Origin of the sequence: Achromobacter sp. NPDC008082 (genome assembly GCF_042957345.1) — a bacterium.
GTDB classification, from domain to species: Bacteria; Pseudomonadota; Gammaproteobacteria; order Burkholderiales; family Burkholderiaceae_B; genus Achromobacter; species Achromobacter kerstersii_A.
Genome location: NZ_JBIBIB010000001.1, coordinates 510,566 through 566,766, shown reverse-complemented (window position 1 = coordinate 566,766; position 56,201 = coordinate 510,566). Strand labels below are relative to the sequence as shown.

Annotated in this window: 51 protein-coding genes (1 of these 51 cut by a window edge); 16 read left to right on the top strand and 35 right to left on the bottom strand. The window is 65.2% G+C overall.

The genetic code is table 11. The annotated features are described in order from the left end of the window. The first annotated feature begins 86 nt into the window (after positions 1-86). On the top strand, positions 87-989 hold the full coding sequence (locus tag ACFZAI_RS02635; RefSeq protein WP_391565448.1) for a LysR family transcriptional regulator: 903 nt from the start codon (positions 87-89) through the stop codon (positions 987-989). A gap of 123 nt (positions 990-1,112) precedes the next feature. Here ACFZAI_RS02635 and ACFZAI_RS02630 read toward each other — a convergent pair whose 3' ends face one another. The 3 genes from ACFZAI_RS02630 to ACFZAI_RS02620 form a co-directional block, all read right to left on the bottom strand. After that, positions 1,113-1,928: a siderophore-interacting protein gene (locus ACFZAI_RS02630; protein ID WP_391565447.1), complete on the bottom strand. Its 816-nt coding sequence runs from the start codon at positions 1,926-1,928 to the stop codon at positions 1,113-1,115. A 28-nt stretch (positions 1,929-1,956) separates the two neighbouring features. Continuing rightward, positions 1,957-2,715: a PadR family transcriptional regulator gene (locus ACFZAI_RS02625; RefSeq protein ID WP_391565446.1), complete on the bottom strand. Its 759-nt coding sequence runs from the start codon at positions 2,713-2,715 to the stop codon at positions 1,957-1,959. Between the two features lie 102 nt (positions 2,716-2,817). Further along, positions 2,818-3,684, bottom strand: coding sequence for a helix-turn-helix transcriptional regulator (locus ACFZAI_RS02620; RefSeq protein ID WP_391565445.1), 867 nt, complete (start codon positions 3,682-3,684; stop codon positions 2,818-2,820). A gap of 263 nt (positions 3,685-3,947) precedes the next feature. Here ACFZAI_RS02620 and ACFZAI_RS02615 point away from each other — a divergent pair, with 263 nt between their 5' ends. Continuing rightward, positions 3,948-5,441 carry an MFS transporter gene (locus ACFZAI_RS02615; protein WP_391565444.1) on the top strand — a complete coding sequence of 498 codons (1,494 nt, stop codon included), beginning with the start codon at positions 3,948-3,950 and terminating at the stop codon, positions 5,439-5,441. Positions 5,442-5,480: 39 nt separating this feature from the next. On the opposite strand, the gene proC is transcribed toward ACFZAI_RS02615, so the two are convergent. Next, positions 5,481-6,287: a pyrroline-5-carboxylate reductase gene (gene proC / locus ACFZAI_RS02610; RefSeq protein ID WP_391565443.1), complete on the bottom strand. Its 807-nt coding sequence runs from the start codon at positions 6,285-6,287 to the stop codon at positions 5,481-5,483. A gap of 154 nt (positions 6,288-6,441) precedes the next feature. Further along, complete coding sequence (locus ACFZAI_RS02605; protein ID WP_391565442.1) at positions 6,442-7,575, bottom strand: alpha-hydroxy acid oxidase; 1,134 nt, start codon at positions 7,573-7,575, stop codon at positions 6,442-6,444. 226 nt (positions 7,576-7,801) lie between these two features. Between ACFZAI_RS02605 and ACFZAI_RS02600 the strand changes: the two genes are divergently transcribed. The 5 genes from ACFZAI_RS02600 to dapA are packed head-to-tail and all read left to right on the top strand — an operon-like array spanning position 7,802 to position 14,202. Further along, on the top strand, positions 7,802-9,229 hold the full coding sequence (locus tag ACFZAI_RS02600) for an FAD-binding oxidoreductase (protein WP_391565441.1): 1,428 nt from the start codon (positions 7,802-7,804) through the stop codon (positions 9,227-9,229). A 49-nt stretch (positions 9,230-9,278) separates the two neighbouring features. Further along, positions 9,279-10,361 (top strand): ABC transporter substrate-binding protein, encoded by a 1,083-nt coding sequence (locus ACFZAI_RS02595; protein WP_391565440.1) that lies wholly within the window; start codon positions 9,279-9,281, stop codon positions 10,359-10,361. 20 nt (positions 10,362-10,381) lie between these two features. Next, the gene (locus tag ACFZAI_RS02590; protein ID WP_391565439.1) at positions 10,382-11,461 is read left to right on the top strand and encodes an ABC transporter ATP-binding protein; all 1,080 of its coding nucleotides are present in this window, start codon (positions 10,382-10,384) and stop codon (positions 11,459-11,461) included. A 4-nt stretch (positions 11,462-11,465) separates the two neighbouring features. Then, positions 11,466-13,241 (top strand): ABC transporter permease subunit, encoded by a 1,776-nt coding sequence (locus tag ACFZAI_RS02585; protein WP_391565438.1) that lies wholly within the window; start codon positions 11,466-11,468, stop codon positions 13,239-13,241. Between the two features lie 37 nt (positions 13,242-13,278). Then, on the top strand, positions 13,279-14,202 hold the full coding sequence (gene dapA, locus ACFZAI_RS02580) for a 4-hydroxy-tetrahydrodipicolinate synthase (protein ID WP_391565437.1): 924 nt from the start codon (positions 13,279-13,281) through the stop codon (positions 14,200-14,202). 326 nt (positions 14,203-14,528) lie between these two features. Here dapA and ACFZAI_RS02575 read toward each other — a convergent pair whose 3' ends face one another. From ACFZAI_RS02575 to ACFZAI_RS02550, 6 genes are read right to left on the bottom strand one after another with little or no spacing between them, the layout of a single operon-like run. Further along, positions 14,529-15,254, bottom strand: coding sequence for an amino acid ABC transporter ATP-binding protein (locus ACFZAI_RS02575; protein ID WP_391565436.1), 726 nt, complete (start codon positions 15,252-15,254; stop codon positions 14,529-14,531). Then, on the bottom strand, positions 15,251-15,967 hold the full coding sequence (locus ACFZAI_RS02570) for an amino acid ABC transporter permease (RefSeq protein WP_391565435.1): 717 nt from the start codon (positions 15,965-15,967) through the stop codon (positions 15,251-15,253). The genes ACFZAI_RS02575 and ACFZAI_RS02570 overlap by 4 nt, the downstream gene beginning before the upstream one ends. A 2-nt stretch (positions 15,968-15,969) precedes the next feature. Next, positions 15,970-16,671 (bottom strand): amino acid ABC transporter permease, encoded by a 702-nt coding sequence (locus ACFZAI_RS02565; RefSeq protein WP_391565434.1) that lies wholly within the window; start codon positions 16,669-16,671, stop codon positions 15,970-15,972. A 28-nt stretch (positions 16,672-16,699) separates the two neighbouring features. Beyond that, on the bottom strand, positions 16,700-17,527 hold the full coding sequence (locus ACFZAI_RS02560) for an ABC transporter substrate-binding protein (protein ID WP_391565433.1): 828 nt from the start codon (positions 17,525-17,527) through the stop codon (positions 16,700-16,702). A gap of 49 nt (positions 17,528-17,576) precedes the next feature. Continuing rightward, positions 17,577-18,794 (bottom strand): aminotransferase class I/II-fold pyridoxal phosphate-dependent enzyme, encoded by a 1,218-nt coding sequence (locus tag ACFZAI_RS02555; RefSeq protein ID WP_391565432.1) that lies wholly within the window; start codon positions 18,792-18,794, stop codon positions 17,577-17,579. Then, the gene (locus ACFZAI_RS02550; protein WP_391565431.1) at positions 18,791-19,465 is read right to left on the bottom strand and encodes an RraA family protein; all 675 of its coding nucleotides are present in this window, start codon (positions 19,463-19,465) and stop codon (positions 18,791-18,793) included. The genes ACFZAI_RS02555 and ACFZAI_RS02550 overlap by 4 nt, the downstream gene beginning before the upstream one ends. A 215-nt stretch (positions 19,466-19,680) precedes the next feature. Here ACFZAI_RS02550 and ACFZAI_RS02545 point away from each other — a divergent pair, with 215 nt between their 5' ends. Further along, positions 19,681-20,574 (top strand): LysR family transcriptional regulator, encoded by an 894-nt coding sequence (locus ACFZAI_RS02545; RefSeq protein ID WP_054423273.1) that lies wholly within the window; start codon positions 19,681-19,683, stop codon positions 20,572-20,574. Between the two features lie 477 nt (positions 20,575-21,051). On the opposite strand, the gene ACFZAI_RS02540 is transcribed toward ACFZAI_RS02545, so the two are convergent. The 6 genes from ACFZAI_RS02540 to ACFZAI_RS02515 all read right to left on the bottom strand — a co-directional run bounded on the left by ACFZAI_RS02540 (position 21,052) and on the right by ACFZAI_RS02515 (position 25,337). Further along, positions 21,052-21,792, bottom strand: a complete 741-nt coding sequence (locus tag ACFZAI_RS02540) for a lysophospholipid acyltransferase family protein (protein ID WP_391565430.1) — start codon at positions 21,790-21,792, stop codon at positions 21,052-21,054. Then, positions 21,789-23,096, bottom strand: a complete 1,308-nt coding sequence (locus ACFZAI_RS02535; protein ID WP_391565429.1) for a dihydroorotase — start codon at positions 23,094-23,096, stop codon at positions 21,789-21,791. The genes ACFZAI_RS02540 and ACFZAI_RS02535 overlap by 4 nt, the downstream gene beginning before the upstream one ends. Beyond that, on the bottom strand, positions 23,093-24,016 hold the full coding sequence (locus ACFZAI_RS02530; RefSeq protein WP_391565428.1) for an aspartate carbamoyltransferase: 924 nt from the start codon (positions 24,014-24,016) through the stop codon (positions 23,093-23,095). The genes ACFZAI_RS02535 and ACFZAI_RS02530 overlap by 4 nt, the downstream gene beginning before the upstream one ends. Positions 24,017-24,037: 21 nt before the next feature. Then, positions 24,038-24,439: a Holliday junction resolvase RuvX gene (ruvX, locus tag ACFZAI_RS02525; protein ID WP_391565427.1), complete on the bottom strand. Its 402-nt coding sequence runs from the start codon at positions 24,437-24,439 to the stop codon at positions 24,038-24,040. Next, positions 24,432-25,019 (bottom strand): YqgE/AlgH family protein, encoded by a 588-nt coding sequence (locus tag ACFZAI_RS02520; RefSeq protein ID WP_175172065.1) that lies wholly within the window; start codon positions 25,017-25,019, stop codon positions 24,432-24,434. Before ACFZAI_RS02520 ends, ruvX begins: the two co-directional genes overlap by 8 nt. Before the next feature lie 153 nt (positions 25,020-25,172). Beyond that, positions 25,173-25,337: a rubredoxin gene (locus ACFZAI_RS02515; RefSeq protein ID WP_003814980.1), complete on the bottom strand. Its 165-nt coding sequence runs from the start codon at positions 25,335-25,337 to the stop codon at positions 25,173-25,175. Positions 25,338-25,462: 125 nt separating this feature from the next. On the opposite strand from ACFZAI_RS02515, the gene ACFZAI_RS02510 reads away from it, so the two are divergent. Genes ACFZAI_RS02510 through hemL form a run of 3 tightly spaced genes read left to right on the top strand, consistent with a single transcriptional unit; the run spans position 25,463 to position 28,247 of the window. Continuing rightward, positions 25,463-26,308, top strand: coding sequence for a hydroxymethylpyrimidine/phosphomethylpyrimidine kinase (locus ACFZAI_RS02510; protein WP_391566250.1), 846 nt, complete (start codon positions 25,463-25,465; stop codon positions 26,306-26,308). After that, entirely contained in the window at positions 26,305-26,964 is a 660-nt protein-coding gene (thiE, locus tag ACFZAI_RS02505) for a thiamine phosphate synthase (RefSeq protein ID WP_391565426.1), read from the top strand. Before ACFZAI_RS02510 ends, thiE begins: the two co-directional genes overlap by 4 nt. 5 nt (positions 26,965-26,969) lie before the next feature. Further along, positions 26,970-28,247 (top strand): glutamate-1-semialdehyde 2,1-aminomutase, encoded by a 1,278-nt coding sequence (gene hemL, locus ACFZAI_RS02500; protein ID WP_391565425.1) that lies wholly within the window; start codon positions 26,970-26,972, stop codon positions 28,245-28,247. Between the two features lie 164 nt (positions 28,248-28,411). On the opposite strand, the gene ACFZAI_RS02495 is transcribed toward hemL, so the two are convergent. Further along, entirely contained in the window at positions 28,412-29,161 is a 750-nt protein-coding gene (locus ACFZAI_RS02495; RefSeq protein ID WP_391565424.1) for a lytic transglycosylase domain-containing protein, read from the bottom strand. Positions 29,162-29,395: 234 nt separating this feature from the next. Between ACFZAI_RS02495 and ACFZAI_RS02490 the strand changes: the two genes are divergently transcribed. Continuing rightward, on the top strand, positions 29,396-31,159 hold the full coding sequence (locus tag ACFZAI_RS02490) for a DUF342 domain-containing protein (protein WP_391565423.1): 1,764 nt from the start codon (positions 29,396-29,398) through the stop codon (positions 31,157-31,159). A gap of 131 nt (positions 31,160-31,290) precedes the next feature. Here ACFZAI_RS02490 and ACFZAI_RS02485 read toward each other — a convergent pair whose 3' ends face one another. Genes ACFZAI_RS02485 through ACFZAI_RS02460 form a run of 6 tightly spaced genes read right to left on the bottom strand, consistent with a single transcriptional unit; the run spans position 31,291 to position 37,084 of the window. Then, the gene (locus ACFZAI_RS02485) at positions 31,291-32,097 is read right to left on the bottom strand and encodes an SDR family oxidoreductase (protein WP_391565422.1); all 807 of its coding nucleotides are present in this window, start codon (positions 32,095-32,097) and stop codon (positions 31,291-31,293) included. A gap of 13 nt (positions 32,098-32,110) precedes the next feature. Then, on the bottom strand, positions 32,111-32,716 hold the full coding sequence (locus ACFZAI_RS02480) for a cysteine hydrolase family protein (protein ID WP_391565421.1): 606 nt from the start codon (positions 32,714-32,716) through the stop codon (positions 32,111-32,113). A gap of 2 nt (positions 32,717-32,718) precedes the next feature. Then, positions 32,719-33,252 carry an aromatic-ring-hydroxylating dioxygenase subunit beta gene (locus ACFZAI_RS02475; RefSeq protein ID WP_391565420.1) on the bottom strand — a complete coding sequence of 178 codons (534 nt, stop codon included), beginning with the start codon at positions 33,250-33,252 and terminating at the stop codon, positions 32,719-32,721. Beyond that, positions 33,243-34,592: an aromatic ring-hydroxylating dioxygenase subunit alpha gene (locus ACFZAI_RS02470; RefSeq protein WP_391565419.1), complete on the bottom strand. Its 1,350-nt coding sequence runs from the start codon at positions 34,590-34,592 to the stop codon at positions 33,243-33,245. Before ACFZAI_RS02470 ends, ACFZAI_RS02475 begins: the two co-directional genes overlap by 10 nt. 9 nt (positions 34,593-34,601) lie before the next feature. Further along, complete coding sequence (locus ACFZAI_RS02465; RefSeq protein WP_391565418.1) at positions 34,602-35,846, bottom strand: dienelactone hydrolase family protein; 1,245 nt, start codon at positions 35,844-35,846, stop codon at positions 34,602-34,604. Between the two features lie 59 nt (positions 35,847-35,905). Next, complete coding sequence (locus tag ACFZAI_RS02460; protein WP_391565417.1) at positions 35,906-37,084, bottom strand: ABC transporter substrate-binding protein; 1,179 nt, start codon at positions 37,082-37,084, stop codon at positions 35,906-35,908. Between the two features lie 279 nt (positions 37,085-37,363). On the opposite strand from ACFZAI_RS02460, the gene ACFZAI_RS02455 reads away from it, so the two are divergent. Continuing rightward, positions 37,364-38,347: an AraC family transcriptional regulator gene (locus ACFZAI_RS02455; protein ID WP_391565416.1), complete on the top strand. Its 984-nt coding sequence runs from the start codon at positions 37,364-37,366 to the stop codon at positions 38,345-38,347. Positions 38,348-38,435: 88 nt separating this feature from the next. On the opposite strand, the gene ACFZAI_RS02450 is transcribed toward ACFZAI_RS02455, so the two are convergent. From ACFZAI_RS02450 to ACFZAI_RS02400, 11 genes are all read right to left on the bottom strand, one after another. Further along, positions 38,436-38,846 (bottom strand): RidA family protein, encoded by a 411-nt coding sequence (locus ACFZAI_RS02450; protein WP_054423258.1) that lies wholly within the window; start codon positions 38,844-38,846, stop codon positions 38,436-38,438. Between the two features lie 51 nt (positions 38,847-38,897). Next, on the bottom strand, positions 38,898-39,323 hold the full coding sequence (locus ACFZAI_RS02445; protein WP_391565415.1) for an acyl-CoA thioesterase: 426 nt from the start codon (positions 39,321-39,323) through the stop codon (positions 38,898-38,900). 21 nt (positions 39,324-39,344) lie between these two features. Continuing rightward, entirely contained in the window at positions 39,345-40,985 is a 1,641-nt protein-coding gene (locus ACFZAI_RS02440) for an AMP-binding protein (protein WP_391565414.1), read from the bottom strand. Positions 40,986-41,053: 68 nt separating this feature from the next. Beyond that, entirely contained in the window at positions 41,054-42,223 is a 1,170-nt protein-coding gene (locus ACFZAI_RS02435; protein ID WP_391566249.1) for an acyl-CoA dehydrogenase family protein, read from the bottom strand. Between the two features lie 2 nt (positions 42,224-42,225). Further along, on the bottom strand, positions 42,226-43,083 hold the full coding sequence (locus ACFZAI_RS02430; protein WP_054423255.1) for an enoyl-CoA hydratase family protein: 858 nt from the start codon (positions 43,081-43,083) through the stop codon (positions 42,226-42,228). 44 nt (positions 43,084-43,127) lie between these two features. Then, a complete protein-coding gene (locus ACFZAI_RS02425) occupies positions 43,128-43,919 on the bottom strand; it encodes an SDR family NAD(P)-dependent oxidoreductase (protein ID WP_391565413.1) in 792 nt (263 codons plus the stop codon). Continuing rightward, entirely contained in the window at positions 43,916-46,267 is a 2,352-nt protein-coding gene (locus ACFZAI_RS02420) for a bifunctional salicylyl-CoA 5-hydroxylase/oxidoreductase (RefSeq protein WP_391565412.1), read from the bottom strand. The genes ACFZAI_RS02425 and ACFZAI_RS02420 overlap by 4 nt, the downstream gene beginning before the upstream one ends. A 436-nt stretch (positions 46,268-46,703) precedes the next feature. Continuing rightward, positions 46,704-47,531, bottom strand: coding sequence for an IclR family transcriptional regulator (locus ACFZAI_RS02415; RefSeq protein ID WP_391565411.1), 828 nt, complete (start codon positions 47,529-47,531; stop codon positions 46,704-46,706). Positions 47,532-47,651: 120 nt separating this feature from the next. Continuing rightward, positions 47,652-48,425: a phytanoyl-CoA dioxygenase family protein gene (locus tag ACFZAI_RS02410; protein WP_391565410.1), complete on the bottom strand. Its 774-nt coding sequence runs from the start codon at positions 48,423-48,425 to the stop codon at positions 47,652-47,654. Between the two features lie 128 nt (positions 48,426-48,553). Next, positions 48,554-49,681, bottom strand: coding sequence for an AI-2E family transporter (locus ACFZAI_RS02405; protein ID WP_391565409.1), 1,128 nt, complete (start codon positions 49,679-49,681; stop codon positions 48,554-48,556). Between the two features lie 151 nt (positions 49,682-49,832). After that, positions 49,833-50,906 carry a LysR family transcriptional regulator gene (locus ACFZAI_RS02400; RefSeq protein WP_391565408.1) on the bottom strand — a complete coding sequence of 358 codons (1,074 nt, stop codon included), beginning with the start codon at positions 50,904-50,906 and terminating at the stop codon, positions 49,833-49,835. Between the two features lie 382 nt (positions 50,907-51,288). Here ACFZAI_RS02400 and ACFZAI_RS02395 point away from each other — a divergent pair, with 382 nt between their 5' ends. From ACFZAI_RS02395 to ACFZAI_RS02385, 3 genes are all read left to right on the top strand, one after another. After that, positions 51,289-52,485 (top strand): efflux RND transporter periplasmic adaptor subunit, encoded by a 1,197-nt coding sequence (locus ACFZAI_RS02395; RefSeq protein ID WP_391565407.1) that lies wholly within the window; start codon positions 51,289-51,291, stop codon positions 52,483-52,485. 26 nt (positions 52,486-52,511) lie between these two features. Beyond that, positions 52,512-55,718 carry an efflux RND transporter permease subunit gene (locus ACFZAI_RS02390; RefSeq protein ID WP_391565406.1) on the top strand — a complete coding sequence of 1,069 codons (3,207 nt, stop codon included), beginning with the start codon at positions 52,512-52,514 and terminating at the stop codon, positions 55,716-55,718. Between the two features lie 72 nt (positions 55,719-55,790). Continuing rightward, positions 55,791-56,201, top strand: partial view of an efflux transporter outer membrane subunit gene (locus tag ACFZAI_RS02385; protein WP_391565405.1) — the 5' end (the start) only. It continues 1,068 nt past the right edge of the window; the window shows 411 of its 1,479 coding nt (coding positions 1-411); it begins with the start codon at positions 55,791-55,793; the stop codon falls past the right edge of the window.

The window sequence follows — 56,201 nt, the reverse complement described above, 5'->3', positions numbered from 1 at the left end:
TTCAATCGATACGCCCATGATCGGCCTGACGAAATAGAATGTCCAATATATGGAAAATTGATAATCAGTACGTAAAAGGTATCGACATGGAACTGCGCCACCTGCGTTATTTCGTGGTGACCGCCGAGGCGCAACACTTCACGCGCGCGGCGGAACGGTTGGGTATGGCGCAGCCGCCGCTTAGCCAACAGATACGTCAGCTGGAGCAGGAAGTAGGCACGCCGCTGTTTGACCGCACCGGACGCGGCGTGGTGTTGAACGATGCGGGGCACGCGTTTCTGGCGTGCGCGCAAGACATCCTGCAACGCGCGCAGGCGGCCGTGCAGACCGCGCAGCGCGCGGCGCGTGGCGAGGTCGGCGAGCTGACGCTGGGCTTCACGGAATCGGCGTCGTTCAATGGCGTGGTGACGGAGCTGATCCGCCAGTACCGCCAGCAATATCCCGATGTGGAGATGACGCTGTCGCAAGGCGATAGCGAATCGCTCGTCGCGCAATTGCGTGAAGGCGCGATTGATGCCGCCTTCGTGCGCCCCCCGTTCGCGCTGGACGGCGGGCTGGCCTTTCCGCAGTTGGCCTTTACGCAGTTGGCCGAAGAGCCGCTGGTGGTGGCCTTGCCGCTTGGCCACGCGCTGGCGCGCCGCAAGCGGCTGGCGCCCAAGGATTTGACGCAAGAACGCTTCATCCTCTATTCACGCAAGTCGGGGTATGGCCTTAGCGCGGACATCATGGCGGCGTGCCGGCAGCATGGGCTGAATCCGCTGATCGGTCAGCGCGCGCCGCAATTGTCGTCGGCGGTAAACCTGGTGGCCGCCGGCATGGGCGTGGCGGTGGTGCCGGCATCCCTGCGCCACCTGCGGCCGGACGGCGTGGTGTACCGCCCCTTTGCGCTGGATTGGCCCCGCGCGGTGCTGGGGCTGGCGATACGGGGGAACACGCCGGGCGGCAGGGTGGAGAATCTGCTGCGCTTGGCGAAGGGCGCATCGCGGTAAACGCGTTGGGCAGGTGAGGTGCGTGAGTTGCGTTAGGAGAGTTAGGTGCGCCAGGCCCGTAAGGCAGCCAAGACCGTGGACGGAAACGACGGACTTAAACCGTTCGCGCCAAACGCATCCCCGTCAATCATCATGCGCTTCATGCACCGCCACGGCGCCGCGTTTCCAATAGCTGGCGGCGCGGATGCGGCCTTTGTCGATGCCGTGCTGCGACACCATGATTTCGCGCACGGCCTTGGCCACCGCGGATTCGGCCGCGACCCACACGTAGCCCTCACCCGACGGCAACTGCAATTCGCGCGCCGCTTCCAGCAGCAGCGTGCTATAGCCCGGCGCAGTGCCGTCACGATGCAGCCAGCGCACGGTGGTCTTGGCGGCGGAGTCCAGCGCAATTTCATTCGCGGCGGACGGCACTTCGATCAGCACCAGCGCCTGCGCCGTGGCGGGCAGTTCTTCCAGGCGGCGGGCGATGGCGGGCAGCGCGGTTTCGTCGCCGATCAGCACATGCCAGTCAAAGCCCTTGGGTACGACGAAGGAACCACGAGGGCCGCCGATGCCCAGCTTCTGGCCCGGCTCGGCCTGCTCGGCCCACGTGCATGCCGGGCCGTCGCCGTGCAGCACGAATTCAATGTCCAGCTCGCGTGCGGCGGCATCGAAGCGGCGCGGCGTGTAGTCACGCGCGGCGGGCTTGGGCATGCCTTCGGGGAACTTGACGCCGTCGGGGCCTGCCGTGGGCAAGACCAATGGTTGTGACGGATCGGCGGGGAAGAACAGCTTCACGTGGTCGTCGAACGAGGCGGACACAAAGTCCTGCAAGTCCTCGCCGGTGAACGTGATGCGAGCCAGCAGGCCGGCGATGCGTTCGATACGCACGACGGTCAGCACGCGCATTTTTAGGTTGTGGCGCACGCGCTCCACATTCAGGTCGCTACGAGTCATTAACATTCCAGTATTTGGGGGGACGAAATCAAGCACAGGGCTTGGCGTTGATCTCGTCGGTGGCACGCGCCAGGATGGCGGCAATGCGGCGTTGTTCCGCGGGGGACGCGTCGGTGCGCTCGAGCAACGCGCGGCGGATGGCTTGGCGCGCTTGCACAAATTCCGGCAGCCAGCCGGTGCGCGCGTCCTCGCCTTCCGGCCCCAGGTCACGCGGCGCGCCGCTCCAGGCCTGACGCATCCAATCCATTTTTTTGGCGATGTGTTTGAAGCGGTTGAACATCAGCGCCAGACGTTCGCGGTTGGCGTCCAGATGCGCGTGGCCGGCGTCCGCCAGGTGATAGCGCTTCTTCGTGCCGTCGGGTTCGACGGTGGCGTAGCCCAGCTCTTCCAGATAGGTCAGCGCGGGGTAAACCATGCCGGGGCTGGGCGTGTAGAAGCCATTGCTCAGGGCGCCCAGCGCTTTGATGAGTTCATAGCCGTGGCTGGGGTTTTGTTCCAGCAGGCCCAACAGCATCAGTTGCAGATCGTCGGCAGACACGCGGCGGCCACGCGTGAACCCGCGCCCGTCGCCGCCGAAACCGTCGGCATCGCCCCGGCCGCCGCCGTCCGGAGGACCGGAAAACCAATCCCCACCCGCGCTGGCGTGGTGGGGATGATGCCCGTGGTGGCCGTGATGGCCGTGATGGCCGGGGTGGCTGTCTTGGCCGTGATGATGGGGGTGGTTGTGGTGACCGCGATGGCCGTTATAGCTGTGGCGACCTTGGTGGGGGATGTCGGTATGGCGCATGGAATGGCTCTTACGATGTATCTTAAGATATAGATCTTACGATACACCCGCCAAATTCCACGCGTCAAGCGCGGCGTTCCTCGCCCCCTCCTCTTCAGGCCGTCACAGCACGGGCTCCGCGGGCGTCTGCACCCAGCGCGCGAACTCGTCGGCGCAGGGTTCATCCGGCGCCGGCGCATAGACCACCAGCCGCAGATGGCGGCTCTCGTCCACCGTCAGCGTGGCGTGTTCGAAAGCGATGTCGCCCAGCGATGCCACGTGCAATTTGCGTTGGCCCATGCAGGCGCCATGCACATCGTGTTCGCGCCACCATGTCTTGAAATCCGGCGACACGGCTTCCAGTTCGTCGACCAGTTCCGCAATGTCTGGCACGCCCGACGCGCTGGCGAAATCGCGCCGGAAGGTGGACAACATGGCGGGCGCCTGCGCGGGCCAGTCCACAAATACCTGCCGCATGGTCGGCACGACAAACAGCATCCACAGCAGGTTTCGCCGGCCTGGCGGTTGACCCGAAAAATTGAACACGCGGTCTGCCGCGGCATTCCACACCACGACGTCCCAGCGCAGGTTCAGGATGTAGGCCGGGCGCGCGGGCAGGTCGTCCATCAGGCGGCGCACCTGCGGCGGCACCGTGCACCAGGTGCGGCCGGGTTCGGCGGGCGGACGCTGGTGGGCCAACAGATACAGGTGGCGGCGTTCGGCGGCATCCAGCTTCAGCACGCGCGCCAGGTTCTCCAGAAAACCGGCCGACACGCTGATGTTTCGGCCCTGTTCGAACCACGTGTACCAGGCGAGCCCCACCCCGGCCAGCGCGGCGACTTCTTCGCGCCGCAATCCCGGCGTGCGGCGGCGGCCGCCTGCAGGCAGGCCCAAGTCCGTGGGGCTAAGACGTGCGCGGCGCAGGCGGAGAAATTCAGACAAGTCCGCGCGTGTGCGGTCCAGGCGTTGAGGGGTGGGAGATGCGGTCATGGAGAGGGGCTTGAACGACGAGCCATTGCAGGCAGGGGTGGATGCACGTGGGAGCATGGCGGGCAGCGGATATGCCGGCCGCGGCTGTCTAGGCACGAGCGATGGCGGGAGTGAGTAGGCCGGACAACGCAACTAATAGTCCAGACCGCGCTACGAATAGGCCGGCCAGCGCTATTGCACGCAGTAATAGCATAAGCAGCTAAATTGTATAAGGCTGAAAGGCCACCCAGAACAGCGCCGATTCTGTTTCTGAAGGCGCTGAAATGCCATCTACTGCCCTGCCCTCCCGCTGCGCCGACGCCGCGTCCGACCGCGCGCCTGACACCTCGCCTGACCCCGCGCCCGGCCCCGCGTCCGACACCGCGCCACTCGGCCCGCTCGGCCTTGCCGTACTGCTGTCGGGCGGCTTCATCACCATCTTCGACCTGTTCGTCGTGAACGTCGCTATTCCCAGCATGCAGCGCACGCTGTCGGCGAACTTCGCGCAGATCAACTTCATCATCGTGGCGTACGAACTGGCCTATGGCGTGCTGCTGATTGCCGGCAGCCGCCTGGGCGACCGCCATGGCCGCCGCCGCTTGTTCATGCTGGGCATGGCGGGCTTTGCGATGGCGTCCGCGTTGTGTGGACTGGCCCCCACCGCCAACTCGCTGATCGCCGCGCGCATCGTGCAAGGCGCAGCCGCCGCGATGCTATTTCCGCAGGTCTACGCGCTGATCCGCGTCAGTTACCACGGTCAAGCCCGACAGCGTGCGTTCGGTCTGATGGGCATGACGCTGGGCTTGGCCGCCATCGCGGGCCAGGTAGTAGGCGGGTGGATTGTGCACGCCGACCTGTTCGGCCTGGCATGGCGCACCATTTTTCTGATCAACGTGCCGCTGGGGCTGCTGGCCTGCCAGCTGGCGCGCCACATTCCGGAATCCCGCGAGCCGTCGAGTGCGGCGATGGATTGGCCCGGCGCGGTGCAAGTGGGCGCGGGGCTGGCCTTGCTGCTGTTGGCATTGATTGAAGGCCCCGCGCGGCACTGGCCGGCGTGGACGCTGGCGTGCGGCGCGGCGTCGGTGGTGTTGCTTGCCGCGTTCGTGCGGATGCAGCACCGAGTGAAAGCGCAAGGCGGCGTGCCGCTCGTCGACATGGGTTTGCTGGCGCAACCGCGCTTTGCGGCCGGCTGCCTGCTGGTGATGCTGGTGTTCTCCACCGCCAGCGCCATGTTTCTTTGCTATGCGCTGCTGGTGCAGACCGGCTTCGGGCTGGACGCGCTGACGGCAGGCTTGATCTTCGCGCCCGCCAGCGTCGGCTTTGTGGCGGGGTCCATGGTGGCGCCTCGTCTGGTGGCGCGCTACGGCACGGCCGCCATCGCAGCTGCCGCCTTGCTGTATGGCGGCGCCACCGCCGCATTGATGCTGCATGTGGGCATGGCGGGCGCGACGCTATCGCCGTGGTCGCTCGTGCCTGCGCTGGTGTGGCTGGGCGCGGCGCAAGGCGCGGTCAACACGCCGCTGGTGAACCTGGCGTTGGGGCTGGTTGAAGACCGGCACGCCGGCATGGCGGCGGGCGTGGTGTCGACGTTGCAGCAAGTGGGCGCGGCGCTCGGCGTATCGGCAGCGGGCATGTTGTTCAGCGGCGCGTTGCGGACGCACGCCGACGCCAGCGCACCCGAACGCTATGCGCAAGCCTTCGCCTCGGCCATGCAATTCAACGTGGCGGCGATTGCGGCGTCGGTGCTGCTGCTGGCGTGGTTAGGGCGCCGCCGCTGAAGGCACGGCGCCCTGCACGGGGTAAAGCCCGCGCTGGATTCAACCCGCCGACAATTCCCGCGCGCGCTGTTCCGCTTTGTGCACCGCTTGCGTGATGGCATCGGCCACGCCCGCGTCGCGCATGTGCGACAGCGCGGCATAGGTGGTGCCGCCCTTGGACGTGACGCGTTCTTGCAGCTCGGTCAACGGCACGTCTTCGCTGGCCGCCAACCCGGCCGCCCCCCGGAACGCAGACACGGCCAAGCGGCGCGCATCGTCTTTGGTAAAGCCCAATTCCAACGCGCCCTTTTCCAACGCCGCCATGAAGTGAAAGACGTAGCCCGGGCCGCTGCCCGTCACCGCCGTCACGGCGTCGATCATGGCTTCGGACTGCGTCCAGATGCGTTCGCCGACGGCGGCAAACAAGGCGTCGACCTGTTCGCGTTCGGCCGCCGAGCAGGCGGGCGTGGCGAACAGGCCCGTCATGCCCAGGCCCACCTTGGCCGGCGTGTTCGGCATGGCGCGCACGATGCGCGCGTGGCCGCCCAGCCATGCCGACAACGACGCCAGCTCCACGCCCGCAGCGATGCTGACCACGGTGGCGGTGGCCGGCAGATGCTGATGGATCTGTCCGCAGGCTTCTTGCAGCACTTGCGGCTTGGTGGCCAGCACGCACAGCGCGGCGTCGCCGATATCGGCGCCGACGCTTTCCCGGCACGTGAGCCCGCGCGCCAGCAGCGCGTCGCGCGTGGGCGCGTAGGGTTCGATCACCAGGAAGTCGGCCAATTCGCGGCCCTGCTCGAGCAGGCCGTCAATGATGGCGGAGGCCATGTTGCCGCCCCCGACGAAAACAATCTTTTCACGCATGTTGCTCTGATTCCCAAAGGTGGTCTTGCAGAAGGTCGGCTTGCAAGGGTGACGTTTACAGAAGTGAAGTTTGCAGAATTGAGGTTTGCAAAGTGAGGTTTGCAAAATGAAGTTTGCAAAAACAGGCCTGACAAGAAATAGGCTGCGCCACGCGTCAGCGTTTGCGCACGGCCCCCGCGTCCAACGCGCCAATGCGGTTGCGGCCAAGCAGTCGCAGGGTATTTTCCAATTCGGTGCGCAATATCGCCAGTACCTCTTGCGCGCCAGCGGGGCCTCGGCCTGCCAGGCCGTACAGCGGCGCGCGGCCCAGCAGCACGGCGCGCGCGCCCAGCGCCACCGCCTTAGCGATGTCGCTGCCGCGTCGTATCCCGCCGTCGACCAGCACTTCCAGCTGCGAACCCAATTCCGACGCCACTTCAGGCAGCACGTCGAGCGGACACGGCGCGCCCTCCAGTTGCCGGCCGCCGTGGTTGGACAGCACGATGCCATCCACGCCATGCGCGTGCGCGCGGCGCGCGTCAGCCAGCCCCTGTATGCCCTTGATCACGATGCGTCCGCGCCAATGGCGGCGCAGCCACGCGACGTCATTCCAGCTCAGCGCCAAGTCCATCTGCCGGCTTAGCGCCGAGGCCTGCTCGGTGATGTTTTCACGCGCATTTGAACTGACGGCCAGATTTTTCAACTGCGGCCCTCCGTGGCGCAGCATGCGCCAACACCAGCCGGGATGCGCGGCCAGATCCAGCATCAGCCGGCCTGAAGGGCGCAGCGGCAGCTTGAAACCGTTGCGCTTGTCGTGGTCGCGGTTGCCGTGCACCGGCACATCCACGGTCAGGAACAGCACCGTGTAGCCGTTCTGCCAGGCGCGGTCCATCAGATGTTCGGCAATGCGGCGGTCGCGCTGCACGTACAGTTGCAGCCAGAGCTCGCCAGGCGTGGCCGCGCGCACGTCTTCCAAAAGCGAGGTGGACGCGGTGGACAGCACGAAGGGCAGCCCCGCCCGATGCGCCGCGCGCGCCAGATGCACGTCGGCGTCGGGCCAGAACAAGCCGTTCAAACCGGTGGGGCCGACAATGGCGGGCATCGCGGCGGACGCGCCCAGCACGGACGTGTCCAGCTGGCAATCCGTGACATCAACCAGCACATCGGGGCGGAACTCGATATCGGCGTAGGCCGCCGCGTTGCGCGCCAACGTGCGTCCGTCTTCGGCGCCGCCTTCCAGGTAATCGAACGCCAGCCGGGGCAGCCGCCTTTGCGCTTGCCGCCGGTACTCCATCACGCTGGGAAGCATGTCCCTTCCTTGATTTGCAGAGTCAACATAGAATTGCATATCGCACGATATGATTGTATTTCGATCATTTCACGAATCGCAATCCGGGACACCCATCCCTAGGACATACCCTATATTCAATTGAAATACGATTAATCAAATCGAAAAGCGATTTAAGTAATCGTATGCTGTGCCTCAATGCGCTCGGGGTTCCGTCGATCTCCGAGCCCCATTCGGGACCACAGACATGACCAACGGCACCACCCTGCTAGACGCGTTGACCCAGGCCCTGGGCGCGGACGCCATCCTTCATTCCGAGGCCGATACCGCTGGCTACACCGAAGACTGGCGCGGCCGGTACAAGGGGCCGGCGCTGTGCGTCGCCCTGCCCGGCAACACGCAGCAGGTGGCCGACATCGTGCGCCTGTGCAACGCGCATGCCACGCCGGTCTTGCCGCAAGGCGGCAACACCAGCTTGTGCGGCGGCGCAGTGCCTGCCGCCCACGGCACGCCGCCGGTCATCGTGAACCTGGCGCGCATGCGCCGCGTGCGCCGGGTCGACGCCGCCAACAATTCCATGGAAGTCGAAGCCGGCTGCGTGCTGGCCACCGTGCAGGAAGCGGCCGCCGCCGAAGGCCGGCTGTACCCGATCAGCCTGGGCGCGGAAGGCTCGTGCCAGATTGGCGGCACCATCGCCACCAACGCGGGCGGCACGGGCGTGCTGCGCTACGGCAATACGCGCGACAACATCCTGGGCCTGGAAGTGGTGCTGCCCGATGGCGCCATCTGGAACGGCCTGACGGCGCTGCGCAAGAACAATACGGGCTTCGACTTGAAGCATCTGTTCATCGGCGCGGAAGGCACGATGGGCATCGTCACCGCCGCCGTGCTGAAGCTGCATCCGCTGCCCACCAGCCACGCCGTGGCGTGGATCGCCCCCGACAGCCCGCAAGCCGCGCTCGACATCCTGGGCCTGTTCCAACGCGCCTGCGGTTCGCGCTTGTCGGCCTTTGAGATGATCGACAGCAACCAGCTGGACATCGTCATGGCGCACGTGCCGGGCCGCAAGAATCCGCTAGCGGGCGCGCATCCCTGGCATGTGCTGGTGGAATTGTCTGACACCGGCAGCGGCGCTGAGCTGCAAGACCTGTTGCAGCAGATTCTGGAACAAGCGTCTGAGCTCGGCCTGCTGCACGACGCCGTGATCGCCAGCAATGACACGCAGCGCGCCGCGCTGTGGGAAGTGCGCCATAGCGTGTCCGAGGGCAATAAGAAAGCGGGCGTTGGCCTGACGACCGACAGCGCCGTGCCGGTCTCCAGCGTGCCGCGCTTCATCGAAGACGCCACCGCCGCCGTGCGCCGCCTGGCGCCTGGCCTGCCCGTGCTGATCGTGGCCCATCTGGGCGACGGCAACGTGCACTTCATTCCGTTCTTCACCTTCGACGCCTGGAACGCCCTGCCCGACCGCGACGCCATGGCCGCCGATATCCGCCGCGCCGTCAACGATGTGGCCGATGCGCTGGGCGGCACGTTCAGCGCCGAACACGGCGTGGGCCGCACGTCGCTGGCCGAGATGGCGCACTACAAATCGCCCGTCGAACTGGCCATGATGCGCGCGCTGAAATCCACCTTCGATCCCGCCAACCTCTTCAACCCTGGCCGCTTGCTGCCTTGAACCGCCGCGTTTGATCCGCCGTCCCTGACCCGACCCGCAGGAGTCTTCCATGAAATCGACCCCCCATAACGCTTCGCGCCGCACCGCGCTGAAAACCGTTGCCGCCGGCGCCGCCGCGCTGGCCATGCCCATGATCTGGACGCCGTCGCGTGCGGCGTCCAAGCGCATCGTGGTGCGCGATGACGGCGGCATCTACAGCAAGGCGTACGGCGCCGTGTTCTACAAGCCGTTCACGGAAGCCACCGGCATTCAGGTGGTGGGCGTGCAGGCCAACGCCGAACCCACCGCCCAAATCCGCAGCATGGTGGACACCGGCAACTACACCTGGGACATGGCCAAGATCAGCCAGCCCGCCATCCTGATGCTGACCGAAGGCGGCAAGGTATACCTGGAAAAGCACGGCCTGGAATCCGACCCGGTCGTGGCCACCATCCCCAAGCAATACATGTCGCCGTATGGCGTGGGCAACAACGTCTACACGACCGTGCTGGCGTATCGCACCGACGCCTTCAAGGGCCGCCGCGCGCCGGCTTCGTGGGCCGACTTCTGGAACGTGAAAGACATCCCCGGCCGCCGCGGCCTGCGCAAGCATCCGTTCGACACCATCGAAGAAGCGCTGATGGCCGACGGCGTGCCGACCGACAAGGTCTACCCCTGCGACATCGACCGCGCGCTGGCCAGCCTGGACAAGGTGAAGCCGTCGGTAGACGTGTGGTGGAACACGGGCGCGCAGGTTGAGCAGATGCTGGGATCGGGCGAAGTCGACATGATCGCCACCTGGGTCTCGCGCGCGCAATCCGCAATCGCCAACGGCGCGCCGGTGCAGATCGTGTGGGACCAGAACATCTGGGGCTGCGACAACTGGTCCATCCTGAAAGGCACGCCCAACGCCGACGCTTGCCGCGAGTTCATCAAGTTTGCGTCCGACCCCAAGCGCCAGGCAGCGTTGGTCGAATACTTTGCCGCCGGCGTCACGCAACCCGCCGCCTTTGACTACATCAAGGCCGACGTGGCGCGCAATTGCCCGACGCACCCCGACAACATCAAGACCGGCCTGCACATCAACGCCGCGTACTGGCTGGACAAGCAACGCGATGTGCTCGAGCGCTTCAACGGCTGGGTCCTGAAGTAATTCTTTTCTGAATGAACACCATGTCTTCTTCCAATCTGCAAATCTCGGGCCTGGGCAAACGCTATGGCGATTTCGTCGCGCTGGCGCCCACGCACCTGGACGTCGCCCGCGGCGAATTCCTGACGCTGCTGGGTCCGTCCGGCTCTGGCAAGACCACCCTCTTGAGCCTGATCGCCGGTCTGGCGCAACCCGACGAGGGCCGCGTGCTGATCGACGGCGCCGACGTCACGTATGGCGCGCCGTATGAACGGGATATCGGCATGGTGTTCCAGAACTACGCGCTGTTTCCGCATATGAGCATCGAGGAGAACATTGCGTTTCCCTTGAAGATGCGCAAGGTGCCGGCGGCCGAAGCGCGCCGCCGTGCGCACGAAGCGCTGGAAATGGTGCGGCTGCCGCACGTGGCGTCGCGCTTGCCGCGCGAACTGTCTGGCGGCCAGCAGCAGCGCATTGCGCTTGCGCGCTGCATGGTCTATCGCCCCGCCATCATCCTGATGGACGAACCGCTGGGCGCGCTGGACAAAAAGCTGCGCGACCAGATGCAGCTGGAAATCAAGCGCATCCACCGCGAGCTGGGCACCACCATCGTGTACGTCACGCATGACCAGGAAGAGGCCATGACCATGTCTGACCGCATCTGCCTGATGAACGGCGGCGCGATCGAACAGCTGGGCACGCCGGCCGACCTGTACTTCCGCCCGCGCACGCTGTTCGTGGCCGACTTCCTGGGCGAATCGAACCTGCTGCAAGGCGAAGTCACCGCCGTTGACGGCGACACGCTGACGGTCAAGCTGGCGCATCAGGGCGTGACGGGGCAAGCGCTGTCCAATGGTTCGCCCATCAAGGCGGGGCAGAAAGTCACGGTGATGCTGCGCCCGCAGAACCTGCGTGTTTCCGCCAGCGGCCCCGGCCTGACCGGCAAGCTGCTCGACGTGATGGTGACGGGCAGCCTGACCAAGCTGTACCTGGATTCCGGCGTGCCAGACGCCGCCCCCATCGTCGTGGCCTACCCGACGCAGCGCGAAGCCGAGCAATACGCCATCGGCCAGCCGCTCGCAGTCAGCTGGCAAGCCGCCGACGCGGTGGCCATTGCGGAGTAAACGCATGACAACCCTTGCTACTCCTCGCAAGCGCATGAGCCCCGGCCGCCGCCATTTCCTGATGGCGGCGCCGCTGGTCGTGCTGCTGCTGGTGCTGCTTATCTACCCCGTGGGCCAGTTGCTGCTGTTAAGCGTGGTCGGCGATCAGGGCTTCACGTTGTCGCAGTATCACCGGCTGTTTGAATCGTCGGTCTATGTGAACGTGCTGTTGATCACGTTGAAGATCTCGTTGTGGACGACGTTCTTTGCCGTCGTCGCAGGCTACCCCGTGGCCTACTTGATATCCAGCCTGTCGGCCAAGCGCAAGACGTCGCTGCTGTTCTGGGTGCTGCTGTCGTTCTGGACGAGCTTTTTGGTGCGCACCTTTGCCTGGGTCGTGCTGCTGGGCCGCAACGGCGTCGTCAATCAGCTGCTGCAAGCGCTGGGCATTCTGGATGCGCCGGCCAACCTGCTCTACAACTTCGGCAGCGTGCTGGTGGGCATGGCGCATGCGCTGATGCCGCTGGCGGTGCTGACGATGCTGTCCGTGATGGAGAACATCGACCGCAACCTGCCGCGCGCCGCGTCCACATTGGGCGCGCGCCCTGGCACGGCGTTCTGGAAGATCTATTTCCCGCTGTCGATGCCGGGCGTTGCGGCGGCCGCCATCATGGTGTTCGTGACGGCGATCGGCTTTTTCATCACGCCCGCGCTGTTGGGCGGACGCAAGGAAACGATGATCACGCAGATCATCATTGACCAGGTCCAGCAGACCATGAACTGGGAGTTCGCCGGCGCGGTGTCGGTGTTGCTGCTGGTGGTGGTGCTGGTGGTGTTCGCCATCTACGACAAGGTGCTGGGGCTGTCCACGATGACGGGCGGCGCGTCCACCCGCGTGCGCGCTTCCGGCAAGGAAAGCCTGTCGCGCCGGGCGGGCGACGCGGTGCTGACGGTGCTGGCGAATGTGTCCGATGCGCTGTTTGCGTTGCTGCCCAAGCGGGTGCGCCGGTCGGTCTCTGGCACCGGCCAGTCGCGCACGTTGTGGTGGATCGTGCTGGGCGTGCTGGCGTTCCTGAGCGCACCGGCGTTCCTGATGATTCCGCTGTCATTCGATTCCGGCTCGGGCCTGACGTGGCCGCCCAAGGGCTTTTCGCTGCAATGGTACGAGCAGATGTTCACGTCGCCCGTGTGGATGCAGGCGATCACGCGGTCGTTGATCGTGGGCGTGGGCACGGGCTTGCTGGCGATGCTGATCGGCACGCCCGCCGCCTTCCTGCTGGTGCGTGCGAACATGCGAGGCAAGTCGGCGATGCTGGCGTTTGTGCTATCGCCGATTGTTGTGCCGCGCATGATCATTGCGGTGGGCATGTTCTATTTCTTTGCGCGCGTGGGCCTGGTGGGGTCGACCATCGGCCTGATTCTGGCGCACACGGTGGTGGCGGTGCCGTATGTGGTGATCACCATGATGGCGGTGCTGCGCAACTACGACACGCGTCTGGATCTGGCGGCGCAAAGCCTGGGCGCAGGCCCGTGGGCCACGCTGCGCTTTGTGACCTTCCCGATCCTGGGCGCGGGGCTGATGTCGTCATTCCTGTTCGCCTTCGCTACGTCATTCGATGAACTGACGATTGCGCTGTTCGCCTCAGGCGGGCTGAACGCCACGCTGCCCAAGCAATTCTGGGACGAAGTAACGCTGCAAATTTCCCCGGTGATCGCAGCGGTCTCGACGTGCCTGTTCATTTTCATTGCCGCGCTGATCTGGCTGGCCGACCGTCTGCGCCGGCGCAGCCTGGCCAACTGATCCCCGCGCGTTTGATTGTTTTTTTAGGATACGCAACATGCTGAATGCCCAACACTTGCGCGGAGTTTTTCCCGCGATCCCGACGCCGGTCAACGCCGACGACACCATCAACGTTTCGGCGACGAAAGCGCTGATCGCCTATCTGCTCAAACAAGGTATCGACGGCCTGGTGCCGTTGGGCGGCACGGGTGAATACGGCGCCCTGTCCCGCGAAGAACGCGTCCGCATGTGCCGGCTGACGGTAGAAACCGTTGAAGGCCGCGTGCCGGTGATTCCGGGCGTGCTGGACCCCGGCTATTACGACGCCATCCAAGCCGGCCGCGAATTCGCCAAGACCGGCGCCGACGCGCTGATGGTGCTGACGCCCTACTACACGACGCCCACGCAAGCCGGCATCCGCGATTACTTCATGCGCTACGCAGACGAGTCGCCGCTGCCGATCATGATTTACGAAATCCCGTACCGCACCCGCATCGCGATTGCGCCGGAAGTGCTGCACGAGCTGTCGCGCCATCCGAACATCATCGGCATGAAGGCCTGCAACACCGACATGTACCATTTCCTGCGCACGGTGGCGGGCGTGGACGAGTCGTTCGCGGTGTTCAGCGGCGAAGACACGCTGCTGCCGGTTCATCTGGCGGCGGGTGCGCGGGGCGGGATCGTGGTGACGGCAAGCTTGCTGCCGACGGCATGGCGCAAGGTCTATACGCTGGCGGCAGAGGGGCGCACGAAGGAGTCGATGGAGCTGCACCGCCGTCTGATTCCGATGATGAATCTGGCGTTTGCAGAGACGAACCCGGGGCCGATGAAGTCGGTGATGGATTTGATCGGCGTGAACGCGCCGGAAGTGCTGGACCCGTTGGTGTCGCCGGCGGATAACTTGCAGTCGGCTTTGCGGGCGGAAGTGACGGCATTGTTGAAGGAGTTTGAATCTCCCGAAGCCGCACCTGCCACGCCCTGAGCTCGCTCGATCCGCGCCTTCTTGAAGGCCATCGACAGGTCCTGGACCGCCACGACGCCCCACCACGCGTAAGCTCCATGCAGGCCGCCCGCGCGGCCTGCATGGGGCGGGCGCCGTAAGATCTTCCGCCACCAATACTGGTGGCGCAGAACTTGACGAAAACTGTTCGCTCCAGACCCTAGACGCCAGGCCCCAGACTCCAGACTCCAGACTCCAGACTCCAGGCTTCAGGACCCAGGCCCCAGGCCCCAGGCCCCAAGATCCAGACCCCAGACCCCAGGCCTCACCAGCGTCTCAAAACCCAACCCGGCGACGACACCAAAACATCAGTGCCGAATCTCAGCCAAGAACTTCCGGGCCCTGTCCGTCGCCGGACGGCCAAAGAACGCCTCCGGCTCACCCGTCTCCACAATCCGCCCCGCGTCCATGAACCACACTCTGTCCGCGACTTCACGCGCAAAGCCCATCTCGTGCGTCACGCAGACCATGGTCATGCCGTCCTTTGCCAGGCCCTTCATCACTTGAAGCACTTCGCCCACCATCTCGGGGTCCAGCGCGCTGGTCGGCTCGTCGAACAGCATCACCGGCGGGTTCATCGCCAGGGCGCGGGCGATTGCCACGCGTTGCTGCTGCCCGCCTGACAGTTGCGCCGGATACGCCTCGGCCTTGTGCGACAGGCCCACGCGCTCCAACAACTGCATCGCGCGTTCACGGGCTTCCGGGCGGCGCGCGCGTTTGAGTTGCAGCGGCGCCAGCATCAGGTTTTCCACCACCGACAGATGCGGGAACAGATTGAACTGCTGGAACACGAAACCGATGTGGCTGCGCAGCTGATCCAGGTGCACCTTCGGGCCATAGATATCCTGGCCGTTCACCTCGATCACGCCCTTTTGAATCGGTTCCAGACGGTTCACGGTACGGATCAGCGTGGACTTTCCCGACCCTGACGGCCCGCACACCACCACCACCTCGCCCTGCTTGACGGTTTCGGTCACATCGGCCAGCGCCTGGTAATCGCCGTACCACTTCTGCACTTGTGAAAATCGGATCATGTCGGCACCACTTTAGGGGTGGCCACAAGCCCGGCGCGCCGTCTGCCGATACGCCGTTCGGTCAGGTGCACCAAAGAACTCAGGCCAAAATTCAAAATGAAATACGTCATCGCCAGCAAACCGAACACCTCGAACGGCTTGGTCAGCAACACGCTGTTGATCTGGTTGGCCGCGTAAGTCAGCTCTTGCACGCTGATCACATACGCCAGCGACGTTTCCTTCACCGTCGACACAAACTGGCTCAGCATGCTGGGCAGCATGTTGTAGAGCGCCTGCGGCAAGATCACGCGCCGCATCGTCTGCATGTACGACAGCCCCAGCGCGCGGCTGGCTTCCTGCTGGCCGGGGGGCAGCGCCTGAATGCCGGCGCGGATGATCTCGGCCAGATACGCGCTTTCGTAGCAAACTAGCGCCACCACCATCGTCGTCGTGCCGGCAACGGGCCGGCCGATGATCAGCGGCACGAAGAAGTACGCCCAGAAGATGAACATCAGCAGCGGCAGGCCGCGCACCAGATACACCACCGCGGACGACGGCCAGTAAAAGATGCGGTACGGGCTGATGCGGCCCAACGCCAGCAGCACGCCGCAAGGCAGCGCCAGCGCCAGGCTGATCGCGGCCAGCCCCAAGGTGGCGACAAGACCGCCCACCGGCCCGTGCGGGTACTGCCCGATCAGCAGCAACAGCCAGTTGTCTTTCAGAATGTCCCACATGATCAGCGCGCCCCCAGCGGACGGTAACGTCGTTGCAAGATCGCGCCGCCGCCCATGATGATGAACGACAACACCAGGTAGATGACCGTCACCACCGCATAGGCCTCGAACGTGCGGAACGTGTAGTTCTCGACTTCGCGTCCGGCGGCGGTCAGTTCGGTGACGCCAATCGCCATCGCCAGGCTGGTGTTCTTCAACAGCAGCAAGGTCTGGTTCAACAGCGGCGGAATCGCGATGCGAAACGCCTGCGGCAGAATGACCTTGCGCATCGTCTGCATGAAGCTCAGGCCCAGCGCGCGCGACGCCTCGACCTGCCCGGGCGGAATACCGCGCACGGCGCTGCGCAGGTCTTCGCAGATATAGGCCGACATCACGAGCGAGATCGCGATGCACGACATGATGAACTCACTGCCATGGCTGTTCAGCCAGTCGGTGATAGGTTGCGGTAGCAAGGCCGGCACGCCGAAATACCAGAAGAGGATGTGCACCAGCATGGGCACGTTGCGGTGAAACGCGACGTACACCGCGATCACCCCGTTGGCCACGGGCGAGCCCGTCAGGCGGATCACCGCCAGCAGGCTGCCCACGGAGAACGCCAGAATCCAGGACAGCCCCGCCAGCGCCAGGGTGGTGATGAACCCCCTGAGCAGCCATGTCGGATACTCGCCCTGGAAAATGGCGCTGAAGTCGAAGACGTAATGCATCGAAGCAGGCTCCAGCGCGTGTCGCGCGTCAACCCTTGATGGCTTCGATGCGGAAGTCGCGCTTCATGTTGAATTGCGTGCCGGCGCCAAACCACTTGTCGAACACCTTGGTGGCCTGGCCCGACGCTTCCATGCCGTCCAGCACCTTGTTCACCTGATTCAGCATTGCGGTGTCGCCCTTGCGCACGCCCATGCCCCAGGGTTCAACGAACAGCGCCGGCTCCAGAATCTTGACCGGCACCGCGCTCGTGGCGGCTTGATGTTGCAGCTTCACCAGCATCAGCTCCGACCCGACAAAGCCGCTGACCTTGCCTTGCTGCAACGCCAGAAAGGCACCGCTGGGGTCCTTGAACGTGACGGGTTCGACGTTCGGAATGTTCTTGCGCGCGCCCTGCTCCGACGACGACCCGCGCACGGCGCTCACGCGCTTGCCGGCCAGGTCGGCGGGGGCCTTCAGGTCTTTCTCGGAATCGCGCGCCAGGATTTTTTGCAGGCTGACAAAGTGCTGGTGCGAGTAATCGATCTGCTGCGCGCGTTCCGGGCTCCAGCCCAGGTTCGCCGCCACCAGGTCCACCCGGCCGGCGATCAGCTCCGGGATGCGGGCTTCAACGGCGATCAATTTCAATTCCAGCGGCACGCCCAGGCTGTCGGCCACGGCCTGGCACATGTCGACTTCATAGCCGACGATGGCGCGGGTCTTGGGGTCTTGGAAGCTGAAGGGCTCGGCGGTGCCCATGGTGCCGCAAATGAATTTGCCGCGCGCCTTGATGTCCTGCACGGTGTCCGCATGCGCGGCGGGCGCCAGCGTGGCGGCCAGGCCGACGGCGGCAACAAAAGAAGCGATGGTGGTCTTCATGGTCATTCCCTTGGAATATAGGTATGGGTACTGCCAACAAAATCGGCGATCAACGCAGCGCCGCGCAAGCCTCGTGGATGCGGCGGCAACCTTCTTCAATGTTCTCCATCGACGTCGCGAAGCTCAGGCGCAGATAGGGCGACAAGCCATACGCCGCGCCGTCCAGCACCGCCACGCCGGCCTCGTCCAGCAAATACATCACGACGTCCAGATCGCTCTGCAACGTGTGGCCGGCGGGGGTGCGCTTGCCCAGCAAGCCGTCGACCGACGGATAGACATAGAACGCGCCCTGCGGCAGCGGACAACGGATGCCCGGCACCGCATTGAGCAGCGCAACGATGCGGTCGCGGCGCTGGTGGAACACGGCGGCCGCGTCGGTGACGCATTGCTGATCCGCAGTCAGCGCCACGCGCGCGGCCTGCTGGCTAATGGCGCTGACGCAGCTGGTGCTTTGCGAAATCAACGTAGCCATGGCCTTCACCAACGCCTTCGGCCCGCCCGCATAACCTAAACGCCAGCCCGTCATCGCATAGGCTTTGGACACGCCATTGATGGTCAGCGTGCGGTCGGCCAGCGCGGGTACGACGGCCGCGGGCGACGCGTGGCGCACATCGCCGTAGGCCAGGTGTTCATAGATTTCATCGGTCATCAGCCATACGTGCGGATGGCGCGCCAGCACCTCGCCCAGCGCCCGCAATTCGGCAGCGTCGTACATCGCGCCGGTGGGATTGCTGGGCGTGTTCAACAACACCCATTTCGTGCGCGGCGTGATAGCGGCTTCCAGCGCCTGCGGCGTGAGCTTGAAGCCGTCGGACTCGGGGCAGGCCAACACCACGGGCGTGCCGTCGTTCACCAGCACCATGTCCGGGTACGACACCCAGTACGGCGCGGGGATGATGACTTCGTCGCCCGCCTGCACGGTGGCGGCCAGGGCGGTAAAGATCAGCTGCTTGGCGCCCACGCCCACGATGAGCTGGTCCAGGCCGTATTCCAGCCCGTTCTCGCGCTGGAACTTCGCGCGCACCGCTTCCAGCAAGGGCTTGGCGCCCGCGGATGCGGTGTAGCGGATGTCGCCGCTATTGAGCGCGTCGATGCCGGCCTGCACGATGTGCGCGGGTGTGGGCAGATCAGGTTCGCCCACGGTGAAGTCGACGATGTCGCGGCCTTGCGCGCGCAATTGATCCACGCGCGTCTTGGCCGCCATACTGGGCGACGGCTTGATGGCGCGGGCGCGTTCGGCCAGGAAAGCGGTATCCGCGGCGCTCATGCCAGCCCCTTGGCGGCAAAGGCGGCTTGCATCCAGCTTTGCGTCTTATCGCCGTTGGCGATCTCGGCCATGATGCGTTCTTCCTTCGCGGCGTGCGCATGCGCCGCGGCGATCAGGCTTTCGGCTTCAGACGCCGGAAAGCTGACCAGCCCGTCTTCATCGCCCACCACGATGTCGCCCGGCAAAATCACCTGCCCACCGATGGACACCGGCACGTTGACTTCGCCGGGGCCGTCTTTGTACGGGCCGCGATGAATGTGGCCGCGCGCATAGCAGGGGAAGCTGTCGGCTTCGAACGCGGCAACGTCGCGAATGGCGCCATCCACCACCACGCCAGCGCAGCCGTGAACTTGCAAGTAGCGCTTCATGATTTCGCCCAACACCGCGTTGGACAAATCACCGCCCGCGTCCACCACCAGCACATGGCCGGGCTGAATCTGCATCATGGCTTTGTAGATCATCAGGTTGTCGCCCGGACGGGTCTTGACCGTGAGCGCTGTGCCCACGAGCTTGCCGCTGCCGTTGTAGCGGCGCAGGCCCGAGATGCCTTCGCGGCGAGCAAGGTTGTCGCTGAGGTGCGGCGTGACGATGCCGGCCAGTGCTTCAAGGATGGCGGCGGGAGCGACGGGGGCTGCGGGCAGTTGGCGGGCGCCGGTAAGAATATTGGCCATGACGATCTGCAAATTCCTGAGTCGAATGCCGCCGCAAGCCCGCAGAATTTTCGCAGGCCCCGGCCGGCCGGGGGATGAGTCAGGTGCCATGGTGCGAGCTTTTCCATTTCGGAAAAAGGGATTAAATTTCCACGAGCTATATCTCCTTTTGGAATATAAGGGTTAGCCCTAAACGGAAATTTCGGAATGAACCTCACCCAAAGCCCGCGCGCCGCATGCTGACTTTCAAGCAAATCGAAGCCCTGTACTGGACGGTGCGCCTGGGCACGTTTTCGGCATCGGCGCAGAAGCTGCACACCACGCAATCCGCCATCACCAAACGCATCCAGGAACTTGAGGCGGACTTCGACATCGCGCTGTTCGACCGCTCGGGCCACCGCGCCGAACTCACCGCGCGCGGCCACGAGGTCTATGCGCTGGCCGAAGAAATGCTGGGCCACCGCGACCGCCTGCTGGTCCGCCTGAAAGGCCAGCACACGCTGACCGGCACCTTCCGTTTTGGCATCACCGAAATCACCGCCATGACCTGGCTGCCCGCCCTGATCCGCCTGCTGCGCGCGCACTACCCGCGCATCACGCTGGAACCGCACATCGACCTGGGCGCCGACTTGCTCAAGCGTTTGCAGGCCGGCCAGTTGGACATGGCTTTTCTGCACGGCGAATTCGCCGAGCCCAATTTGCAAGTGGTGGCATTGCAGCGCCTGGAATTCGCCTGGATGGGCAGCCCCGACATGATCGACGCCAGCCGCATCTACACCCCGGCCGATATCGCGCGCTTGCCGCTGCTGCGGCAAAGCCGGGAGTCAGGCCTGAACATGATCTACGACGGCTGGCTGCGTCCGCATCATCCCGACAGCAACATCTTCACGATCAACAGCCTGATCGCAATGGCAGGCCTGACCGCAGCGGGTTTCGGCGTGAGCTGCCTGCCCCGCGATTACTTCGCGGACATGGTGAGCAAGAAGCAGTTGGTGATCGCCAGAACCAGCACCGCGCCCCCGCAATCGATGTACAGCGCGATGTTCCGCCGAGACGCGGACGTGGCATTCTGTGAAAGCGTGGCCGAGCTAGCCGAGAGCTGCTGCGAATTTTCGGGAGCCGCCCTATAGCCCGGATGGCGCGCAACGATCGCCACGAGCAAGGCGGTGCGTGCTGCGCGCTGCGCGCCACCCTTTACCCTCCCAAAAAAAAGCGACGGAGGGCAGGAGAAAAATACTCGTAGAAATCGCGAAAGCGACCACCGCCCAAACGCCCACAGATGCGTAAGCCGAGTAAGGCCGCCCGCGCGGCCGCCACTCGGCGGGCCCCGCAGCACTCGTCACTAAGGCACACCCTAGCAGCGCAGCAGGCCAAGACACCAGCAGCCCGTCGTCGCGGTGGCCCTGACTGCGCGCAACCTCGATGCGCCCGAGGGAATCCGAAGGGAGCCGAAGGCGGACGAGGATGACGACGGGGCAGTCCGGAGCGAAGGCTCCGGACCGCAATCGTGGGCGCGCGCAGTCAGGGCGACTGCGACGACGGGCGACCTACGCCCCATCGACCCAGCAACGACAAGCAACCAAAAAAGCCCTAGACCGCCAAGCCCCCTAAAGCGCCCCCAAAATCGCATCCCGAGCCTGATGCGACAACTCCAACCGCGTCGGCAAACTTCCATCCGGATGATGCGCCGCCAGCACCGGCAGATACACCACCTCTACCGACAGCCCTGTCGTCCCCATCACCCGCCATAGATTCGCCACCAGGCTTTCTTCGCCGACAAACGCCGCAAACCCATCCCGCTTGCCGTGACGCATGAACCGCAACGCCACCGGTTGAATCTCCACCGCCGCCGACCGCGCCGGTTCGAACAAACTCGCATGGAAAGGCAGCAGATCGAAGCCTTCAGTGGTCGTGCCTTCCGGGAACAATCCCACCGCATCGCCCAGCTTGAAGCGGGCTTGCATGGACTCCCCCATCGCGTGCACCGCATGGCGTTGGCCACGTTCGATGAACAACGTGCCCGCGCCCGCCACCAGCCAGCCGATCACCGGCCACTTGCGGATTTCGCTTTTTGCCACGAAAGACGTCGCCCGGGCGGAATTCAGCACAAAGATGTCGATCCACGACACGTGGTTCGCCACCATCAGCACCGGCCCGGTCAGACGCGGCTGGCCCTTGAACGACACCCGCAGCCCACAGGCCGCCATCAACGCCCGCGACCACGTGCGGTTCAGCCACGCGCGCGAGGCCGGACGAATAAAGGGATAAACCAGGCCCACGCAAAACAGGCCAAAGAGGATCAGCGGCAGCACCAGAGCCAGCCGTAGGACAAAGCGCAGCAGCTTCAAACTGAAGTCTCCCAGGCCAGCTGGCCACCGACCACGGTGGCGCGTACCCGACCGGGCAGCATCATACCCGCGAACGGTGACGCGGCGCTGCGGCTTTGCAGCGCCGCGGGCATCACCAGCCATTCGGCGTCCAGATCAGCCAGACACACATCCGCAGGCGCCCCCACGCCCAACTGGCCGGCCTGCGCAGCGTCTGAGGAGATGGCGTTCAGCACCGCCCCGGGGCCGGACGTGACACGCGCCAACGCCTCGATCAGCGGCTGGCGGCGGTCGCGCACCCACTTCAGCGTCAGCGACAGCAGCAGCTCCAGCGCCGTCGCGCCGGGGGCCGACAACGGGAACGGCGCGGCCTTGCCTTGGGCACTGACCGGCGTGTGGTCCGAACACAGCGCGTCGACCAGCCCGTCGGCCAGCGCGGCATGAATCGCATCGCGATCCCGTTGCCCGCGCAGCGGCGGCTGCAAATGGAAATTCGTATCGAAGAAACCGATATCGACGTCGGTCAAATGCAGGTGATGCGCCGACACGTCCGCCGTCACCGGCAAGCCTTCCCGCTTGGCGGCGCGCAACAACGCCAAGCCCGCCGCGGTCGACAAGCGCGTCAGATGAACCCGAGCGCCGGTTGCGCGCTGAAGTTCAAAAATGGTGTGCAGCGCCACCGTCTCGGCTTGGGGCGGCAAGCCCTCCAGGCCCAAGCGTTCGGCATACGCGCCGCTGGCCGCCACCGCGCCGCGCGCCAGCCACGGGTCTTGCGGACGCAGCCACAAGGTATGGCCCAGGCCGCTGGCATAACGCATCGCGCCCCACAGCACGCGCGTATCGGCAATGCCATGCTCGCCTTGCGCATAGGCGATGCAACCCGCCCGCGCCAGCAGGCCCATCTCGGTCAGCGTTTCGCCTGCCAAAGCCACCGTCATCGCACCCAGCGGATGAATGCGGGGTTGGCCGGCTTCGGTCTGACGCATCAACGCGTCCACCTTGCCCGGTTCGTCCAGCGCCCCGTCTGGGTCCGGCGGCATCACCAGACGGGTCACGCCGCCCGCCAACGCCGCACGCAGTTCAGCCGGCGCGAACGCCGTGCTGGCCGCGCTGGCCCCGGCGGCCGGCTGCGTCACGCGGGCGGACAGATCAATCAGCCCAGGCAGCACCGCCAGCCCGCTGGCGTCCAGCACGCGATCAGCGTGAAACCCATCAGGCGCGGCATCCACGGCCACCACGCGGCCATCGGCCACAAACAGATCATGCCGCCCGTCAATGCCATTTGCCGGGTCGATCAAACGGCCATGAGCGATGTGCAGCCTCATGGGGTGTCTCCGGCCAGCACGCTCAAGGCAGCCAGGCGCAGGTGTTGTTCAAGGCCCGCCAACTGCGCCTCGATGGGCGGCAGGCTGGCGGCCACATCGCCATCCACTTCCACGCCCGGCGTCAGCGGGCCACCGGGCAGCAGCAGCGCATCGGGCTTGGCGGCGGCAAGCGTCGCGAGCGTCACGCCATAGGCTTGGGCGTATTCCCGCGCGGAAGGCAGCAATGCGCCGCTGATGGCTTCCATGTTCAAGGGCAGAACGATGACCACGTCGGCATCCTGCAAACCTTCCTGCAACGTGGCGCAGGCGCGCACGCCCAACTGCGGCAGGCTTTCCGGCAGCAGCGTGCGTGGAGCGGCCACGCGCACATCGGGCACGCCCAGCGTGGTCATGGCGTGAATCAGCGAGCGCGCCACGCGCGAATGGCGGATGTCGCCCACCAGCGTCACGGCCAGATGGGTCAGGTCTTGTTTGATGTCCAGCATCGCCTGCACGCGCGCCAAAGCCGGCACGGGGTCGGCATGCACGCCATCACCGGCATTCAGAATGCGCAGCCCGGGCGCCGCATGCGCGGCCGCGCAATGGGCCGCGCCGCTGGCCGCGTGGCGCAGCACCAGCACGCCCGGCTCCAGGCGCGACACGGTCTGGGCCAAGGCATCGCCCGCTTGCGGGTCGGCCTCTTGCGCATCCAGCACTACGGGCAGCAGCGACAAGCGCGTGGCGGCTTGCGCGTAGGCATCGCGATCAGGGTCGTCGTCAGGCAGGGAAAGAAAGACGGGGCGCGGCGTGGCAAGCGGCGGTTCGCCTGCCGCCAAAGCTCGCGCGGTATCAAGCAGGCGCTCGACGTGGCGCCGCGGCAGCCCTTCCGTTGTCAGCAGATGTATGAGTTCGCCGCGGCGATCAAGTTGCGGATTGAGCATAAGCAGGACGGGCCGCGCGCGTCAGGCCGCAGGCAGAGAGTCTAGATACCGTTGCAGAATAACAGCCGCAGCCATCGCATCGTCGGCCGCGTGGGTACCCAGCAGGCGCTGCGCTTCCATGCTGGAACCGCGTTCGTCCACCAGTTCGACAGCGATGCCGAAACGGCCATGCAGCTGATTGGCGAAGCGCCGGCAACGCGCGGTGGCGGGCTGTTCGCCGCCGTCGGCGTCCAGCGCCAGCCCCACCACCACGCGATGGGGCTGCCATTCTTCAAGCAAGGCGGCGATGCGGCCGAAGCGCGCATCGCGGATTTCACTGAAGATGATTTCCAGCGGACGCGCCTGGCGCGTCAGCGTGTTGCCAATGGCGATGCCGATTTTCTTTTCGCCGAAGTCAAAGCCAAGCAGGGTTTCTTCAGGCATGGCCCGCATCGCCCGCCAGCATCACCGGATCAATACCCAGCAGCTTGAGCGCGGCGGGGTAACGGTCTTCGGCAGGCACGTCGAAAATGATGTGGTCGTCGGCGCCCACGCTGAGCCAGGCGTTCTGGCCCATTTCGCTTTCCAGCTGCCCTGCGCCCCAGCCGGCATACCCCAGCGTGACCAGCATGCGGGCAGGCCCGTTGCCGTCGGCCACGGCTTGCAGCACGTCGCGCGAGGTCGTCAGCGCCATGGCGCCCATCTTGATGCTGGAGCTGTAATCGCCGGCAGGCGCGTGCAGCACGAAGCCGCGATCGGTTTGCACCGGGCCGCCGAAATAAACCAGCGTGTCTTTGACGGGGCCGATTTCAAGCGTCAATTCAATGCGCTCGAACAACGTGCCCAGCGTCAGGTCGGTGGGCCGGTTGATGACCAGGCCCAGCGCACCGCGTTCGGTGTGTTCACACACGTAAATGACCGAGCCAGCCAGGCTGCCTTCGACCATGCCGGGCATGGCGATCAGGAACTGGTTGGCAAAGTTGGCCGCCTGCGTCGAGGCGGATTCGTGGTGTTTTTCCGTCATGGCAACCCCTTCATGGGTAGTCTGAAAGAACCGAGGACGAGGCGCACGCTAACGTGGCCCATCATGCCTGGCGGCAGACCGTCCTGCGGTTACGAGGGATGGGGTGTGGCCCCATCTTACGAGCCTTGGCGGAATAGGTCAGCGGGTCTGGCTTCAGATTTCCATCAATTCAAAGTCCTCTTTGCGGGCGCCGCATTCGGGACAGACCCAGTTCGGCGGCACGTCTTCCCAGCGGGTGCCGGGTGCAATACCTTCGTCGGGAAGGCCGGCCTCTTCGTCATAGACCCAGCCACAAATCAGACACATCCAAGTACGCATAGTTCTCTCTTACATCAAATCCCGACCCGGTTCCCCGCGGCGGGGCAAAGGTGGGGGGCTTCCATTAGAATGGGGACAATCTTACCGAAACCCAATAGGGGTTCCCCTGATTCACCTCAAAATGAATCCAGGTCCCCCGCTCAAGCTCAAGCGCTGTCCACGTGGCCCCCGTTACTCCCCCTCTCGTTTTGGTCTTCGGCCCGCTCGATCCCTCGGGATCTGACGGCTTGCCCGCTGACGCCGTTACCTGCGCCCGTCTGGGTTGCCATGGCTTGGCGGCCGTAACCGCGCTGACCGTGCAGGACACTGCCGGCATCGAAGAAATCCATCCCGTTTCGCCCGACCTGCTGGACGACCAGGCACGCTGCCTGCTGGAAGACATGTCCGTGCAGGCAATCAAGGTGGGCGGACTATACACCGCGGAAACGGCAAGCGTTGCCGCGCAAGTCGCCGCCGACTACAGCCAGGTGCCGCTGGTGCTGCACCTGGGCCAGCGCGCCCCGCTGCCGGCGGATGCCGCCGACGAGGACGACGCCGACGACCTGCTGGCCGCCACCCTTGAACTCGTGCTGCCGCAAACCGATCTGCTGGTCATCGAGCATCTGCGTCTGGCGCAGTGGCACGCCGATGGCGACATCGATATCGGGGACGCACCTTCGCCCATGCACGCCCTGGTGGCGGCCGGCGCGGAATGGGTGCTGGTGCTGGGCAGCCCCCAGCGCCCCGGCCATTACGCCAACGTGCTGCTCGGCCCTGGCGGCCAGACGCACACCTGGCCGTGGCAGACGCCGCCGGATCGCAACGGCGACGCGGGCGGCTTGGCCGCAACCGCCATCACCGCCATGCTGGCGCGCGGGCTGGAAATGCCCGAAGCCGTGCGCCAGGGTTTGGCGCATGCCGACGCGTCGGTGGCCGCCAGCTTCCTGCCGGGCATGGGCCGGCGCATTCCCAACCGGATTCAACCGCAATGAAACCGCTACGTTTTCCCGCTGGCCTGTATGGCGTCACCCCGGAATGGGACGACACCGAACGCCTGATGCAGGCCGTGCGCAAAGCGGCCGAAGGCGGCATGCGCGCCCTGCAATTGCGCCGCAAGAACGTGCCCGACTCGGTGCGTGCCGAACAGGCGCGCGCGCTGGCGCCGCTGTGCCGCGAGCTGGGCGTGGTGTTCCTGATCAATGACGACTGGCGCCTGGCGCTGGACGTCGGCGCCGACGGCGCGCACGTGGGCCGCGAAGACGAAAGCCTGGCGCACATCCGCGCCGAAGCCGGCCCCGACCTGATCCTGGGCGGCTCCAGCTACGACGACCTGACCCGCGCCCGCCAACTGCTGGACGCCGGCGCCGACTACATCGCCTTCGGCGCGATGTTCCCGTCGACCGTCAAACCCGACACCGTGCGCGCCCCGCTGTCGGTGCTGACCGAAGCCCGCCGTCTGGTCGAAGAACGCGACGCGCCCCGGCCCGCCGTGGTCGCCATTGGCGGCATCACTCCCGATAACGCGCTGCTCGTCGCCCAGGCGGGCGCCGATTCCATCGCCGTCATCACCGGACTTTTCGAAGCGCCCAGCATCCGAGCCGCCGCGGCGGCCTGCTCCGCGCCCTATTCCACCCATCGCAAGCCTTGAACGCCATGTCCCGTAACGAACAGCTTTTCGAACGCGCCTGCCGCAGCATCCCCGGCGGCGTGAACTCGCCCGTGCGCGCCTTCCGCTCCGTCGGCGGCACGCCGCGCTTCATCAAGCGCGCACAAGGCCCGTACGTGTGGGACGCGGACGACAAGCAGTACATCGATTACGTGGGCTCGTGGGGCCCCGCCATCCTGGGCCACTCGCACCCCGAAGTGGTGCGCGCGGTGCAGGAAGCCGCCGTCAACGGCCTGTCGTTCGGCGCCCCCACCGAAGCCGAAATCGAATTGGCCGAAGTGCTGATTTCGCGCCTGCCGTCGCTGGAACAGGTGCGTCTGGTCAGCTCGGGCACCGAAGCCACCATGACGGCCATCCGTCTGGCGCGCGGCGCCACCGGCCGCGCCAAGATCGTGAAGTTCGAAGGCTGCTACCACGGCCACTCGGACAGCCTGCTGGTCAAGGCCGGTTCGGGCCTGCTGACCTTCGGCAACCCCAGCTCGGCGGGCGTGCCGCCAGAATTCGTGTCGCACACGCTGACCCTGGAATACAACAACCTGGACGCCGTGCGCCAGGCCTTCGCCCAGCACGGCGCCGACATCGCTTGCATCATCGTGGAGCCGGTTGCCGGCAACATGAACCTGATCAAGCCCGCGCCCGGCTTCCTGGAAGGCTTGCGCGAAGTCTGCACGCAGCACGGCGCGCTGCTGATTTTTGACGAAGTGATGACCGGCTTTCGCGTCGGCCCGCAAGGCGTGCAGGGCCTGACGGGTGTGAAGCCCGACATCACCACGCTGGCCAAGGTGATCGGCGGCGGCATGCCGGTGGGCGCGTTTGGCGGCAGCGCTGAAGTCATGAAGCATATCGCCCCGCTCGGTGGCGTGTATCAAGCCGGGACGCTGTCGGGCAACCCGGTGGCCGTGGCCGCGGGCCTGGCCACGCTGCGCCTGATCGCCGCGCCGGGTTTCTACGAGAAGCTGTCGGCGCAAACCGCCAAGCTGGCCCAGGGTTTGCAAGAACGCGCGCGTGCCGCCGGCCTGGCGTTTTCCGCGGATTCCGTGGGCGGCATGTTCGGCATCTATTTCAGCAATACGGTACCGGCCACGTTCGCGGAAGTGTCCCAGTGCGACACGGCGGCGTTCAACCGCTTCTTCCACGCCATGCTGGACCACGGCGTGCACTTCGCGCCGTCCGCGTTCGAAGCGGGCTTCGTGTCGGCCACGCATGACGACGCCGTGATCAAGTCCACGCTGGACATCGCCGAAAAGGTTTTCGCGTCGATGTAAGCACCCGGCTAGAGGCGCCTGGCTAGGGGCGCCTGGCTAGCGGCGCACAGCCAGGAACAGACCGCTAGCGTCATACCGCAAAGGGGCGCCCACTACAGGCGCCCCTTTGCTATACGCCTTCAGGCCTGCGCCCCCGGTCAGTCCGCAGCGCTCAGCTCCCCTGTTCAAGGCGCCTTGTAGCGTTCGTACAAGGCCGTCACATCGCGCACATACGCCTGCGTTTCCGCATACGGCGGCACCGCGTCGTACTTGCGCACCGCCCCTTCCCCCGCGTTATACGCCGCCAGCGCCAGGTCCAAGCGGCCCGGGTACTGGTCGATCAGCCGGCGCAAATGGCGCGAGCCTGCCCGCACATTTGTCGCCGGGTCGACCAGCGCGCGCTCGATATCATCCACCGCCAGCACGGACGCCGCCGTCGATGGCATCAACTGCATCAGGCCGAGCGCGCCCTTGGGCGAACGCGCGTCACTGCGGAACCCCGATTCAATGGCGATGACGGCCGTCAACAGCGCCCGGTCCACCCCCGAATCCTGCGCCGCGCGGGCGATCAGGCCGTCGTGCGTGGTGGGCATGGCGTCCCCCCAGCGCAGCGCACGCGACGTTGATCCCAGCGATGCCAGCTTGGCGCCATCCCCGGATTGCGGCGCGCATTCCAGGCAAACCTGGATGCCGTTGCCCCGCCACACGGTACGGGCCTGCGCCCGCTTGTAATACTTGGCGTAGCCGGTGGGCACTTTCATGGCGCGCCACACGCCGTACGGGTCTTTGTAGCGGTAGATATCGGCGGCTTGCGCGGGGCTTGCGGGCGCCAGCGCCAGAGCGCCCGCCGCAATGGCCGTCAGCGCCGCCACGCCGCTGGCTCGCGCCAGAAGGGCGCGAAAGGCCGGCAGAATGGATCGGTGAGGACATTGCATGTCGGGGCTCCGGCGGCGTCCGAAGACGCGTTGGCGAGCCCCTATGCTGCGGCGATCCGCCCGGTTTGTCGCTCGGCCCTACGTCCTAGTCCCCCGCCGCGAGTCAAATCCCAATGTGAAACAGGGCCATAACTAGGACAGACGACCGACGCTGCGCTAGAATATGTCGCAATATTTCGTTTATTTACCAAATGAATGAACCTGGCCGCTTCGTGCCGGGCGGGAGAGGCTGAGATGGACGCAGAAAACACGCTCCAGCTGGTGCTGGATGCCACGACCAACGTCCTGACGGCGCGCTACACGCCGCCTCCGCGCCCCGAAGCGCCGTTGCCAGACGATGACCCCACGGCACACGCCGCCAACACGGATGCCGCCCCCGCAGAGGCAAGCGGCGAAACCGCTTCCGAGCAAGATACCGACACCGCCGTCGCGGTGGACCCCGCCCCCCACATCAATCCAGACGCCCCCAACTGGGACACGCTGACCGCCGCCGCCGTCGCGCATGGCTGGTCGGCAGACGCGCTGGACAGCCACGCCGCGCTGGCCTTCATCGAACGCTGCCGCAGCGCCGCCGAGCCGGTGGAGTTCCCCGTGGGCCAGGTCGTGGACGGCTCGTTCGAGCTGGAGCTCGACCCCTCGCGCATGAGCGCGCTGCTGACGCTGCACCCGCCCAAGGGCGGTCAGCCTGTCACGCTGGACATGATTCGCCACGCCATCGCCGACCGCGGCATTGTGCACGGCGTGCTGGAACAAGCGCTGGCCGAAGCGGTAGAACAGGGCCGCCGCGAAACGGTGCTGATCGCGCAAGGCACGCCGCCCACGCGCGGCACCCCCACCCGCTTTGAAAGCCTGCTTGACCGCCTGAAACCGCGCGCCCAGGAAATCGACGAACTGGCCCAGGTGGACTACCGCGACCTGGGCAGCCTGCTGCTGGTGTCGCCCGGCACCCCGCTGATGCGCCGCATTCCGCCGTTGCCCGGCGTGGACGGCACCAACGTGCTGGGCGAACCCGTGCTGCCCGACGAGATGCCCGACACGCCCTTCTCCAAGGAGCTGTCGGGCGTAGCGGTCGATCCGGAAGACCCGCTGCTGCTGCGCGCCACCATCGCCGGCACGCCCACGCTGATCAGCCAGGGTGTGCAGGTGAACCCGATGGTGGAAGTGGACGCCGTCAACCTGTCCACCGGCAACATCACGTTTGAAGGCTCGTTGCAGGTGCGCGGCGACATCGCCGCCACCATGGAAGTGCGCGTGACGGGTGACGTCGTTGTCAACGGCACCATCGAAGCGGCGCTGGTCGAGGCCGGCGGCAGCGTCACGGTCAAGGGCGGCATCATCGGCATGGCCGAAGCGCTGCAAGACGCCGCCGCCACCGCGCGCACCGCGCACATCGTCTGTGGCGGCACGCTGAAAGCGAAGTTCATCGAAAACGCCATCATCAGCGCGGGCAAAGACGTGGACGTGGAACGCGAAATCCGCCAAAGCAGCATCGCCGCCGGCGGCAGCGTGCTGGTCGGCCCGCCGAACACGCAGCAAAGCGCCATCACCGGCGGCCAGACGCGCGCGTTGAACGCGGTGCGGGCAGGCACGCTGGGTTCGCCCTCGGGCATTCCCACGCTGATCCAGGCCGGCCTGGACCCGCACGCCGACATCAAGCGCTCGGCGTTGACGCGCAAGCGCCTGAAGATGAACGAAGAAAAGGCCAAGCTGGAACAGCTGCTGATGTTCCTGCAAGCCAACCCGCAGCGTGCGCCGGCCGATGTGGCCGAGCGCGCCCGCAACACCCACGTCAAACTCGCGGGCGATCTGGTGGCGCTGGAAGAAGAGGAAGGCCAGCTGATCCGCGACCTTCAACCCCTGCACACCGCCATGATCACCGCCACGCGGCGCTTTTGCAGCGGCACGAAGATTCAGCTGGGCAACAAGATGCAGGAATTCCTGGAAGATCAGGTCGGCGGCAAGGCGGGGCTGGAAGAAGGCGAGATCGTCATCCGCTGAGCTTGCCGCAAGGGTTTGTCTGGCCGCCAGCCAACCCGCTTACCCGCGGCCCTCACGCCCTCACGCCGTCGCACCCTCACGCCGACACGCCGACACGCCCTCACGGCGTCACGCCGACAGGCGCCATCCCATCACGGCACCAGCTCCTTGAACCAGACTCGCGGTGAAATACCGCGGTCTGGCCCCAGGATGGAAAACCCGCCGTCGACCGGGATATCCACCCCCGTCATCCACGACGCGGCATCCGAACACGCAAAGCACACGGCGGCGGCAATCTCGTCACCTGACCCCACGCGGCCCAGCGGATGAAAATGCGCCCCCACCGCATCGGCGGCTTGGCGCGACCCGCCCGACAATTGTTCAACCGACGGCGACCACGTCCACGCCGGCGACACCGCCAGCACACGCACGCCGACAGGCGCCAGCTCGACGGCGAAGTTCTTCGTAATTTGCAGCATGGCCGCCTTGGACGCCGGATACAGCGCGCGCCCGGCCGCCCCGAACTTGCCGCCCGTGCTGCCCATGTTCACCACCACCCCGCCGCGCGGCAGGTGCGCCGCCGCCAACTGCGTGAAGATAGCGGCCGACACCAAGTTGGTGTCGAGTGTGCTGTGCCATTCCTCGCGCGAGGACGCCAGGCCCCGGTCCGCGTACTGGCAGGCGTTATTCACCAGGATGTCGAGCCGGCCAAAGCGCGCCAACGCGGCATCAATGCAGCGCTGGATCTGCGCGTCCTGGCCGATGTCGGTCTCGCAGTACAGGGCGCGTTCGCCCAGCGCCTGCGCCAACGCGTCGCCCGCCTGCGCGTTGCGTCCCACCAGCACCACATTGGCGCCTGCCGCAACCAGCCCGCGCGCGATGTCTGCGCCCAAGCCCTGTGTGCTGCCGGTGACGATGGCGGTCTTGCCGGCCAAGCCGGGAAAGCCTGAGAAGTCCATGAACAATCCTTGATCAGTGCGGCGCGGCGGCCCAGCGCACAGCATCCGCCACCGAGCCCGTTTGCGCAATCAGCCGCATGCTGGCAAGCGACGCCTGATGCACCGCTTCATCGGCGGACGCGCACGCATCTTCCGCCACCATCACATCAAAGCCGATGTCTGCCGCGTGGCGCACCGTGCCTTCAACCACCGAATGCGTCGCCACGCCCGCCACCACCAACCGGCGCGCGCCGATCACCCGCAGCGTTTCCTCCAGCGGCGTGCCGTAGAAGGCGCTGATGCGCGTGTGCTTCACGACGAACTCACGGGTGCTGCCGGGCAGCGGCTGCAAGCCGTCGTAGAACGCGCTGCCCCACTGCCCTTCCGGCACCGCGCCAATGCTCGCCACGTTGCGGAAGATCTCGCAGTTGGCCAGCAGGTCGGCGTAGTCTGGCCGGAACGCGATACGCACGTGCACGATGGGCAAGCCTTGCTTGCGCGCCCCATTCAGCAAGGCGGCGGCGTTGTCCAGCAGGCGCTGGCGCGCGCCGGTGTCGGCATCCAGCCCGACGCGGATCTTGCCGTCGGGATGCAGCACGTCATTCTGATAGTGCAGCGCCAGCACCGCGGTGTCAGTCATCTTCAAACGAACACCTCGAACACATCGTGCACGTCGTCGCAATTGACGAGGTCTACGCGCTTCATGCGGATACGCCAGCTGTCGCCGTCGGCGGCCAGCTTGTGCGTGTAGCGGCCGGCCAGCTGACGCGGCTGGCGCTTGCGCCATTCCGTCATCTGGAACACGGAATGCACGACCAGATTGCCGCCCGCATCCGCGCCTTCCACCTGCACGCCGCCCACCAGCCGCACGCTGCGCGTGGGCGGTTGCTGCGACCAGTTGCGCGGATGCTCCAGGCGCCGGATGCGCACGTCGCGCAGCATGCGGTCTTCCCAGAACAGCGAAATGTGGTCGTACGGGCTTTGCTGATCGTGCGTGCGCGGCATCCAGTACATGCCGTCCTGCGTCCACAGCGCCTGCCAATCGTCATAGCGCCGCTCGTCCAGCAGCCGCGCCTCGCGATACAGAAACTGGGCGATGCGGTGGTAGGCATCCGCCGGCACATCCGCCGACGACAGGTTCGTCGTGCCGACGTCGAAATCCAGATCTAGCAGCATGCGCCTTCTCCCGTGGCGGACGCGTTGCCGTTCTGCGCCGCGCCCGCTTCCATATAAGTCTTCCACGCGCGGAACTGGTTGCGCATGGGCAATTCGCTGGTGCCGTTCACGGACACCATGCCGTCGGCGTCGCTGCGGTCGCTGCCGTGGTAGCGGTGCATGCTGACCCACTCGCCGCCGCGCGTGGCGTTGCCTTCCTGGCAGCGGTTATAGAGTTCGATATCGTCCGGCATGACGTTGGACGACGGCGAGTTGATGACGTTGGCGTACAGCATGGCGCGCTTGAACACGCCGTCGGGTGCGCCCTTGCAGCGGAACGTCTGAATCTCGATCAGCGTGCGGTCCACGGCAATCGGGCGGATCACACGGAACTGCTGGAACACGGTATGCGGCGAGCCGCTGCCGTAGATGACCGTGTTGTGGCGGTTCATGCCCAGAATCTCGCGAGCACGGTCTTCGCCGTAGGCGGCTGTCAGCGTCTCGAAGTGCGCGCGCGACACCGGGTCGCGTTCGGCCGCGCCGGGGTTGAAGATGCCTTCCATGTAGCCGTGGCCGTTGTCATACGCCCGCAGCTCCAGCTTTTCCCAGAACTCATAGGGCTCGCCGTTGCCGTCCATGATGTGCAGCTCAAGCGGCATCTCGCCCATTTCCTTAGCCTCGTCACGCGCCGCGGCGTAAGACGATTCATGCGTGACGCGGGCGTGCATGGTGTCGTGCAGGTTCTCGTAGAACACCTTCCAGTTCGACCGCTGCATCACGCGGAAGATACCGCCCGCCACTTCGACCTCGCCCACCGGGGAGCGGTCGCACAGGTTGTCGATCGACGAGCGCACGCCGCCCAGGAAGTCGGTCAGCTCGGGGCCTTCCTTGGACTGGCTGGCGAACACGAAGCCGCGATAGCTTTCCACGCGCGCCAGGCGCCGCATGGAAAACGTGGGGTCGGTCGGGTCATACGACGTGCCTTCGAGCCCTTGCTTGAGCGGCACGCCCAGATGGCTGCCATCCAGCTTGAACGTCCATGCGTGATAGGGGCAGCGAAAGAACTTGCCCACGCAGCCCTCGCCATCGGCCACCACTTTTGCGCCCTTGTGCGGGCAGCGGTTGTACAGCACGTGCACGCGGCCATCAGAGGCGCGCACCATCAGCACGTCCTGATCGCCCACCCGGGTGGTGTGATAGTCGCCCGTCTTGGGCACCTGGCTTTCATGGCCCACGTAGATCCAGGCGCGGCCATAGATGCGCTGCATCTCAAGATCAAAAATGGCCGGGTCGGTGTACACGCCGCGGTGCACGCTGTCGCCGCGCACCATCGCGGCCAATTGTTCTTCGGTGTAAGACATGTTGCTCTCCTACTTGTTGGCGCTGTCTTTCCAGCGCGCCATCAGCGTGTTGGACGGCAAGGTCTCGTCCAGCAGCTTCGCCGCCGTTTCGCGGCCCGCTACCGGCAGCCCCTTGGGGTCCAGCAGCCCCACCTGCACCAGCACGCTGGCCTGGTCCCAATAGATGTGCTCGTGATAGAGCTTGTCCCCGCGGAACTTCACGATGGCGATCAGCGGGATCTCAACCGGGCGGCCGGTCGGCGCAACGCCGGGCAACAGCCAATCGATTTCGGTGGTGTGCGTGAAGCAGAACAGCAGCTCATCAACGATCTGGGTTGCGCCCACCGTGCGCGACAGCGGGATCAGCCGCGTGTCCGGCGGGTTGCTGTTGACGAAATGGTGCTGATAGAAGCGCGACAACTCCTTGTGGCCCACGCCGCCCGTCATCGTCGGGATGTGGTTCACGTAAGGCTCGGCCACCATCGTGGCCATGGTGGCGGCAACATCGCGCGTGCCGAATTCGTACTCGCAGTGCTTGTCCCACAAGGCCGAATAATCGAACTCCGGGCCAATCGCGCGTTGCAAGGCCGCCATGCTGCGCTGGTGCGCCATCAGGGCGGACGGCTTGTCGTAGTGATCACCGCTCGTGCGCGCAAACGCGTGGTCCATGCCCGGGTACACGTAGAGCTCCACGCCGGGCTTGCCGCCCAGCGCGTCCAGGATGCGCTGGCGCGCAGCGGGCGGACAGAAGCCATCCTGCTCGGCAATGTGCAGCACCAGCCGGCCGCGCAGAGCCGCCGCTTCGTCCAGGCTGTCTTCGATGCCCACCCCGTAATAACCCACGGCCACGTCGACATCGGTACGGCATGCAGCCAGATACGCCAGCTTGCCGCCCAGGCAATAGCCCAGCACACCCACGCCGCCCTGCTGCTCTGGCAGCTCGCGCAACTGCGCGATGGTGGACGCGATGTCTTTCAAGCCTTGCTCCACGTCAAAGCCCTTGTACAGCTCGAACGCGCGCGGCATGTCGGCCGGGCCGTCGGTCAGCTGGATGCCGGGCTGCTGGCGCCAGAACAAATCGGGCACCAGCACCACGTAACCCTCTTCGGCCAGCAACTGCGCCGCGCGGCGCATGAAGTCGTTCACGCCAAAAATTTCCTGGCACAGCACCAGGCCCGGGCCGTGGCCCGAGGCCGGCACGGCCAGATAAGCGCCAAAGGACTTGCCATCGTGCGAGGGTATCGTCACCTCGCGCGTCGTGATGTTCTGGGTCATGCCATTCTCCTTGCGATGCTTGCGATGCTTGCGATGCTTGCTACGCCATGCGCACTGCCTTACTTCATCTGGCAGGCGGCGGCGAAGGGGTCCTGGTACTGGGTCAGCACCGTGCCCGACAATTTATTGGCCAGCTTGCCATCCGCGCCCGCCTCGACGACGCGCAGGTAATAGTTCTGGATCGGATATTGGTTGCGGTTGAACTTGAAGTCACCCCGCACCGACTTGAAGTCCGCACGCCGCAACGCCGGACGCAGCGCGTCGGCCTCAAGCTTGCCGCCCGTCTGGCGCACCGCGCTGTCCAGCAGCATGGCCGCGTCGTAGCCTTGCGAGGCATACAGCGTCGGGCTGCGCTTGTACGTTTTCTTGAAGTCGTCCACGAATTTGCGGTTGGTGGGGTTATCCAGGTCAGCCGCCCATTGCGACGTGTTGTGCAGGCCCGCAATGGGCGCGCCCACCGCCGCAATCGTGTCCTCGTCGCCCGAGAAGCCCGGCGCCAGCAGCACGATGTCTTTCGACAGCCCCGCGCCATTGAACTGCTTGATGAAGTTCACGCCCATGCCGCCCGGCAGAAAGAAGAAGACGGCATCCGGCTTGCTCGCGCGCAGGCGCGTGATCTCAACGCCGTAGTCCAGCTGGCCCAGCTGGGTGTAGATCTCTTCGGACAAGCCGCCTTTGTACAGACGCTTGAAACCGTTAAGCGATTCGCGGCCGCCCGGATAGTCGGGCGCAATCAGCGCCACGCGCTTGAAGCCTTGGTCGGCGGCGTACTTCCCCATGGCGGCGGGAATGTCCTCGTTCTGCCAGGCCACCGCGAAGAAATTGGGGTTACAGCCCGCGCCGGCAAAGTTTTCCGGCCCGGTATTCGTGCTGAGGTAAATCGTGCCCGACTGCAAAATAGCCGGCATCACCGGCAGCAACACATTCGAAAACACAATGCCCGTCATCACGTCCACGCGGTCGCGCTTGAGCAGTCGCTCCACCGCTTGGCGGCCCGTGTCCGCCTTCTGCTGGTCGTCCGCCACCACCACTTCAGCGGGCAAGCCGCCCAGCTTGCCGCCGGTATGTTGCAGCGCCAGATTGAACCCGTCGCGAATTTCGTTGCCCAGCGCCGAACCCGGCCCAGACAACGTGGTCAGCAAGCCAACCTTGACCTTGTCGGCGGCCGACGCGCCCGCCACCGCAGACATGCAAACCAACGCCGCCAGCGCGCGCCGGCTCCAGAGATTTCGATTCATGTGCCACCCCGATTCGTCGCCAGCCGCGCTGGCGGAAAGCTGACAGATCCCGTCTGCCGTCGGTTCACGCATGCTGCCGATCAAAGTCGCCAAGCTTACGCGCCGCGACGACGCCCTCCAAGACCTGCCGGGAGGACCTTGGGGCTAGCGTATGCCGCCCGCCAGCCTGGCTCTATCCGATTCCGGCCAGTCTTATCCGGGATTCACTTAATTCCAAACGCTTGACGTTTAAATTACTCTGGCCGCTGACACGGGAGCGTTCCCGTCCCGGAGGCATCCATGCAAGGCTGGTCCCGACTCGCGCTTGCGCCGCTCTTCAAACGGCGTGTATTCAGCTCCACCCAACAAGACGAGACCCGCGAGCGCGTGTCCGAAGCCTTGAAAGACCACCGGCTGACATGGAAAGGCGGCCGCGTGGACGCCCAGCTGAACCGGGGCCGCTTCGGCGCGTTAACGGTCTGTACGTTGCGCTACGGCGCCGAAGTCCATATCGAACCCGATCGCCTGCAAGACTTCATGCTGGTGCAAGTGCCGCTACGGGGCCGCGCCTGTATCGAATGCGGCGACGAACGCGTCAACGCCAACCCTGACTGCGCCGCCGTCATCGCGCCCAACCGCCCGCTGCGGCTGCACTGGGAAGCCGGCTGCGAACAACTGCTGCTGAAGATTCCGCGCGGCAAGCTCGAAGCCATCGGCCGCCGCGCCTTCGGCGACGCCGCCACCCGCCCGCTGGACTTCAGCCCCGCCCTGCGCCTGGACAACCCCATCGGCGCCGCCTGGCGCAGCATGGTCACCAGCATGATCGACCTGTTGCCCACGCTGGACGACGGCGCCGCGCGCCCGCCCGCCGCCTGGCTGGAACACATGGAAGACACGCTGGTCCTGCACCTGCTCTATAACCAGCCGAACAGCTGGCATTCGCACGCGGGTTCACTTGTGACGCTGCCCCGCCGCCTGGTCCTGGCCGAAACCTTCATGCGTGAGCATCTGTCCGCCCCGCTGACCCTGACCGACATCGCCCGCCACGCCGGCGCCAGCGCCACGGCCTTGACGCGATTGTTTCAGGAACACCGTGACACGACGCCGATGCACGCGTTGCGCGCCTTACGGTTGGACACCGCCAGGCGCAAACTGAAGACGGACGCGCACGCCAGCGTGACGGAAGTCGCGCTGGGCGTAGGCTTCGGACATCTGGGGAGATTTTCGGAGTATTACCGGGAACGGTTTGGCGAGTTGCCAAGAGAGACACGGCGCGTGGCGTAGGGAGCCCTGGGCGGGCAACCTGCGGCGCACCATGCGGGCCGGGCCGCCGACGCGTCAGGCGTCGACAGCACGAACCGTACAGCCAACGCTACACCGCAGCCGGCACCACCGCGGTGACCTCGATCTCCACCTTCGCCCGATCCTCAACCAGATCCGCCACCTCCACCGCCGTCATCGCCGGAAAATGCCGTCCGATGAACTCCCGGTAGTGCTTCCCGATCGCCGGATACGCCGCCACGTACTCATCCTTGTCCACGACATACCAAGTCATCCGGACAATATGCTCGGGCTTCGCGCCGCCCTCGGCCAAGATGGCGACAATGTTCGACAGCGTCTGGCGGACCTGGTCCGCCAGGTCATCCGATTCGAACTGCTGCTGCCCATTCCACCCCACCTGCCCGCCCACAAACACGAGCTTGCTGCCCACCGTCATTTCGGTGAGCACACCATTCGAATAGCCCCGGGGCGCCATCCAATCCGGCGGTTGCAGAATCTTCATAACGTCTCATCCTATTTTTAAGAAAACAAACTACAGGGTGGCCCCCGCCGCTTACGCCGCGGGCGCCAGATAATCCTGCATGCGTTCCCGCAGGTCCGCAGACATGGGCATGGACTTCATCGTCCGCAAATCCACCGTCACAATCGTCAGCGTTGCCGACAACCGCAACTGGCCATCCGGCCCTTCGAAACGCACCAGCGCCTTGAACGACGCGCCACCAATTCGCTGCACGGACAGCGTCTGACGCAAGCGTTCGTGCCAGCGGCTGGGCGCGCTGAAATCGCACGTCACCGATGCCATCGGCGTACCGATGTGCCGGTCCACATGCAGCGCATGAAACGGCAAGCCCATGCCCTTGTCGAACCACTCCTCGACAAAGTCATTGATCATCTCGAAATAGCGCGGGTAGAAGACAATGCCCGCCGGATCGCAATGACGGAAGCGGACTTCGACCTGGCTGGTGAAAGGTGCGGCCATGATGATTTCCTGATTGCCTGTTCAAGCCATATTGCGCAACGCAAACCGTTGCAGCTTGCCGGTTTCGGTACGCGGCAAAGCCGCCACAAATTCAATCGCGCGCGGATATTTGTAGGGTGCAATCGTCGTCTTCACGAACGTCTGCATCGCAGCGACCAGTTCATCGCTGGGCGTATAGCCCGGCTTCAGCACCACGAACGCCTTGACGACCTGGCCGCGCTCTTCGTCCTGCGCCCCCACCACGCCGCACTCGGCAACCGCTTCATGGCGCAGCAACGCGTCTTCCACTTCCGGGCCGGCAATGTTGTAGCCCGCCGACACGATCATGTCGTCGTTGCGCGCCTGATAGAACAGATAGCCGTCGTCGTCCTGCACAAACGTATCGCCCGGCAGATTCCAGCCGCTTTGCACAAAACGGCGCTGGCGTTCATCGGCCAGATACCGGCACCCCGTCGGACCCTTGATCGCCAGACGGCCCACCGTGCCATTGGGCACGGGGTTCATATCGTCGTCCACGACTTGCGCCACATACCCCGGCACCACGCGGCCAATGGCGCCGCGTTTCACGGCTTCGGGCGGGCTGGACACAAACACGTGAATCATCTCGGTGCCGCCTATGCCATCGATCATCTCGATGCCGCTGGCCTGCTTCCACAACTGGCGCGTCGCGTCCGGCAAGGCTTCGCCCGCCGACACGCTCTTCTTCAACGACGACAAATCAAACTTGCCGACCAGCGCCGCCATCTGACGGTAGAACGTGGGCGCCGTGAACACGATGGTCGCGCGGAATTCCTGGATCAGTTCCAACAGGCTTTCCGGCGTCAGCTTTTCGGCCAGCACCGTGCTTGCGCCCACGCGCAGCGGGAAGCACAGCAAACCGCCTAAGCCGAACGTAAACGCCAACGGCGGCGTGCCGCAGAAGATGTCGTCCGGGCCGGGCTTGATCACATGCTTGGGGAACAGGTCGCACATCGCCAGCACATCGCGATGAAAGTGCATGCAGCCCTTGGGCGAACCCGTCGTGCCGCTGGTGAAGGCGATCAGGCACACGTCGTCAGCCGCGGTGTCGCAGGCGGTGAAATCGTCAGGCTTGGCGGCGGCCAACGCGTCCAGCGCATCGGGCGCGGCGTCGTTGAAATACATGATCTGCGACAGGCCCGCGCAGTGATGCTCGTGCTCGGGCTGGGCGCAGAATTGGGCTTCGTCTTTCAGGCGCGCATCGCACAGCACCGCCTGAATCTGCGCCTTTTCGATGATCTGCTTCAGCTCTTTGGCGCGCAGCAGCGGCATCGTTGGCACCGTTACCAGGCCGGCCTTGATGGCGGCCAGCCACGATGCGGCCATCATCGGATTGTTCGGCCCGCGCAACAGCAGACGGTTGCCGGGAACCAGCTTCATGTCCTCGGTCAGCACGCGTGCGATGCGGTTGGTCAGCGCGGCCAGTTCGCGGTACGTCATGGTGGCGGGCTTGCCGTCCTGACGCCAGCGCAGCGCCACGCGGTCGCCAAAGCCGCGGTCGGCCATGGCGTCCACCAGTTCGACGGCGCAATTGAAACGCTTGGGATAGGCCACGTCGGGCCCGTCTAGCAAGAACTCGGGCCATTGTTCGCCCGGGGGCAGATTGTCCCGGGCAAAGGTGTCGATGTGGGCGGAGCTTTCCATGTATTTCCCCTTGGAATGTGCTGTGCGGTGTAGTTTGCTTTGCCAAAGGCCGAGGGCTCGCAGGCCCCTTATGCCTTCAACAGTTCACGGGCGATGATCAACTTCTGCACTTCGGTGGCGCCTTCGTAAATACGCAGCGCTCTGATTTCCCTGTAAAGCTTCTCCACCGGCATCCCCGACACCACGCCCGCGCCCCCGAACATCTGAAGCGCGCGGTCGATCACGGTCTGCGCCGATTCCGTGGCCATCATCTTGGCCATCGCTGCTTCACGCGTGGTGCGCAGCTTTTGCACGTCGCGCATCCACGCGGCGCGATACGTCAACAGCGCTGATGCGTCGATGGCGGTGGCCATGTCGCCCAGCGCGGCTTGCGTCAGTTGCAGGTCGGCCAGCGTCTGGCCGAACATGCGGCGCGACTTGGCGCGCGCAAGACCTTCATCCAGCGCGCGGCGGGCAAAGCCCAGCGCGGCCGCGGCCACCGACGCGCGGAAAATATCCAGCGTCATCATGGCCAGCTTGAAACCCTGCCCGGCATCACCCAAACGGTGCGACAGCGGCACCCGGCAGTTGTCGAACGTGATCGTGGCCAGCGGATGCGGCGCGATCAGTTCAATGCGTTCGCTGACGTCGAACCCGGGCGTGTCGGCATCCACCACAAAGGCGCTGATGCCGCGCGCGCCCGGCGCTTCGCCCGTGCGGGCGAACACCACGTAGAAGTCGGCGATGCCGCCGTTGGAGATCCAGGTCTTGGCGCCATTCAACACGTAGTGATCGCCATCGAGCTTGGCCTCGCAGGCAAGCGCCGCCACGTCGGAGCCTGCGTCCGGTTCAGACAGCGCAAAGGCGGCAATGGCTTCGCCTTGCGCCACGCGCGGCAGATAACGCTGGCGCAATTCGTCTGAGCCCATCAGCGAGATAGCGCCGCTGCCCAAGCCCTGCATGGCGAATGCGAAATCCGCCAGCCCTTCGTGGCGGGCAAAGGTTTCGCGCAAAATGCAGACCGCGCGGGAATCGACTTCCGGCAGCGCGCCGCCCCAGGCGCCGCCCGGGCCGCCCGCCACGGCGTAGCGCAGCCAGCCGGCCTGGCCCATGGCCTTCACCAGTTTCTTGCAGGCCGCATCCGCGTCGTGATGGTCAACATCGCCCAGCGATTTTTCGCACCAGGCGTCGACCTCATGCGCCAGCTTGCGGTGCGCGTCGTCAAAGAAAGGCCAGTCCAGCCAGCTTGCGTCACGCATCATCAGTTCCCCTCGAAGACCGGCTTTTGCTTGGCCACGAAGGCCTCGTAGGCGCGATGGAAATCGCGCGTCTGCATGCAGATGGCCTGGGCTTCGGCTTCGGCCTCGATGGCTTCGTCCACACCCATGTTCCATTCCTGATGCAGCAGCTTCTTCGTGACGCCATGCGCAAACGTCGGGCCGGCGGCCAGTTGGGCGGCCAGCGTCTGCGCGGCATCCGCCAGTGCGCCGGATTCATGCAATGCATTGAAGAAGCCCCAGCTGGCGCCCTCTTCGGCCGTCATGGCGCGGCCCGTGTACAGCAGCTCGGACGCGCGGCCCTGGCCGATCATGCGCGGCAGCAAGGTGCATGCGCCCATGTCGGCGCCTGCCAGGCCCACACGCGTGAACAGGAACGCGGTGCGCGCGGCAGGCGTGCCCAGGCGCATGTCGGCGGCCAGCGCCACCATCGCGCCAGCGCCGGCGCATACGCCATCCACCGCGGCCACGATGGGCTGCGGGCAAGCGCGCATGGCTTTGACCAGGTCGCCCGTCATGCGGGTGAAGTCCAGCAGTTCGGGCATCGTCATCTTGGTCAGCGGACCAATGATTTCGTGCACGTCGCCGCCCGAGCAGAAGTTGCCGCCCGCGCCCGTCACGACCACCACCTTGACGTCGGTGGCGTACACCAGCGAACGGAACAGGTCGCGCAGTTCGGCGTAGGAATCGAACGTCAGCGGGTTCTTGCGTTCTGGACGATTCAGCGTAACCGTGCCGATCTTGCCGTCGGCCGACACCTGCCACAGGAACGTCTTGGCCTGATAGCCGGCCATCGGACGTTTGTGGTGCTTCATGGTGTGCTCTTCGGACTGGGTGCTCATGGTGTCTCCGTTCGTTATCCAGGGGTTGATGGGGCGCGCCAGCCTTAGCCGGTCATGACTTCGCCGCCGTCCACGGCGATCGCCTGGCCGTTGATGGAGGCGGATGCCGGCAACGCCAGCCAGGCCACCGTCTCGGCCACTTCCTCGGGCTGCACCAGGCGGCCCTGCGGGTTGCGCTCGGCGAGTTTTGCGCGAGCCGCTTCCGGCGTCATGCCGGTCTTGTCCACGATATTCGTGACCGCACCGCGCACGATGTCGGTCTCGGTGTAGCCGGGGCACACCGCGTTCACGGTGACGCCCTTTTGCGCGGTTTCCAGCGCCAGCGAACGGGTCAGCCCGATCACGCCGTGCTTGGCGGCGCAGTAAGCGCTGACATAGCCATAGCCGATCAGCCCCGCCGTGCTCGCCACGTTGATGACGCGGCCCCACTTCTCTTGCAGCATGCCCGGCAGCGCGGCCTGGATGCAGTGGAAGGTGCCGGTCAGATTGACGGCAATCATCTGCTGCCACAGCGCGGAATCGGTGCGGTCAAAGCGCTGGCTCACGGCCTGGCCGGCGTTGTTCACCAGCACCAGCACCGGGCCGAATTCGCCTTCGGCCTGCGCGAAGGCCGCGCGCACCGACGCTTCGTCCGCGATGTCGGCGCTGGCGGTTTGCACCTGCCCCAGGCGGGCCAGACTGTCGGCGGCGGCGTCCAGCGCCGCGCCATCGCGGCCCAGCAGCGTGACGCGCGCACCGCGTTCAAGCAGCGCGCGGGCGCTTGCCAGACCGATGCCGCGAGCGCCGCCCGTCACCAACGCGTGGCGGCCGGCGAGCGGTTGCGCAAGTGTTGTCATTTGATATCCAGTTGCGCCATGGCGGCGGCGCGTTCGAAGTTGGTTTCCAGTTGGCGCTTGCCCGCGAAATACTGGCTGGGCCACGCCACATCACGGTAGCCGACTCGCGCGGCTTCGCGTAGCGTCCAAGAGGCGTCAGCCAAATGGGGACGCGCCAGCGCGCACAGGTCGGCGCGGCCGGACGCGATGATGCCGTTGGCGTGGTCGGCTTCGAAGATGGCGCCCACGGCGATGGTGGGAATGCCCGCTTCGTTGCGGACGCGGTCGGCGAACGGGGTCTGGAACATGCGGCCGTAAACCGGCTTTTCTTCCTTGCTGACCTGGCCTGACGAGCAATCGATCATGTCGGCGCCCGCGGCCTTGAAGTAGCGCGCGATTTCAACGGCGTCATCAGCGGTGATGCCGCCTTCGACCCAGTCGCTGGCCGAGATACGCACCGACATGGGTTTGTCTTCGGGCCACACTTCGCGCACGGCGCGGAACACTTCCAGCGGAAAGCGCAACCGGTTTTCCAGGCTGCCGCCGTACTCGTCGTCGCGGTGATTGGTCAGCGGCGAAATGAAGCTGGACAACAGGTAGCCGTGCGCGCAGTGCAGTTCCAGCCAGTCGAAACCGGCTGCCTGCGCCCGGCGGGCGGCTGAGATGAAGTTGTCGCGCACGTCGTCCATATCCGCACGCGTCATGGCGCGCGGCGTCTGCGACACGCCTTCGATATACGGCAAGGCCGAGGCCGACAGCAACGGCCAGTTGCCTTCGGCCAGCGGGTGGTCGATTTTCTGCCAGCCCAGCTGCGTGGAGCCCTTGCGCCCGGCATGGCCCAATTGCACACCGATGCGGGCGTCGCTGTTGCCATGCACGAAATTCACGATGCGGGCAAAGGCCTGCGTCTGGTCGTCGTTCCACAAGCCGGGGCAGCCCGGCGTGATGCGGCCATCCGGCGACACGCAAGTCATTTCCACCATGACGAGCCCCGCGCCGCCCATGGCGCGCGCGCCCAGGTGCACCAGATGGAAGTCGCCCGGCACGCCGTCGGTGCAGGAATACATGGCCATCGGCGACACCAGAATACGGTTCTTCAGGCGCACGCCGCGCGCTTGATAAGGCGTCAGCATGGGGATGGCCGGGCGCTGTCCGGCTTCAGCGGGCGCGCCAGCACGTTCAGCGATCCAGCGTTCGAAACCTTCAAGCCAGGCCGGGTCGCGCAAGCGCAGGTTTTCGTGCGAGATGCGCTGCGACCGGGTCAGCAGCGAATAGGCGAATTGTTCGGGTTCCAGTTCGGCATAGCGTTCAACGTTTTCGAACCACTCGGTGGAGTTGCGCGCGGCGTTCTGGATCTTCAGCACTTCAACGCTGCGCACTTCTTCGTAATGCTTCAGACCCGCTTCCACACTGCCTTCCGCGCCGCTCAGGCAGCGCGCGAGTTCGATGGAATCTTCAAGCGCCAATTTGGTGCCCGAGCCAATCGAGAAGTGGGCGGTGTGGGCGGCGTCGCCCATCAGCACAACCGGCACGCGGCGCTGGCCACGCGCGGTATCCAGCGTGTTCCAGTGCACCCAGGTGTTGCAGATGACGCGCGGGAAACGAATCCAGATGGCCGAGCCGCGCAGGTGGGACGCGTTGCTGATCAGCGCATTGCCGTCCAGCCAGGGCGCGAACAGCTTTTCGCAGTAGGCGATGCCCTCTTCCTGGCTCATCTGCTCGATGCCGGCCGCTTGCCACGTTTCTTCGGGGGTTTCCACGATGAAGGTGGACATGCCGTCTTCGTAGCGGTACGCGTGCGCCTGGAACCAGCCGTGTTCGGTCTGGACGAAGGCGAAGGTGAAGGCGTCAAACACTTTCTTGGTGCCGAGCCAGACAAAGCGGCAACGGCGCTGGTCGATGTCGGGGTGAAAGGTGTCGGCGTAGCGGGTGCGGATCTGGCTGTTGATGCCGTCGGAGGCAATGACAAGGTCAGCGTCGTATTCGCGGGCGATGGCCTGATCGTCCTGGACGAAGTTCTCAAACACCAGCTTCACGCCCACGTCTTCGCAACGCGCTTGCAGGATGTTCAGCAGCTTCTTGCGGCCAATGCCGATGAAGCCATGGCCGCTGCTGCGAATGCTGCGGCCTTTGAAGTTGATGTCGATGTCATCCCAATGGTTGAACGCATCGCCAATGGTTTGAGCGGAAACGGGATCGGCTTCACGCAGGTTCTGCATGGTGGCGTCGGAGAACACCACCCCCCATCCAAAGGTGTCATACGGACGGTTGCGTTCGATGACCGTAATCTCGTTGGCAGGGTTCTGCAGTTTCATGAGCAGACCGAAATACAGGCCGGCGGGGCCGCCGCCGATGCAGACTATTTTCATTGCCGTATACGCTCCGAGGTACGCGACAGTCGCTCGTTTATCTAGAGCGGGAGGCCGCGGATATTTAGGTCTGGATAGTTTAGGCTTGAAATATATACCTGAAGTTGAGCGTTCGCAAATGGGGGAAAGCTATTAGGTGCGGGGGGAAAGGGGGACGGCTTCCGAGGGCTTCGCGGGGGAGGATCTGTGGAAGCGTCGTGGGTGGCAGCTCTGCGGGCGAGCGGCTGGGAACGGCGTGGGTGGCTCTGCGGGCGAGCGGCTGGGAAGCGTCGTAGGTGGCTGCTCTGCGGGCGAGCGGGCGGGCGGCAGTGGAGCGTCGTCGGTGACTGCGACGGTGCGTCGGCGGCCTGAGTAGATCAATGGCCGCCGTCGAGAATCCGACGTTCGCCCCCCGAGACCATCAACCGCCCCGAAGCCGAACGTCCCCAGGAAAAATCTACCTTGAGTAAGCCGAAAACTTGGACTTGGAAATCGACGTGGCGGCCACCTGCACATGCGGCGCCAGTTCTGCTTCGACTCTCGCCACCGTCCACCGCGTCGTCGGCACAGAGATATTGATGGCCGCCACCGCAAAACCGCGATGATCCGTGACCGGCGCCGCCACCGAAATATCTCCCAGCACTGTTTCATTCACGATGATCGCGTAGCCCTTTTCCGCCACGCGTTGCACGCGGTCCAGCAGCTTGTCCGGGTTCACTTCCGTGTACGGCGTAATCGCTTCCAGGCGCGTCTGCGCCAGGATCTCGCGGCGGTGTTCGTCAGACAGGCGGGACAGGATGGCCGTACCCGATGCGGTGAAGAACGCCGGCAGGCGGCTGCCGACGGCGATGTCCACGTTCACCAGATGGTGGCCCGGAAAGCGCGCCACGAACACGATCTCGTGGCCGTCCAGTTCTTGCAGATTGGTGGTCTCGCCCAGGGTCCGGCTGATGTCCAGCAGATACGGCGACGCCTTGTCGATCAGCTCATTCGCGCGCACATAGTTGTACGAGAATTGCAGCACCTTCGGCGTCAGGCCGTAGTTGCGCGTGTCCGGGATGCGGCGCAGATAGCCCAGCGTTTCCAGCGTGTAGACCAGGCGTTGCGTGGCGCTGCGGTCCAGGCCGGACGCGCGGGCGATGTCGGCCAGCGTCATGTGGCGTTTCGAACCGTCGAACGCGTGCAGCACCTGAAAGGCTTTTTCAGTGGAACCGACAAACAGCGACGACCGGGTCTCGGTCGGCGCCTGCGGTTTTTCCGTGTCGTCGATGGTTGTTTTGCGCACAGGGACCAGCCTATTGAGTTCTAGGGATGCCACGCAAGAATTAACGCGAGGCGGGATTTGCCGGCCCAGCCTCGCGTATTGCGCTTAATTTAATTGTAATTCAATTATTAATATCGAATATCAATGACTTCCGGCCAATGGAACCCCGGGTTGCGATGCCGAACGCGTATCGGGAATCGGGTAGCAGGACTGCGGGTGGTACGTGTGCACGACCGACAATTTCACGCGGTCGCTGCGGTTGCCTTGCGCGGCGTGCAGCGTGCGGCAATGGAAGAACACCACATCGCCCGCCTCAAGGTCAGGGCAGACCGCGCGGGCAATCCAGTCGGCGTTTTGCGGCGCGTCGTCGCGGAAGAATTTCTTGTCGTCGAATTGATCGGGCGTGAAGGCGGCTGCGTGCGAACCCGGAATGAACGACAGGCCGCCGTTGTTGCGGGTTTCCGGCCCCAGGGCCAGCCAACAGGACACCAGGTCCGTGTCTGAAAACGACCAGTAGCGGATGTCCTGGTGCCAGCCCGTCAGGCTGCCATAGGCGGGGTGCTTGGTCATCACGCAGTTGTGGTGCACGGTGGACAGCACCGCGGGTTCGCCGAAGTAGCGGGCCAGCCATTGGGCGATGCGCGGGTCTGTTGCCCATTGCGCAAACAAGGGGTCGCGCGCGTAGGCGCTGAGCAGGCGGCGCACGGTCAGGCCGCCTTCGGCGGTGCGGGACTCGGGTGCGCCGGGGTAGCGCAGGTCGGCCTCGTATTCGATGGGCGCCACGTGCTCTCGCAAATGGCGTTCGGCCAGCGCGCGCAGCGCGGCGACTTGCCCGGCGGACACGAACTGGCGCGCCACCACAAACCCCTGCTCGCGCAGGACCGCTATCTGATCATCAAGCAGTAACCCGGACATCTCAATCCTCACACCCCGCGGCGGTTGCGAAGCGTCTGCGTGCGGGGCAGGCGCGTACCGGTCAGGCGCCGGTATACGCGGGGATGGCTAGATTACCAAAAGCCCTGTCTGCGCCGGGCTTGGCCGCGTCAGGCGGAGGGTGTTTTTTCAACGGGCGCGGGCACGGGAACCGGTACGGGCGGATGCAAGCGTGCGGCATCGCGTTCCGTCACTTCGTGGTGCACCCATTCGCGCCACACGGCCACCAGCAACGCCATCAGCACGGGGCCGACGAACAGGCCGACGATACCCATTGTTTTCACGCCGCCTACCAGGCCGAAGAAGGTCGGCAGGAACGGCAGTTTGACCGGGCCGCCCACCAGACGCGGGCGCAAGGTTTTGTCGACGATGAAGAGTTCAACGCTGCCCCACACCATCAGCGCGATACCGGCAACTACATGGCCGGAGCCCACCAGGTACAGCGACACCAGCGTGAATGACAGCGGCGCGCCGCCAGGGATCAGCGCCATGAAACCCGTGACCACGCCCAGCAGCACGGGCGACGGCACGCCCGCCACCCAGTACGCAACGCCCAGCACAAAGCCTTCGCCCAGCGCGATCAGGCCCATGCCGGTTACGGTGGAATTGATGGTGGCCGGCACCACGCGCGAAAAGCGCTGCCAGCGCGCCGGCAAAATGCGTTCGCCCAGCACGTCCAGCTGCGCCACCATGCGGATGCCGTCTTTATAGACAAAGAACAGCGTGATCAGCATGAACAGCACGGTCAGCAACAGCTGGAACACGTTGCCCGTGGCCGCCAGCACCATGCGGTAGATATTGCCCAGGTGTTCGCCGCTGACGGCTTCGACCAGCGCGCCCAAGGCGTGCGGCTGGCCAATATAGGATTCCCAGTACTGCCCCAGCCGTTCGCCCACGGCGGGCATGGACGTGATCCAGTTCGGCACCGCCACACCGTGGCGGTTGGCCGCGATGGCCCACGCGAAGAAGGTGCTGGCTTCCTTGATGGCGTAAGACAGCGCCAGCGTCAGCGGCACGATCAGTACGACGATGACCATCAGCAGCGCCAACGACGCGGCAATCGCGGTGCGGCCGCCGCAGCGTACGACCAGACGCTGGTACAAGGGCCAGCTGGCCAGACCAATAATCAGCGCCGCCAGGGCGGGAACGAGGAAGCCGCTAAGGAAGTAAACCCCTGCCAACAAGACAAGCAGCAGCAGCCAACGGGCGATCAGGTAAGCGGGTAGAACAGGCTGCATAGAGCGGATCGACAGTAAGGGCGTTGTAGGCTTTGACTGTCGGACTATACAGACGTTTCATAAAATACGAGGGACGCAAGCCCTGTATTTACTACGGGGTTTCCCGTGGTTTGACGGCGTGGCGGACGCGCAGGCCCGCCACGCGCAGCGCTTACAGCGCGTACTCCGCCGCCTCTTCGCGCGGGCTGCGGCGGCGCTGGGGCGCGGTCTGGATCAGGGCGGGTTCGGGTTGCGGTTGCGCCATCGTCATTGCGCTGGGCATGCCCAGCTGGCGCTGGTACACGCCGCAGCTGGCCGCCGCCGGATCGGTTTCGTCGCGGCCGCTCAGCAGCGGGCACCCGGCGAACAATTCCGCCACCCAATCCGTAAACGCACGCACCTTGGGCGACAGCTGCCGGCTTTGCGGATACAGCACCGAAATCGCGGTGGAGCTGGGCTTCCATTGAGGCAGGATTTCGATCAGCTCGCCCGATTGCAGATGCGGCAACGCCATATAGCGCGCCACCTGGATCAGGCCAAAGCCCTTCAGCCCGCAATCCAGATACGCGCCGGCTTCGTTCACGGCAACCGTACCCTTCATGTCCACTTCCTGGTGCTTGCCATCCACCTTGAAGTCCCAGGCGCAATTGCGGCCCGTGCGGCTCATGAAGTAATGCACGGCGTGGTGGTCGCGCAACGACTCGATGGTTTGCGGCATGCCGTAACGCGCCACATACGTCGGCGACGCGCAGGTCACGGTTTGCAGCGTGCCGATACGGCGCGCGACCAGGCTGGAATCTTCCAGGTCGCCCGCGCGGATCACGCAGTCAACCGCCTCTTGCACCATATCCACAGGGCGGTCGCCCAAGCCCAGCACCAGCTCGACGTCCGGGTATTTGTCGTGGAAATCACACAATGAGGGAATCAGGATCAGGCGCCCGATACAGGTCGGCACGTCGATGCGCAGCCGGCCCTTCAAGCGCAGGGCTGCTTCCTGGAAGCAGGCCTCGGTTTCCTCGACGTCGGCAAGAATGCGCACGCAGTGCTGGTAATAGCCCGCGCCGTCCGGCGTCAGGCCGATACGGCGCGTGGTGCGATTAAGCAGACGCACGCCCAGCAGGCGTTCGAGGTTCTGAATGATGGTGGTGACGGTGGTGCGCGGAAGCGAAAGGCTGTCGGCCGCCCGGGTGAAGCTATTGGCGTCCACGACGCGCACAAACACCTGCATAGCCTGAAAGCGGTCCATGGCGGCGGTGTCCTTTGGGCAAAAAAGTCGGGGTGAACGGAGCATAACCCGATTTCGGCGCAGATTAGTCATTCCCGCCGAACAGTGTTGCCGGAATAGACAGGTTTATCCGGCCCCACAAAACACTCAGAATGCAAACCATCTTGAAGTGCCCTTGCCTCCCGGCGACCCCACAGGGCATGTCAATCCTCAGCTTCCGTCCCCGCAGAGCCGCTCCGCCAAAGCGCTTTGACCAGGACCCGCAACTCCGCTGAATGTTGCACCGCAGCATAAGCATATGCAAACGGACGCTAAGGACTGCCATGCCACGGACCGCCGCAGCCGCCTCCGCCCCAGGCCCAAACAAGCGCGCTTTCGCTCCTATACCCCTCAAGGAAACATCATGGTTTCGCGTAATCGTATTGCTATGTTCGTCGTCTTTGCCGCCGTGCTCGCGGCCGGAGGCGGCTACGCCCTCACCCGCGGCCCGGCCGGCGGCAATGTCGCCATGGCCCAGGGCGCCCCGACGGCCACGCCCGTCGAAGTGGCCGAAGTCGTCAGCAAGACCATCGTGGATTGGCAGCGCTATTCCGGCCGCCTGGAAGCGATTGACCGCGTCGACATCCGCCCGCTGGTCTCTGGCACGCTGACGCAAGTGCACTTCCAGGACGGCTCCATCGTCAAGAAGGGCGACGTGCTCTTCACCATCGACCCGCGCCCGTACGCGGCCGAAGTCGATCGCGCCGCCGCCGCGCTGACGGCCGCCAAGGCCCGCGCGTCCTACACCGCCACCGACCTGGCCCGCGGCCAGCGCCTGCTGACGGACAACGCCATCGCCCGCCGCGACTTCGAAGAAAAGCAGAACGCCGCGCGCGAAGCCGCCGCCAACCTGCAAGGCGCGCAAGCCGCGCTGGACTACGCCAAGCTGAACCTGGGCTACACCCGCATCGAAGCCCCGGTGGCCGGCCGCGTCTCGCGCGCTGAAGTCACCGTGGGCAACGTGGTCGCGGCCGGCGCCGGTTCGGTGCCGCTGACCACGCTGGTGTCGGTGTCGAAGATGTACGCATCGTTCGACGTGGACGAACAAACCTTCCTGCGCTATGTGAACCCCGCCCGCAATGGCAAGGCGGGCTCGGTGCCGGTTGAGCTGGGCCTGGCGAACGAAGACGGCTATTCGCGCACGGGCTTCGTGCAGTCGGTGGACAACCGCCTGGACGCCACCTCGGGCACGATCCGCGTGCGCGCCGAGTTCGACAACGCCGACGGCTCGCTCTTGCCCGGCCTGTACGCCCGCGTCCGCCTGGGCGGCAGCGACCCGCGTTCGGCCGTGCTGATCGATGAAAAAGCCATCGGCACCGACCAGGACAAGCGCTACGTGCTGGTGCTGGACGACAAGAACCACGCCGTCTATCGCCAAGTGAAGCTGGGCGCCAACCAGGAAGGCCTGCGTGTCGTGGATTCCGGCCTGGCCGCCGGTGAACGCATCGTCGTCAACGGCCTGCAACGCATCCGCCCCGGCGACGCCGTGACCCCCACCGTCGTGCCGATGGTCGCCGCCAAGAGCGCCCCGGTTCAGACCGCCGCGGCCCAACTGAAGTAAGGCCCGCGCGTCTACAGAGAACGTCCATGAATATCTCAAAGTTCTTCATCGACCGGCCGATTTTTGCCGGCGTGCTGTCCATCCTGGTGCTGCTGGCGGGCCTGCTGGCCATGTTCCAGCTGCCCATTTCCGAATACCCGGAAGTCGTGCCGCCGTCGGTGGTGGTGCGCGCGCAGTATCCGGGCGCCAACCCCAAGGTCATCGCCGAGACCGTCGCGTCGCCGCTGGAAGAATCCATCAACGGCGTCGAAGACATGCTGTACATGCAGTCGCAGGCCAACAGCGACGGCAACCTGACGCTGACCGTCAACTTCAAGCTGGGCGTGGACCCGGACAAGGCGCAGCAGCTGGTGCAGAACCGCGTGTCGCAAGCGCTGCCGCGCCTGCCGCCGGACGTGCAGCGCCTGGGCGTGACCACGGCGAAAAGCTCGCCCACGCTGACGCTGGTCGTGCACCTGATCTCGCCGAACGACCGCTACGACATCACCTACCTGCGCAACTACGCGATCCTGAACGTCAAGGATCGCCTGGCCCGCATCACGGGCGTGGGCGAAGTGACGGTGTGGGGATCGGGCAACTACTCGATGCGCGTCTGGCTTGACCCGCAAAAGGTCGCGCAGCGCGGCATGACCGCGTCGGAAGTCGTCGCCGCCATTCGCGAACAAAACGTGCAAGTGGCCGCCGGTGTGATCGGCGCGTCGCCCACGCAAGGCGATGTGCCGTTGCAGCTGAACGTGAACGCACGCGGCCGTCTGCAAAGCGAAGAGGAATTCCGCGACATCATCTTGAAGACCTCGCCCGACGGCGCCGTGACGCACTTGTCCGACGTGGCGCGCGTGGAATTGGATGCCCAGGAATACGGCCTGCGTTCGCTGTTGGACAACAAGCAGGCGGTCGGCATGGGCATCATGCAATCGCCGGGCGCCAACGCGTTGGACGTGTCGTCCAAGGTGCGCGCCGCCATGGCCGAGCTGGCGCAAGACTTCCCGCCGGGCGTGGAATACCGCATCGAATACGACCCCACGCAGTTCGTGCGTTCCAGTATTGAAGCAGTGGTGCACACGCTGCTGGAAGCCATTGCGCTGGTCGTGCTGGTGGTGATTCTGTTCCTGCAAACGTGGCGCGCGTCGATCATCCCGCTCTTGGCCGTACCGGTCTCCATCGTGGGTACGTTCGCGCTGCTGCTGGTGTTCGGTTATTCCATCAACGCCTTGTCGCTGTTCGGGATGGTGCTTGCCATCGGGATTGTGGTGGACGACGCCATCGTGGTGGTGGAAAACGTCGAACGCAACATCGCGGCAGGTTTAAGTCCACGCGACGCCACCTACCGCGCCATGCGCGAAGTGAGCGGCCCCATCATCGCTATTGCGCTGACGCTGTGCGCCGTGTTCGTGCCGCTGGCGTTCATGACGGGCCTGACCGGCCAGTTCTACAAGCAGTTCGCCATGACCATCGCCATCTCGACGGTGATCTCGGCCTTTAACTCGCTGACCCTGTCGCCCGCGCTGTCGGCCCTGCTGCTGAAAAGCCATCACGACAAGCAAGACTGGCTGACCCGTGGCATGAACCGCGTCTTCGGCCGCTTCTTCAACTGGTTCAACAACATGTTTGGCCGCGCGTCCGAGTCCTACGGCACGGGCGTGTCCAGCGTGATCCGCCGCAAGGCCGGTGCGATGGGCGTGTACGCGGTGCTGGTCGCCGCCACCATCGGCGTGTCGTACCTGGTGCCTGGCGGCTTTGTGCCCGCGCAAGACAAGCAGTACCTGATCGGCTTCACGCAGTTGCCCAACGGCGCGTCGCTGGACCGCACGGAAGCCGTGATCCGCCGCATGAGCGACATCGCCCTGAAGGAACCCGGCGTGCAATCCGCCATCGCCTTCCCCGGCCTGTCGATCAACGGCTTCACCAACAGCTCCAGCGCCGGCATCGTGTTCGTCACGCTCAAGCCCTTTGATGAACGCAAGGGCGCCGAGCTTTCGGGCAACGCCATCGCCGCATCGCTGAACCAGAAGTTTGCGGCCATCCAGGACTCGTTCATCGCCGTGTTCCCGCCCCCGCCCGTGATGGGCCTGGGCACGCTCGGCGGCTTCAAGCTGCAACTGGAAGACCGCGCCGCGCTGGGCTATGCCGAACTGGACAAGGCCAAGCAGGCCTTCCTGGAAAAGGCGCGCCAAACGCCTGAGCTCGGCCCCGCGTTCTCCAGCTACGAAATCAACGTGCCGCAGCTGGATGTGGACCTGGACCGCGTGAAGGCCAAGCAGCTGGGTGTGCCGGTGACGGAAGTGTTCGACACCATGCAGATCTATCTGGGCTCGATGTACGTGAATGACTTCAACCGCTTTGGCCGCGTGTTCCAGGTGCGTGCGCAAGCCGATGCGCCGTTCCGCGCCCACGCCGACGACATCCTGCAACTGAAGACCCGCAACGCCGCGGGCGACATGGTGCCGTTGTCGTCGCTGGTGACGGTGAAGCAAACGTTCGGCCCCGAAATGGTGGTGCGCTACAACGGCTACACCGCCGCCGACATCAACGGCGGCCCGGCGCCCGGCTATTCGTCTGACCAGGCGCAAGCCGCAGCCGAACGCGTCGCAGCCGAAACGCTGCCGCGTGGCGTGAAGTTCGAATGGACTGACCTGACGTATCAGCAAATTCTGGCGGGCAATGCCGGCTTGTGGGTGTTCCCGATCAGCGTGCTGCTGGTGTTCCTGGTGCTGGCCGCGTTGTACGAAAGCCTGACCTTGCCGCTGGCCGTGATCCTGATCGTGCCGATGAGCATCCTGGCCGCGTTGACGGGCGTGTACCTGACCGGCAACGACAACAACATCTTCACGCAAATCGGCTTGATGGTGCTGGTGGGCTTGTCGGCGAAGAACGCAATTCTGATCGTGGAATTCGCCCGCGAACTTGAAATGAGCGGCCGCACGCCGTTGGAAGCCGCCATCGAAGCCAGCCGCCTGCGTCTGCGTCCGATCTTGATGACGTCCATCGCGTTCATCATGGGCGTCGTGCCGCTGGTGCTGTCGTCCGGCGCCGGTTCGGAAATGCGCCATGCGATGGGGGTGGCCGTGTTCTTCGGGATGCTGGGCGTGACCTTGTTCGGCCTGTTCCTGACGCCGGTGTTCTACGTGCTGCTGCGTTCGCTGGGCGGCAAGCCGCTGCACTCGGCGGCCCCGCATGAAGCGCCGGAGTGCGCGCCGCACATCGACACGAACGCGCCGCAGCCCCACGCATAAAGCCGGCAGACAAAAAAAGAAGCCAGCGCGTCCTGCCCCACCCGGCGGGGCGCGCGCCAAAGAGAATTCATCATGATCCAAAGACTGACCCGCGGTTCCGCCCTGCTTGCCGTCCTGCTCGTGCTGGCCGGCTGCGCGGTGGGCCCCACCTACGAGAAGCCGTCTGCCGCCGCGCCCGCGGCATTCAAGGAAGCCGCGCTGCCCGCCGCTGAAGCCGGCACCTGGAAGCCCGCCGAGCCGTCGGAAGACGCGCTGCGCGGCGCCTGGTGGAAAGTGTTCGGCGACGACGGCCTGAACCAGCTGGAAGACGAAGCGCAACAGGCCAACCAGAACCTGCAAGCCGCCGCCGCCCGCCTGGCGCAATCCCGCGCGCTGCAACGCGAGGCCCGCGCCGGCTTCTTCCCCACGCTGGACGCCGCCTTCGGCCCCAACCGCCAACGCCCGTCGGCCGTATCGCAAGGCCTGCCCGACGGTACCTCCACC

What these genes read in the sequence shown, in the direction of transcription:
- ACFZAI_RS02635 (WP_391565448.1), top strand. Translation starts at nt 87, where the DNA reads ATGGAACTGCGCCACCTGCGTTATTTCGTGGTGACCGCCGAGGCGCAA.
- ACFZAI_RS02630 (WP_391565447.1), bottom strand. Translation starts at nt 1,928, where the DNA reads ATGACTCGTAGCGACCTGAATGTGGAGCGCGTGCGCCACAACCTAAAA.
- ACFZAI_RS02625 (WP_391565446.1), bottom strand. Translation starts at nt 2,715, where the DNA reads ATGCGCCATACCGACATCCCCCACCAAGGTCGCCACAGCTATAACGGC.
- ACFZAI_RS02620 (WP_391565445.1), bottom strand. Translation starts at nt 3,684, where the DNA reads ATGACCGCATCTCCCACCCCTCAACGCCTGGACCGCACACGCGCGGAC.
- ACFZAI_RS02615 (WP_391565444.1), top strand. Translation starts at nt 3,948, where the DNA reads ATGCCATCTACTGCCCTGCCCTCCCGCTGCGCCGACGCCGCGTCCGAC.
- proC (WP_391565443.1), bottom strand. Translation starts at nt 6,287, where the DNA reads ATGCGTGAAAAGATTGTTTTCGTCGGGGGCGGCAACATGGCCTCCGCC.
- ACFZAI_RS02605 (WP_391565442.1), bottom strand. Translation starts at nt 7,575, where the DNA reads ATGCTTCCCAGCGTGATGGAGTACCGGCGGCAAGCGCAAAGGCGGCTG.
- ACFZAI_RS02600 (WP_391565441.1), top strand. Translation starts at nt 7,802, where the DNA reads ATGACCAACGGCACCACCCTGCTAGACGCGTTGACCCAGGCCCTGGGC.
- ACFZAI_RS02595 (WP_391565440.1), top strand. Translation starts at nt 9,279, where the DNA reads ATGAAATCGACCCCCCATAACGCTTCGCGCCGCACCGCGCTGAAAACC.
- ACFZAI_RS02590 (WP_391565439.1), top strand. Translation starts at nt 10,382, where the DNA reads ATGTCTTCTTCCAATCTGCAAATCTCGGGCCTGGGCAAACGCTATGGC.
- ACFZAI_RS02585 (WP_391565438.1), top strand. Translation starts at nt 11,466, where the DNA reads ATGACAACCCTTGCTACTCCTCGCAAGCGCATGAGCCCCGGCCGCCGC.
- dapA (WP_391565437.1), top strand. Translation starts at nt 13,279, where the DNA reads ATGCTGAATGCCCAACACTTGCGCGGAGTTTTTCCCGCGATCCCGACG.
- ACFZAI_RS02575 (WP_391565436.1), bottom strand. Translation starts at nt 15,254, where the DNA reads ATGATCCGATTTTCACAAGTGCAGAAGTGGTACGGCGATTACCAGGCG.
- ACFZAI_RS02570 (WP_391565435.1), bottom strand. Translation starts at nt 15,967, where the DNA reads ATGTGGGACATTCTGAAAGACAACTGGCTGTTGCTGCTGATCGGGCAG.
- ACFZAI_RS02565 (WP_391565434.1), bottom strand. Translation starts at nt 16,671, where the DNA reads ATGCATTACGTCTTCGACTTCAGCGCCATTTTCCAGGGCGAGTATCCG.
- ACFZAI_RS02560 (WP_391565433.1), bottom strand. Translation starts at nt 17,527, where the DNA reads ATGAAGACCACCATCGCTTCTTTTGTTGCCGCCGTCGGCCTGGCCGCC.
- ACFZAI_RS02555 (WP_391565432.1), bottom strand. Translation starts at nt 18,794, where the DNA reads ATGAGCGCCGCGGATACCGCTTTCCTGGCCGAACGCGCCCGCGCCATC.
- ACFZAI_RS02550 (WP_391565431.1), bottom strand. Translation starts at nt 19,465, where the DNA reads ATGGCCAATATTCTTACCGGCGCCCGCCAACTGCCCGCAGCCCCCGTC.
- ACFZAI_RS02545 (WP_054423273.1), top strand. Translation starts at nt 19,681, where the DNA reads ATGCTGACTTTCAAGCAAATCGAAGCCCTGTACTGGACGGTGCGCCTG.
- ACFZAI_RS02535 (WP_391565429.1), bottom strand. Translation starts at nt 23,096, where the DNA reads ATGAGGCTGCACATCGCTCATGGCCGTTTGATCGACCCGGCAAATGGC.
- ACFZAI_RS02530 (WP_391565428.1), bottom strand. Translation starts at nt 24,016, where the DNA reads ATGCTCAATCCGCAACTTGATCGCCGCGGCGAACTCATACATCTGCTG.
- ruvX (WP_391565427.1), bottom strand. Translation starts at nt 24,439, where the DNA reads ATGCCTGAAGAAACCCTGCTTGGCTTTGACTTCGGCGAAAAGAAAATC.
- ACFZAI_RS02520 (WP_175172065.1), bottom strand. Translation starts at nt 25,019, where the DNA reads ATGACGGAAAAACACCACGAATCCGCCTCGACGCAGGCGGCCAACTTT.
- ACFZAI_RS02515 (WP_003814980.1), bottom strand. Translation starts at nt 25,337, where the DNA reads ATGCGTACTTGGATGTGTCTGATTTGTGGCTGGGTCTATGACGAAGAG.
- thiE (WP_391565426.1), top strand. Translation starts at nt 26,305, where the DNA reads ATGAAACCGCTACGTTTTCCCGCTGGCCTGTATGGCGTCACCCCGGAA.
- hemL (WP_391565425.1), top strand. Translation starts at nt 26,970, where the DNA reads ATGTCCCGTAACGAACAGCTTTTCGAACGCGCCTGCCGCAGCATCCCC.
- ACFZAI_RS02495 (WP_391565424.1), bottom strand. Translation starts at nt 29,161, where the DNA reads ATGCAATGTCCTCACCGATCCATTCTGCCGGCCTTTCGCGCCCTTCTG.
- ACFZAI_RS02490 (WP_391565423.1), top strand. Translation starts at nt 29,396, where the DNA reads ATGGACGCAGAAAACACGCTCCAGCTGGTGCTGGATGCCACGACCAAC.
- ACFZAI_RS02485 (WP_391565422.1), bottom strand. Translation starts at nt 32,097, where the DNA reads ATGGACTTCTCAGGCTTTCCCGGCTTGGCCGGCAAGACCGCCATCGTC.
- ACFZAI_RS02480 (WP_391565421.1), bottom strand. Translation starts at nt 32,716, where the DNA reads ATGACTGACACCGCGGTGCTGGCGCTGCACTATCAGAATGACGTGCTG.
- ACFZAI_RS02475 (WP_391565420.1), bottom strand. Translation starts at nt 33,252, where the DNA reads ATGCTGCTAGATCTGGATTTCGACGTCGGCACGACGAACCTGTCGTCG.
- ACFZAI_RS02470 (WP_391565419.1), bottom strand. Translation starts at nt 34,592, where the DNA reads ATGTCTTACACCGAAGAACAATTGGCCGCGATGGTGCGCGGCGACAGC.
- ACFZAI_RS02465 (WP_391565418.1), bottom strand. Translation starts at nt 35,846, where the DNA reads ATGACCCAGAACATCACGACGCGCGAGGTGACGATACCCTCGCACGAT.
- ACFZAI_RS02460 (WP_391565417.1), bottom strand. Translation starts at nt 37,084, where the DNA reads ATGAATCGAAATCTCTGGAGCCGGCGCGCGCTGGCGGCGTTGGTTTGC.
- ACFZAI_RS02455 (WP_391565416.1), top strand. Translation starts at nt 37,364, where the DNA reads ATGCAAGGCTGGTCCCGACTCGCGCTTGCGCCGCTCTTCAAACGGCGT.
- ACFZAI_RS02450 (WP_054423258.1), bottom strand. Translation starts at nt 38,846, where the DNA reads ATGAAGATTCTGCAACCGCCGGATTGGATGGCGCCCCGGGGCTATTCG.
- ACFZAI_RS02445 (WP_391565415.1), bottom strand. Translation starts at nt 39,323, where the DNA reads ATGGCCGCACCTTTCACCAGCCAGGTCGAAGTCCGCTTCCGTCATTGC.
- ACFZAI_RS02440 (WP_391565414.1), bottom strand. Translation starts at nt 40,985, where the DNA reads ATGGAAAGCTCCGCCCACATCGACACCTTTGCCCGGGACAATCTGCCC.
- ACFZAI_RS02435 (WP_391566249.1), bottom strand. Translation starts at nt 42,223, where the DNA reads ATGCGTGACGCAAGCTGGCTGGACTGGCCTTTCTTTGACGACGCGCAC.
- ACFZAI_RS02430 (WP_054423255.1), bottom strand. Translation starts at nt 43,083, where the DNA reads ATGAGCACCCAGTCCGAAGAGCACACCATGAAGCACCACAAACGTCCG.
- ACFZAI_RS02425 (WP_391565413.1), bottom strand. Translation starts at nt 43,919, where the DNA reads ATGACAACACTTGCGCAACCGCTCGCCGGCCGCCACGCGTTGGTGACG.
- ACFZAI_RS02420 (WP_391565412.1), bottom strand. Translation starts at nt 46,267, where the DNA reads ATGAAAATAGTCTGCATCGGCGGCGGCCCCGCCGGCCTGTATTTCGGT.
- ACFZAI_RS02410 (WP_391565410.1), bottom strand. Translation starts at nt 48,425, where the DNA reads ATGTCCGGGTTACTGCTTGATGATCAGATAGCGGTCCTGCGCGAGCAG.
- ACFZAI_RS02405 (WP_391565409.1), bottom strand. Translation starts at nt 49,681, where the DNA reads ATGCAGCCTGTTCTACCCGCTTACCTGATCGCCCGTTGGCTGCTGCTG.
- ACFZAI_RS02400 (WP_391565408.1), bottom strand. Translation starts at nt 50,906, where the DNA reads ATGGACCGCTTTCAGGCTATGCAGGTGTTTGTGCGCGTCGTGGACGCC.
- ACFZAI_RS02395 (WP_391565407.1), top strand. Translation starts at nt 51,289, where the DNA reads ATGGTTTCGCGTAATCGTATTGCTATGTTCGTCGTCTTTGCCGCCGTG.
- ACFZAI_RS02390 (WP_391565406.1), top strand. Translation starts at nt 52,512, where the DNA reads ATGAATATCTCAAAGTTCTTCATCGACCGGCCGATTTTTGCCGGCGTG.